The sequence below is a fragment of the Streptomyces sp. NPDC085927 genome, assembly GCF_044540975.1.
In the GTDB taxonomy this organism is placed as follows: Bacteria; Actinomycetota; Actinomycetes; order Streptomycetales; family Streptomycetaceae; genus Streptomyces; species Streptomyces hirsutus.
This window is the reverse complement of record NZ_JBITSN010000009.1, coordinates 1-57,671: the sequence shown is the minus strand read 5'-3', so window position 1 is coordinate 57,671 and position 57,671 is coordinate 1. Positions and strand designations below refer to the sequence as shown.

At 71.6% G+C, this 57,671-nt stretch carries 44 protein-coding genes and 2 pseudogenes; 29 read left to right on the top strand and 17 right to left on the bottom strand.

The features are described 5' to 3' along the window. Positions 1 to 299: 299 nt before the first annotated feature. From ACIF80_RS23190 to ACIF80_RS23175, 4 genes are all read left to right on the top strand, one after another. Complete coding sequence (locus ACIF80_RS23190; protein ID WP_399807676.1) at positions 300 to 1,841, top strand: polysaccharide lyase family 1 protein; 1,542 nt, start codon at positions 300 to 302, stop codon at positions 1,839 to 1,841. 196 nt (positions 1,842 to 2,037) lie between these two features. Next, positions 2,038 to 3,297, top strand: coding sequence for an MFS transporter (locus tag ACIF80_RS23185; RefSeq protein ID WP_399807674.1), 1,260 nt, complete (start codon positions 2,038 to 2,040; stop codon positions 3,295 to 3,297). Between the two features lie 69 nt (positions 3,298 to 3,366). Further along, positions 3,367 to 3,948 (top strand): sugar O-acetyltransferase, encoded by a 582-nt coding sequence (locus ACIF80_RS23180; RefSeq protein WP_399807671.1) that lies wholly within the window; start codon positions 3,367 to 3,369, stop codon positions 3,946 to 3,948. A gap of 7 nt (positions 3,949 to 3,955) precedes the next feature. Then, positions 3,956 to 4,516, top strand: a complete 561-nt coding sequence (locus tag ACIF80_RS23175; protein WP_399807669.1) for a TetR/AcrR family transcriptional regulator — start codon at positions 3,956 to 3,958, stop codon at positions 4,514 to 4,516. A gap of 55 nt (positions 4,517 to 4,571) precedes the next feature. Here the strand turns inward: ACIF80_RS23175 and ACIF80_RS23170 are convergent, their stop codons facing one another. The 7 genes and pseudogenes from ACIF80_RS23170 to ACIF80_RS23140 form a co-directional block, all read right to left on the bottom strand. Beyond that, positions 4,572 to 5,921: an MFS transporter gene (locus ACIF80_RS23170; protein WP_399807667.1), complete on the bottom strand. Its 1,350-nt coding sequence runs from the start codon at positions 5,919 to 5,921 to the stop codon at positions 4,572 to 4,574. A 5-nt stretch (positions 5,922 to 5,926) separates the two neighbouring features. Beyond that, complete coding sequence (locus tag ACIF80_RS23165; RefSeq protein ID WP_399808234.1) at positions 5,927 to 6,382, bottom strand: GNAT family N-acetyltransferase; 456 nt, start codon at positions 6,380 to 6,382, stop codon at positions 5,927 to 5,929. Between the two features lie 174 nt (positions 6,383 to 6,556). Next, positions 6,557 to 7,717, bottom strand: a pseudogene (locus ACIF80_RS23160) (type III PLP-dependent enzyme); the annotation flags it as partial. After that, positions 7,714 to 9,090 carry a DUF6271 family protein gene (locus ACIF80_RS23155; protein ID WP_399807665.1) on the bottom strand — a complete coding sequence of 459 codons (1,377 nt, stop codon included), beginning with the start codon at positions 9,088 to 9,090 and terminating at the stop codon, positions 7,714 to 7,716. The pseudogene ACIF80_RS23160 and the gene ACIF80_RS23155, both read right to left, overlap by 4 nt. Then, on the bottom strand, positions 9,087 to 10,145 hold the full coding sequence (locus tag ACIF80_RS23150; protein WP_399807663.1) for a phytanoyl-CoA dioxygenase family protein: 1,059 nt from the start codon (positions 10,143 to 10,145) through the stop codon (positions 9,087 to 9,089). Before ACIF80_RS23150 ends, ACIF80_RS23155 begins: the two co-directional genes overlap by 4 nt. A gap of 235 nt (positions 10,146 to 10,380) precedes the next feature. After that, positions 10,381 to 11,475, bottom strand: a pseudogene (locus ACIF80_RS23145) (glycoside hydrolase family 3 protein); the annotation flags it as partial. A gap of 209 nt (positions 11,476 to 11,684) precedes the next feature. After that, a complete protein-coding gene (locus tag ACIF80_RS23140) occupies positions 11,685 to 12,449 on the bottom strand; it encodes a GntR family transcriptional regulator (protein WP_399807661.1) in 765 nt (254 codons plus the stop codon). 371 nt (positions 12,450 to 12,820) lie between these two features. Here ACIF80_RS23140 and ACIF80_RS23135 point away from each other — a divergent pair, with 371 nt between their 5' ends. From ACIF80_RS23135 to ACIF80_RS23120, 4 genes are all read left to right on the top strand, one after another. Then, on the top strand, positions 12,821 to 14,095 hold the full coding sequence (locus tag ACIF80_RS23135; RefSeq protein ID WP_399807658.1) for an extracellular solute-binding protein: 1,275 nt from the start codon (positions 12,821 to 12,823) through the stop codon (positions 14,093 to 14,095). A gap of 88 nt (positions 14,096 to 14,183) precedes the next feature. After that, complete coding sequence (locus ACIF80_RS23130) at positions 14,184 to 15,170, top strand: carbohydrate ABC transporter permease (RefSeq protein WP_399807656.1); 987 nt, start codon at positions 14,184 to 14,186, stop codon at positions 15,168 to 15,170. Beyond that, positions 15,167 to 15,997, top strand: coding sequence for a carbohydrate ABC transporter permease (locus ACIF80_RS23125; RefSeq protein WP_399807654.1), 831 nt, complete (start codon positions 15,167 to 15,169; stop codon positions 15,995 to 15,997). The genes ACIF80_RS23130 and ACIF80_RS23125 overlap by 4 nt, the downstream gene beginning before the upstream one ends. A gap of 9 nt (positions 15,998 to 16,006) precedes the next feature. Continuing rightward, entirely contained in the window at positions 16,007 to 17,497 is a 1,491-nt protein-coding gene (locus tag ACIF80_RS23120) for a glycoside hydrolase family 3 protein (protein ID WP_399807652.1), read from the top strand. A gap of 79 nt (positions 17,498 to 17,576) precedes the next feature. Here the strand turns inward: ACIF80_RS23120 and ACIF80_RS23115 are convergent, their stop codons facing one another. Then, positions 17,577 to 19,208 (bottom strand): MFS transporter, encoded by a 1,632-nt coding sequence (locus ACIF80_RS23115; RefSeq protein ID WP_399807650.1) that lies wholly within the window; start codon positions 19,206 to 19,208, stop codon positions 17,577 to 17,579. 709 nt (positions 19,209 to 19,917) lie between these two features. Here ACIF80_RS23115 and ACIF80_RS23110 point away from each other — a divergent pair. Continuing rightward, a complete protein-coding gene (locus ACIF80_RS23110) occupies positions 19,918 to 20,571 on the top strand; it encodes a TetR/AcrR family transcriptional regulator (RefSeq protein WP_399807647.1) in 654 nt (217 codons plus the stop codon). A 52-nt stretch (positions 20,572 to 20,623) separates the two neighbouring features. Here the strand turns inward: ACIF80_RS23110 and ACIF80_RS23105 are convergent, their stop codons facing one another. Then, entirely contained in the window at positions 20,624 to 21,400 is a 777-nt protein-coding gene (locus ACIF80_RS23105) for an IclR family transcriptional regulator (RefSeq protein WP_399807644.1), read from the bottom strand. 79 nt (positions 21,401 to 21,479) lie between these two features. On the opposite strand from ACIF80_RS23105, the gene ACIF80_RS23100 reads away from it, so the two are divergent. Genes ACIF80_RS23100 through ACIF80_RS23085 form a run of 4 tightly spaced genes read left to right on the top strand, consistent with a single transcriptional unit; the run spans position 21,480 to position 25,609 of the window. Further along, positions 21,480 to 22,649, top strand: a complete 1,170-nt coding sequence (locus ACIF80_RS23100) for a cupin domain-containing protein (RefSeq protein ID WP_399807641.1) — start codon at positions 21,480 to 21,482, stop codon at positions 22,647 to 22,649. After that, the gene (locus tag ACIF80_RS23095; protein WP_399807639.1) at positions 22,646 to 23,494 is read left to right on the top strand and encodes a fumarylacetoacetate hydrolase family protein; all 849 of its coding nucleotides are present in this window, start codon (positions 22,646 to 22,648) and stop codon (positions 23,492 to 23,494) included. The genes ACIF80_RS23100 and ACIF80_RS23095 overlap by 4 nt, the downstream gene beginning before the upstream one ends. Beyond that, positions 23,494 to 24,204, top strand: a complete 711-nt coding sequence (locus ACIF80_RS23090) for a maleylpyruvate isomerase family mycothiol-dependent enzyme (RefSeq protein WP_399807637.1) — start codon at positions 23,494 to 23,496, stop codon at positions 24,202 to 24,204. The genes ACIF80_RS23095 and ACIF80_RS23090 overlap by 1 nt, the downstream gene beginning before the upstream one ends. A gap of 40 nt (positions 24,205 to 24,244) precedes the next feature. Next, positions 24,245 to 25,609 (top strand): FAD-dependent oxidoreductase, encoded by a 1,365-nt coding sequence (locus ACIF80_RS23085; protein ID WP_399807635.1) that lies wholly within the window; start codon positions 24,245 to 24,247, stop codon positions 25,607 to 25,609. A gap of 168 nt (positions 25,610 to 25,777) precedes the next feature. Here the strand turns inward: ACIF80_RS23085 and ACIF80_RS23080 are convergent, their stop codons facing one another. Continuing rightward, entirely contained in the window at positions 25,778 to 26,797 is a 1,020-nt protein-coding gene (locus ACIF80_RS23080; RefSeq protein WP_399807632.1) for a hemolysin family protein, read from the bottom strand. Continuing rightward, positions 26,794 to 28,149 (bottom strand): hemolysin family protein, encoded by a 1,356-nt coding sequence (locus tag ACIF80_RS23075; RefSeq protein WP_399807630.1) that lies wholly within the window; start codon positions 28,147 to 28,149, stop codon positions 26,794 to 26,796. Before ACIF80_RS23075 ends, ACIF80_RS23080 begins: the two co-directional genes overlap by 4 nt. Positions 28,150 to 28,559: 410 nt before the next feature. Between ACIF80_RS23075 and ACIF80_RS23070 the strand changes: the two genes are divergently transcribed. From ACIF80_RS23070 to ACIF80_RS23050, 5 genes are all read left to right on the top strand, one after another. Further along, positions 28,560 to 28,958 (top strand): cell division protein SepF, encoded by a 399-nt coding sequence (locus ACIF80_RS23070; RefSeq protein ID WP_399807628.1) that lies wholly within the window; start codon positions 28,560 to 28,562, stop codon positions 28,956 to 28,958. Positions 28,959 to 29,107: 149 nt separating this feature from the next. After that, a complete protein-coding gene (locus ACIF80_RS23065) occupies positions 29,108 to 30,403 on the top strand; it encodes an ATP-binding protein (protein ID WP_399807625.1) in 1,296 nt (431 codons plus the stop codon). A gap of 46 nt (positions 30,404 to 30,449) precedes the next feature. Continuing rightward, positions 30,450 to 30,755, top strand: a complete 306-nt coding sequence (locus ACIF80_RS23060) for a nucleotide pyrophosphohydrolase (protein WP_399808232.1) — start codon at positions 30,450 to 30,452, stop codon at positions 30,753 to 30,755. A 218-nt stretch (positions 30,756 to 30,973) separates the two neighbouring features. Then, positions 30,974 to 31,444, top strand: a complete 471-nt coding sequence (locus ACIF80_RS23055) for a DUF6099 family protein (protein ID WP_399807622.1) — start codon at positions 30,974 to 30,976, stop codon at positions 31,442 to 31,444. Between the two features lie 278 nt (positions 31,445 to 31,722). After that, a complete protein-coding gene (locus ACIF80_RS23050; RefSeq protein WP_399807620.1) occupies positions 31,723 to 33,108 on the top strand; it encodes a DEAD/DEAH box helicase in 1,386 nt (461 codons plus the stop codon). A gap of 194 nt (positions 33,109 to 33,302) precedes the next feature. Here ACIF80_RS23050 and ACIF80_RS23045 read toward each other — a convergent pair whose 3' ends face one another. From ACIF80_RS23045 to ACIF80_RS23020, 6 genes are all read right to left on the bottom strand, one after another. Then, positions 33,303 to 33,995, bottom strand: coding sequence for a FadR/GntR family transcriptional regulator (locus tag ACIF80_RS23045; RefSeq protein WP_399807617.1), 693 nt, complete (start codon positions 33,993 to 33,995; stop codon positions 33,303 to 33,305). A 591-nt stretch (positions 33,996 to 34,586) separates the two neighbouring features. Further along, on the bottom strand, positions 34,587 to 35,933 hold the full coding sequence (locus tag ACIF80_RS23040; RefSeq protein ID WP_399807614.1) for an alpha-L-fucosidase: 1,347 nt from the start codon (positions 35,931 to 35,933) through the stop codon (positions 34,587 to 34,589). Then, the gene (locus tag ACIF80_RS23035; RefSeq protein WP_399807612.1) at positions 35,933 to 36,826 is read right to left on the bottom strand and encodes a carbohydrate ABC transporter permease; all 894 of its coding nucleotides are present in this window, start codon (positions 36,824 to 36,826) and stop codon (positions 35,933 to 35,935) included. Before ACIF80_RS23035 ends, ACIF80_RS23040 begins: the two co-directional genes overlap by 1 nt. Further along, on the bottom strand, positions 36,823 to 37,743 hold the full coding sequence (locus ACIF80_RS23030; RefSeq protein ID WP_399807609.1) for a carbohydrate ABC transporter permease: 921 nt from the start codon (positions 37,741 to 37,743) through the stop codon (positions 36,823 to 36,825). Before ACIF80_RS23030 ends, ACIF80_RS23035 begins: the two co-directional genes overlap by 4 nt. A gap of 108 nt (positions 37,744 to 37,851) precedes the next feature. Continuing rightward, on the bottom strand, positions 37,852 to 39,255 hold the full coding sequence (locus ACIF80_RS23025; protein WP_399807606.1) for an ABC transporter substrate-binding protein: 1,404 nt from the start codon (positions 39,253 to 39,255) through the stop codon (positions 37,852 to 37,854). Between the two features lie 149 nt (positions 39,256 to 39,404). Then, positions 39,405 to 42,524, bottom strand: coding sequence for a glycoside hydrolase family 2 TIM barrel-domain containing protein (locus ACIF80_RS23020; protein WP_399807604.1), 3,120 nt, complete (start codon positions 42,522 to 42,524; stop codon positions 39,405 to 39,407). 178 nt (positions 42,525 to 42,702) lie between these two features. Here ACIF80_RS23020 and ACIF80_RS23015 point away from each other — a divergent pair, with 178 nt between their 5' ends. The 11 genes from ACIF80_RS23015 (at position 42,703) to ACIF80_RS22965 (ending at position 57,426) form a co-directional block, all read left to right on the top strand. Continuing rightward, on the top strand, positions 42,703 to 43,767 hold the full coding sequence (locus tag ACIF80_RS23015) for a LacI family DNA-binding transcriptional regulator (protein ID WP_399807601.1): 1,065 nt from the start codon (positions 42,703 to 42,705) through the stop codon (positions 43,765 to 43,767). A gap of 371 nt (positions 43,768 to 44,138) precedes the next feature. Continuing rightward, complete coding sequence (locus tag ACIF80_RS23010; protein WP_399807598.1) at positions 44,139 to 45,683, top strand: hypothetical protein; 1,545 nt, start codon at positions 44,139 to 44,141, stop codon at positions 45,681 to 45,683. Between the two features lie 970 nt (positions 45,684 to 46,653). Then, positions 46,654 to 47,505 carry a fumarylacetoacetate hydrolase family protein gene (locus ACIF80_RS23005; protein ID WP_399807595.1) on the top strand — a complete coding sequence of 284 codons (852 nt, stop codon included), beginning with the start codon at positions 46,654 to 46,656 and terminating at the stop codon, positions 47,503 to 47,505. An 11-nt stretch (positions 47,506 to 47,516) separates the two neighbouring features. Continuing rightward, positions 47,517 to 48,914 carry an L-fuconate dehydratase gene (locus ACIF80_RS23000; protein ID WP_399807593.1) on the top strand — a complete coding sequence of 466 codons (1,398 nt, stop codon included), beginning with the start codon at positions 47,517 to 47,519 and terminating at the stop codon, positions 48,912 to 48,914. Then, positions 48,911 to 49,672 (top strand): SDR family NAD(P)-dependent oxidoreductase, encoded by a 762-nt coding sequence (locus ACIF80_RS22995; protein WP_399807590.1) that lies wholly within the window; start codon positions 48,911 to 48,913, stop codon positions 49,670 to 49,672. Before ACIF80_RS23000 ends, ACIF80_RS22995 begins: the two co-directional genes overlap by 4 nt. 2 nt (positions 49,673 to 49,674) lie before the next feature. Next, the gene (locus tag ACIF80_RS22990; protein ID WP_399808230.1) at positions 49,675 to 50,658 is read left to right on the top strand and encodes an aldo/keto reductase; all 984 of its coding nucleotides are present in this window, start codon (positions 49,675 to 49,677) and stop codon (positions 50,656 to 50,658) included. A 36-nt stretch (positions 50,659 to 50,694) separates the two neighbouring features. Beyond that, positions 50,695 to 51,006 (top strand): L-rhamnose mutarotase, encoded by a 312-nt coding sequence (locus ACIF80_RS22985; RefSeq protein ID WP_399807589.1) that lies wholly within the window; start codon positions 50,695 to 50,697, stop codon positions 51,004 to 51,006. Then, the gene (locus tag ACIF80_RS22980; protein ID WP_399807586.1) at positions 50,994 to 51,902 is read left to right on the top strand and encodes an amidohydrolase family protein; all 909 of its coding nucleotides are present in this window, start codon (positions 50,994 to 50,996) and stop codon (positions 51,900 to 51,902) included. The genes ACIF80_RS22985 and ACIF80_RS22980 overlap by 13 nt, the downstream gene beginning before the upstream one ends. A gap of 336 nt (positions 51,903 to 52,238) precedes the next feature. Continuing rightward, positions 52,239 to 53,162, top strand: coding sequence for an LLM class F420-dependent oxidoreductase (locus tag ACIF80_RS22975; protein ID WP_399807584.1), 924 nt, complete (start codon positions 52,239 to 52,241; stop codon positions 53,160 to 53,162). Between the two features lie 200 nt (positions 53,163 to 53,362). Then, positions 53,363 to 54,826: a 3' terminal RNA ribose 2'-O-methyltransferase Hen1 gene (locus ACIF80_RS22970; protein ID WP_399807581.1), complete on the top strand. Its 1,464-nt coding sequence runs from the start codon at positions 53,363 to 53,365 to the stop codon at positions 54,824 to 54,826. Further along, on the top strand, positions 54,823 to 57,426 hold the full coding sequence (locus ACIF80_RS22965) for a polynucleotide kinase-phosphatase (protein WP_399807579.1): 2,604 nt from the start codon (positions 54,823 to 54,825) through the stop codon (positions 57,424 to 57,426). The genes ACIF80_RS22970 and ACIF80_RS22965 overlap by 4 nt, the downstream gene beginning before the upstream one ends. Positions 57,427 to 57,671: the final 245 nt, after the last annotated feature.

Below are 57,671 nucleotides of genomic sequence, written 5' to 3'. Positions count from 1 at the left end.
GCCGGCGCCGACCGGCATGCCGACCGGGAGAGGAAACGGCACCCGTAACACCACAGCACCCGCTCACAGCACCCGCAGCAGGGCAGGGCCAGGGCGCCCGCAGGGCGCGATCACAGTACGGCCGCGTACGCAGCGAGTGGCCGAGCACGGCCGAGCGCGGCCGCATCCGTCCGGAGGGATGTCCGCCGGATTCGACCGCCCCTATGTGACATGCCCATGCCATTAAGGTCGGCCGTCGCGGCTGTCCCGGCCCATGCCACCTGTCCCCGGCACGTGCAGACGAACAGGGAGAGACACGGATGAAGAGATCAGCAGCAGTGCGCCTCAGCGCGACGCTGGCCACGGCGGCCCTCGCGGCCGCGACCGGGCTGGTGGTGTCGATGCCTTCGGCGGCGGCCGTGACCGGCAGCGCCACCGGCTACGCCACCCAGAACGGCGGGACCACCGGCGGCGCCGGCGGGCAGACCGTGCGCGCCACCACGGGCACCGCGATCCACTCGGCCCTGTGCAGCCGGGCCAGCAGCAGCACCCCGATCATCATCGAGGTCCAGGGGACCATCAACCACGGCAACACCACCAAGGTGTCCGGCAGCAGCTGCAACACCGCGGCCGGCGTGATCGAGCTCAAGCAGATCAGCAACGTCACGATCGTCGGGGTCGGCAGCGGTGCCGTCTTCGACCAACTGGGCATCCACATCCGGGAGTCCAGCAACATCATCATCCAGAACGTGACCGTCCGGAACGTCAAGAAGTCCGGCTCGCCCACCTCCAACGGCGGCGACGCCATCGGCATGGAGAGCGGCGTCCGCAACGTCTGGGTCGACCACGCCACGCTCGAGGCGTCCGGCGGGGAGTCGGAGGGCTACGACGGCCTCTTCGACATGAAGGACAACACCCAGTACGTGACCCTGTCGTACAGCATCCTGCGCAACTCCGGCCGCGGCGGCCTCATCGGGTCCAGCGAGAGCGACCGCTCCAACGGCTACGTCACCTTCCACCACAACAAGTACGAGAACATCGACTCCCGTACACCGCTGCTGCGCGGCGGCATCTCGCACATCTACAACAACCACTACGTCGACCTGCACGAGTCCGGCATCAACTCCCGGGCCGGAGCGCGCGCGAAGGTGGACAACAACTACTTCGAGGACTCCAAGGACGTCCTCGGCACCTTCTACACCAGCGAGGCCGGCTACTGGCAGGTCAGCGGCAACATCTTCGACAACGTGACCTGGTCCGCCCGCAGCGGGGACAACCAGCCCGCCGGCCCCGACCCGACGTCCAACACCTCGGTCAGCATTCCCTACTCCTACAGCCTCGACAGCGCGAGCTGCGTACCGGACGTGGTGAACCGGACGGCCGGCGCCAACAAGGGCAACCAGGTTTCGAACGGCAACTGCACCCCGCAGACCCCGGGCCCGACCGATCCCACGGATCCCACGGATCCCCCCACGGACCCGACCGATCCCCCCACCGGGACCAACCTCAGCCTCGGCGCCGGTGCTGACGGCTCCAGCAAGGCCAGTGGGACGAGCTACGGCAATGTGATCGACGGCAACCTGGGCAGCTACTGGTCGCCGAGCGGCTCGACCGGTTCCGTCTCGGTCAAGTGGTCGTCCGCCACCTCGGTGTCGAAGGCCGGCATTCGGGAGGCGGCCGGCTCCGAGGGGGCCATCCGCAACTGGAGGGTCCTCAACCACGACACCGGAGCCGTTCTGGCCTCCGGCAGCGGAGCGGGCGTCAGCTCCTTCCCGCGGACCTCGCTGAAGAAGATCACCTTCGAGATCACCAGCTCGAACGGCAGCCCGCGGATCGCCGAGTTCGAGACCTACAACGGCTAGGCGGGTCCCGGAAGCCGGAAGCCGGAAGCCGGAAGCCGGAAGCCGGAAGCCGGAAGCCGGAAGCCGGAAGCCGGAAGCCGGAAGCCGTCACGCGTCCGGCTCCAGGTCCCCGCCCGGGACCCGGGGCCGGGCGTCGGCGGTGGTGCCGGAAAAAGGGGAGTGTACGTTCGTACGCTCTGCGGATAGGGTCCGGCGTATGACCATTGACGTACTGCGTCGGCCGGGCCCGGCCGAGCGGCAGGCTCGCGCAGCCGTTGCCGTGCTCTTCTTCACCAACGGCGCGCTGTTCGCGAACCTCCTGCCGCGCTATCCGCAGATCAAGGCGGAACTCGGCATCGGCAACGCCGCCTACGGGCTGGCCGTCGCGGCGTTTCCGGCGGGGGCCGTCGTGGCCGGACTGGGGGCGGGAGTCCTGGTCCGCCGGCTGGGCTCGGCGCGGGCGGCGGTGGTGAGCACCCTGCTGACCGCGGCCGGAATTCTCGTCGCCGGTCTGGCGCAGTCGGTGGTGCTGTTCGCGACGGCGCTGTTCCTGGCCGGCGCCATGGACGCGTTCACCGACGTCGCGCAGAACGCGCACGGGCTGCGGGTGCAGCGCCGCTACGGGCGCTCCATCATCAACTCCTTCCACGCCATCTGGTCCATCGGCGCCGTCACCGGCGGAGCCATGGCCGCCGGTGCGATCGCGCTCGATCTCCCGCTCGGCGCGCACCTGCTGATCTCGGGCGTGCTCTTCGGGGTCGCCGCCTGTGTCGCCCTGCGGTTCTGCCTGCCGGGACCCGACACCGAGCCGGCCGAGGAGACGGGGACGGGGACGGAGACGGAGACGAAGGGAGAGCCGCGGGAGAAGGGGAGCGCCGGCGGCGGGCGTTCGGCCGTGACCTCGCGGACGCGGTACGTGCTGGCCGCGCTCGTTCTCATCGCCACCGCCGGCACGCTCGTCGAGGACGCGGGCAACTCCTGGGCCGCGCTCTACCTCTCCGGCTCGCTGAACGCGTCGGCGGCCCTGGCGGCCTCCGGCTTCATCGCCCTGGTCGGGGCCCAGTTCATCGGCCGGATCCTCGGCGACCGGCTCGTCGACCGGTTCGGCCAGCGCGCGGTGGCCCGCGCCGGCGGCTTCATCGCCGCGGCCGGCATGGGCCTGGCGCTGGCCGTGCCCACCGTGCCCGGCACGATCCTCGGCTTCGCCGCGGCCGGGTTCGGCGTGGCGACCCTGGTGCCGGCGGCGATGCACGAGGCCGACGAGCTGCCCGGACTCAAGCCCGGATCGGGGCTGACGATCGTCTCCTGGCTGATGCGGCTCGGCTTCCTGCTCTCCCCGCCGATCGTCGGCCTCGTCGCCGACGAGGCCGGCCTGCGCCTCGGCCTGCTGGTGGTGCCCCTCGCGGGCGCACTCGTGGTCGTGCTCGCCGGAGTGCTGGGAGCCCGGAAGCGTCAACCGGCAGACGGCGAAGGGTAGGAGAGGCCACGGCGACTGCCGGACGCAATGAGTGTACGTTCGTACGCTCCAGGGTGTACCGTCGGTTTCATGGCGACGGACTACTTCGCGCAGGACCCCCGTACGAACCTGGAACGGATGCAGGCGGGCGACCTCTACATCGCCGACGATCCGGAGATCGCCCGCCGGCAGCAGGAAGCCGTACGGCTGGCCGCCCGCTTCCAGGCCGCCTTCGTCGAGGACGCGGCCGCGGCGCAGTCGATCCTCACCGAACTGCTCGGCGCGGTGGGCGAGGAGGCGCATGTGCGCCCGCCCCTGTACGTCGACTACGGCAGCAACATCACCATCGGGGCGCGCACCTTCGTCAACTACAACCTGACCGCACTGGACGTCGCGGCCATCGTCATCGGCGAGGACTGCCAGATCGGCCCGAACGTCCAGCTCCTCACCCCCACGCACCCCGTGGAGCCGCAGCCCCGGCGCGACAAGCTGGAGGCCGCACAGCCGATCACCATCGGCGACAACGTCTGGATCGGCGGCGGCGCCATCGTCCTGCCCGGGGTGACCATCGGGGACAACTCCGTGATCGGGGCCGGCGCGGTCGTCACCAAGGACGTGCCGGCGAACGTGATCGCCGTCGGCAATCCCGCCCGCCCGGTCCGCGACATCTGAGGCTCCCGTGGCCACCGGACACACCGACCCGCAACGGCGCGAACGCATCATCGCCGCCACCCTCGACCTCATCGCCGAGGAGGGCCTCGCGGCGGTCTCGCACCGCAAGATCGCCCGACGCGCCGGGGTGCCACTGGGATCGATGACATACCACTTCAGCGGGATGGACGAGCTGCTCAGGGAGGCGTTCGGCGAGTTCACCGGCCGTGCGGTCGAGGTCTTCGACACGTATCTCTCGGCGCCGGCCGGCCGGGAGGAGGCCATCGAGGCCGTGGCCGACCTCGTCCACGCCCTGTCCGAGGGCAGTCGGCACGACCTCGTGCTCACCCAGGAGCTGTACGCCCTCGCCGCCCGCCGGCCCGCCTACCGGGAACTCACCCACGAGTGGATGCGCCGCAGCCGGGTCCACCTCGAGAAGTACTTCGACCCGGACACCGCCCGCCAGCTCGACGCCCTCATCGAGGGACTGACCCTCCACCTCGCCCTGTCCCGGCAACCCCACGCCCGGGCCCTGACGCTCGACGCGATCACCCGCATCACGGCAACCGGCACACCCCGGAAGCCCTGAGCGGGACCCCCAGCCGCCCGTGCGGCACAGTCCTGACCACTGTGCCGCACGGGCATCACATCTCAACCGGTCCTGTCCCCGCCCCCGTTCCCGCGCCTGTCTCCGTCCCGGCTCCGTCCCCGTCGTCCCCGTCGGCACCGGTCGGGGCGGCCTCGCCCGGCCTCCGCCAGGTGACGCGCCGCGCGGAGACGGACACCAGCAGCGCCGAGGCGGCGACCACCGCCATGCCGACCGTCAGATCCGTCCGGCCCGCCACGAAGCCGATCAGCGCCGGGCCCGCCAGCAGCCCGGTGGTGCCCATGGCGGCGACCAGGGCCAGGGCCCTCGGACCCTCCGCGGCGGCCGCGACGTAGAGGCAGGGCGTCACGGTGGCCATGCCCAGGCCCACGCAGGCGAAGCCGATCAGCGCGGGCCAGGTCCCGCCGGCGACCAGGGCGAGCGCGAGACCGGTGCCGGCCACCACACTGCCGACGTGGACGACCCGTGCGTCGCCCAGGCGGCTCCGCCAGCCGTCGCCCAGGAGGCGGGCCAGCACCATCATCACCGAGACCACGGCGATGCCCAGCGGCGCGAGCTGCCCCGACGCGCCGGTCTCCGCCGTGAGGTAGAGCGCCGACCAGTCGTTCATCGCCCCCTCGGTGACCGTGCCGAACACCATGGCGCAGCCCAGCCAGAGCGCCGCCCCGGAGGCACCCGCGAAGCGCCGGACGGCCCCTGCGGTGCCCTTCGCGGCGCCCTCCTCCGACGCCTCGGCCTTCCCGGTCGTCTCCTCCTGCCCGGGCCCCGGAACCTGCTCGTCCGCCGACAGACGAGGGCGCGCGGCGGCGAGCAGCAGCAGGAGCAGGGCCGCGGCGACGGCGAAGTGCGCGGACACGGTGTGCGTCACGACGTTCATCCCCGAGGCGAGGAGCGCGGCCGCGAGCGAGCCCGCACTGAACGTGGCGTGCAACTGCGCCATCGCGGCCCGCCCGGACCGGGCCTCGAGTGCCGCGCCCTGTGCGTTCATGGCGACGTTCAGACAGCCGACGGCCACCCCGTCGACGAAGACCACCAGCAGGGCGAGGGGATAGGAGCCGGCCGCGGACAGCGCCGGCAGCACCGCCGCCAGAGCCAGTGCCGACCAGAGCGCCAGACGCCGCGAACCGAGCTGCCGCATCAGCCGGGCGACCAGCGGGAAGGACACCGCGGCGCCGACCCCGCACACCATCAGCAGCAGACCCAGCCCTGTTTCGTCGAGGCCGAACCGGTCCTTGAGGGCGGGCAGCCGGGAGACCCAGGTGGCGTACTGGAAACCGAGGAAGCAGAACAGCGCGGCGATGGCCAACTGGTCGCGACGGAAGGCGTCGAGCGCACGGGGTACGAGCGCGCGGGGTACGAGGGTACGGGGGACAGGGGTGCGGGGCATGGGCGTCAGCCCTCCGTTTCAGGGCCGGCGGGCCGGCCGCCCGGGACCGGGCCGGACATGTAGACCGCGTTCTCGCCGTAGCTCGCGGGGAGTTCGACCCGCCGGTCGGGCCGGAACCCGTGCCGGGCCCAGAAGCTCTCGGTGCCCCCCACGGCGATCAGGGAGACCTCCTCGTACACCTGCCGTGCGGCCGTGGTGAGATGGCGTACGAGCCTGCTGCCCAGGCCCCGGCCGCGCAGGTCGTCGGCGACGACCAGATCGTGCAGGTGCAGATGGGAGGAGGTGAAGGACCGCTCCTCGGGCCGTTCCAGGTCCGGGTACCGCGACGGCGGGTAGGGCAGGGCGAGGACGTAGCCGGCGATCCGGTCGCCGGTCTCCAGGACGAAGCAGGTCGCCGGGGAGGCACGGCCCCGGGACTCCAGTGCCTCCCGGCCCTCGGACAGCCCGGCGGGCGCGTACACCCCGGCCTCCAGGGCGGCGACCCGCGGCCAGTCGTCCTCGGTGAGGGGACGGATGCGCAGACCGTCCGGTACCCGACCCCGTCCCAGCACCTGCTCCCGACCGGAGCGGCCCGCGGAACCGCCCCTGCCGCCACCGCCATTACCGCCACCGCCGCCACCGCCCCCGCCGTCGCTCCCGCCCACACAGCGGTGGGGGAGCGGGGCGAAGCCGTTGAAGCCGCGGGTCATGTAGCTGGTGGCGTAGGCGCCGCTGGACAGCACCCAGACCGGGTCGCCCGAAGCGAGCGCCTTCGGCACGAGGACGTGGCGGTGCTCGGGCGCATAGGAATCGTCGCTGTCGCAGGTGGGGCCCGCGACGACGGCGGGGACCAGGTCGGCGCCGGCCGGGTGGGTCGGAAAGACGAGCGGATACTGCACCTCGTCCATCTCGTAGAGGCCGTTGAACTTCCCGCAGCTCAGGTAGAGCCAGTACGCGCGTCCCCCGTCCGGCCGCCGGCGTGAGGTGAGCCGGGAGACGTGCGCCCTGACGGCACCGTGGTCGGCGACCAGATGGCGCCCCGGCTCGACCAGGAAGTCCAGCGGGCCCGGGGCGAGTTCGCGGAGGCGTTCCATGCCCTCGCGCAGCACGGCGAAGATCTTGTCCAGCGGGGGGTCCAGCCGGTCTCCCCGCCGGTCCGTGTAGCCGAGCGCGGGCAGGCCGCCGCCGAGGTTGACGTGATCGGGCGCGATCCCCTGCGCGTGCAGTGCCGTCAGGACCTCACCCAGCGTCGCGAACGCCTGCTGCCAGGCCTCGGTGGTCATCTGCTGCGACCCGACGTGCACCGACAGCCCGGCGGGAACCAGACCCGCCTCCCGCACCGACTCCATTACGCGTACGGCGTCGTCCGCCGAACAGCCGAACTTCCGGCTCAGCCCCCACAGGGCTCCGTGGCCCGTGGTCGCCAGGCGGCAGAACACCCGGGAGCCCGGGGCGTGCGCGGCCAGCGCCGCCACGTCCTCCGGACTGTCGGTGGCGAAGTCCCGTACGCCGAGCCGGTAGGCCTGGGCGATGTTCTCGTCGGACTTGACGGTGTTGCCGTAGTGGATCCGGTTCACGGGTGCGCCCGTGGTGAGGGCCTGGACGATCTCCCGGGGACTCGCCGCGTCGAACCCGGCGCCCCGGCCGGCCAGGCACGCCAGCACCTCGTCCACGGGGCACGCCTTCATGGCGAACCGCACGCCGACGCCGGGCAACTCCCCGGTCAGCGCGTCGAACCGGGCGGCGATGCCGTCCAGATCATGGATGATCCGGTCGTCCGGGGCAGCCGCGAGCGCGGCACGCAGCGCCGGATTCACCGGACCGCGCTCCGGGGCCGGGCGGCGCCACCGGGGAGGGCCGCGCTCCGGACGTCCGTCGTCCGGCTCGCGTCCACCAGCGCCGCCCAGCCGTCGATCAGCAGCACGAAGTCCTCGATGTCCCGCCCCGCCTCCGCCAGCAGCCGTTCCCGGTCCGCGGCCACCCGCTCGGCGAACTCGGCGTACTTCCCGCCCAGTCGCCGGTAGGTCCGCCGGACGACGTCCAGCCGGCGCTCGTTCTCGGCGCGGTCCAGCCGCACGCTCCGTGCCAGCAGGGCGCGGACCGGCGCCGCATCGAGCCGCTGCCCCTCGTCGAGGAGGGCGGGGCCGGCCTCGGCCATGCCGGCGTAGACGAAGTGGAAGTGGAGCATCGACAGCAGGAACTTCACGAACCGCCGCTGGTACGCCATGAACCCGGCATGCGTACGGCGCTCCCCGGTGTAGAAGTTCTCGATGTCCCGGTTGTGCAGGACACCGGGCAGGGTGGCGTCGTGCACGGCGTGGACGAGGAAGTAGTCGCTGCCGATGGTGTCGGTCGCGGGCGGCAGCGGCAGCCGCTCGTACACGTCCTGGTGGAAGGCGATGTTGCACATGTCCACCCGCATGGGGTCGACCAGGGTCAGCGTCGCGTGGTCGCCCCGGAAGGGAAGCAGCCCGGCACCCTTGAAGGACTCCTCGACCAGGCCCGCCCGCTCCTCCTCGGACCACTCGGCCGGGGCCCACAGGCCCACGACCGTGTCGTACGCGTCCTTGTCGAGTTCCCGGATGCCGCCGATGTCGACGGACAGTTCCCCGATGAAGGACGCACCCACCATCGCCACCGGCCGATGGGCGAGCGACGGGTCGAGGTTCACCTCCGACACCCCGGCGGACGCGTCGGCGGCCCGCTTGCCGAGAGACGCCAGCTCGTGATGGACCGGGAAGACGGGCTCGCCCTCCCACACCTGGTAGCGGCTGTCGGAGTCCCGGCGGTGCACCGAACGGCACCCCAGAGCGGCCGCGACGAGGAACGCCCGGTCGGTGCAGGCGCCGTACGAGACGCCGTCCGGGAGCAGGAGGCCGAGCAGGCGGTCCGGCTCCGGCAGCGCGGCGCGGTCGATCACGGCCCGCAGGAAGGCCCGTTGGGCCTGCTCGTCGAGGTGGTGCACCACGACACCCGGCACCACGGGCAGTCCGGCGACGGTGCGGGCGTGCGCCGAGACGGTCGGCGCGTCGGAGGAGTCGAGGATCAGAAAGTGCACCTCGACCCCGAACTCCCGTGCGGCGTACGCCGCTTCGGCGGCGACGGCGGAGATGGTCGCCGGACACGCCCGGTTCGTCGGGAGCGTCAGGCCGACCCTGTGCCGGCGGGGAACGCCGGGCGTCCCGGTCATCGCGCCCGCCCGGGACGGTCACCGTGCTCGTGCCAGGAGTCCAGGCCCAGCAGTTTCCGCCCCAGAGCGTCGAGTTCGGCGGTGCCGTACCGCTCGGACTCGTGCCGGGTCGCGTCGCCGAGCAGGGTCGCGTTCCAGTCCGGTGTGCTGAGCGTGCGCCAGGACTCGATCCGGGACCGGCGCAGCTCCTCGTGCTCCTCCAGCGCCGGCATCATCGACAGGTACTGCACCGCCCGCACCCCGTCGGCGGACGTGTTGGGCGCCACGCCGTGCGCCAGCATCCCGTTGAAGATCAGCAGGTCGCCGGCGTTGAGCCGGGGCCGGATCACCGGGAACTCGGCCCGGTCGACACCGGGCCGGATCGGGTCGCGGCCGGCGGGCCGGCCCACCTTCCACTCCTCGAACCGGTGGAAGAGCTCGGGCGAGCACTGGAAGCCGCCCTGGTCCGGCTCCGTGTCCGTGAGCGCGACGATGCCCTGCACCCGCTGCGGCGGCACACTGGCCGTGGTGTCGACGTCCCAGTGCAGCTCGATGTCGAAGCCCTCGTCCGTCGGCTCGATGAACGACCGGGAACGGTTCCCCACGTTGGGCGGGTTGAGGTTGAGACGGTCCAGGGTGACCCAGAGCTCCTCGCAGTCCCACACGTCGGCGAAGGCGTCGTGGACGCGCTGCGACTGCCTGCTGTCCCACAGCAGTTGGTGGTGGTACGCCTCGACGAAGCCGTAGACGTACAGGTCCCGGTCCAGGTCCGAGCGGAAGGTGCGCTCCTCGTACCAGGTCTCGGGACGCTGCGGGTCGAGGCCCTGGAAGTCCCAGGCGAACTCCAGCAGCAGCTTGGCCGCGTCCGGGGATATCGCCTCCCGGACCACCACGTAGCCGTACGTCTGCCAGGAGGCGAACTCCTCCTCGGAGAGCACCCGCAACGGCCGGGACTTGGTGAGATGCCGCAGCTGGGTCTCGGCGAGGTAGGTCTCGCCGTCGGCACTGAAGTACGGGCGCTCGGAAGCGGCGCGGTGTAAGAAGCGGTGGTGTGTCGGGCTGTGGTGTGTCGTCATGCGGTCACTCCGGAGATCCTGGGTCGGTGGTGCGGTGGTGCGGTGGTGCGGTGGTGCGGTGGTGCGGTGGTGCGGTGGTGCGGGAGGGGCAGGGGCGCGGGGTCGGGAGGTCAGGCGCGTTCGGGCAGGAGGACAGGGCCCGGCCGCGTCGGCGCCTGTGCGCGCGACCGGGACATGGGGGAAGGAGGAGGGCAGAGGCCGGGGTGAGGTGAACCGGTCAGGTGCTGCGAACCGCGGCGTGCCGGACCGCCGCCGGGCCGATGCCGGCCCCGGCCCTGTTGCCGGAGCCGGCCGCGTCCCGCCGCAGTCCGCCCGACCAGCGGGCGAACTCCTGTACGCGGGAAGCGGCTTCGGCGAGCCGCTCCTCCGGCAGGCGCCCGTCCCGTACGGCGCGGACCAGGGCGTCGGCGAGCCGGGCCGTGGTCCGTTCGTCCGCGTGCCCGTGCCCGCCGCCGACGCAGACCGCGTCGGCCCCCGCGGCGACGGCCCGGACGGTGGCGCCGGCCATGCCGTAGCGGTCGGCCACGGCGCCCATCTCGACGGCGTCGGTCACGACCAGACCGGTGAAGCCGAGTTCGCCGCGCAGCAGGTCCTGGGTGACGGCGCGGCTCAGGGTCGCCGGCCGGCGGTCGTCGTAGGCGGGGACCAGCAGGTGGCCGGTCATGACGGCCCGCACGCCCGCGTCCATCGCGGCGATGAACGGCGGCAGCGCGGTCAGGGCCACGGTCCCGGCCCGTGCCGGCACCTGCGGCAGCCCGAGACGGCGGCTGACAACGGTGTCGCCGTGGCCCGGGAAGTGCTTGGCGCAGGCGGCGATCCCCGCCGACTGCAGGCCCCGTACCCACGCGGCGGCATGCCGGGAGACCACGTCGGTGCGCGCGCCGAAGGAGCGGACCCCGATCACCGGGTGGTGCGGAGCGGGGGCGACGTCGGCGCTCGGCGTGTGGCTCAGGGTGATGCCGAGCGTGTGCAGGTCTCGCCCGACGCCGTGGGCGACCCGTTCGGTGACATCGATGTCGTCGAGGGTGCCCAGCGCACGGTTGTCCGGACGGAACGCCCCGGTGCGGGCGTCGGGGCGGGTGGCGTCGCCCGCCTCCTCGTCGAGGGCGATGACGAGGTCGGGGTTCTCGGCGTGCAGCGCGGAGGTGAGCGCTGCCACCTGCTCGGGGCCGTGGATGTTGCGGCCGAACAGGACGACGGAGGCGAGCCCCTCGGAGATCCGGCGGCGCACCCAGTCCGGCACGGTGGTGCCGGTGAAGCCCGGCTGGAGCACGGAGTGCGCCAGTCGCAGCAGACGCGGGTGACCGCCGATGCGGCCGTGGTCGGCCATGCGGGACCTCCGGACGGAGTGGTGCGCGTGACGGGAAGGGAAGGGGGAGGATCGCGGCGCGGGAGGGCGCCCGATGCGACGGATTCAGGCCTGATGGCCCGGACTGATCGGTGCGTTGGATATTGGCCTGGACCAATGATGCGTGTCAAGGAACATCTGAACCCGAGCATGTCAAGAGGGGTTCCGTCGGCGCCGAGGTGCGGACGGCGTCAAGGTGCGGGCGGCGTCAGCGTCGCCGTGAACCGGTACCGAGAGCCGCGGTACACCGCGCGGACCCACTCCACCGGCGTTCCCGTCTCGTCCCGCGAGTGGCGGGACAGCAGCAGCATCGGCAGGCCCACGTCCGTGTGCAGCAGTCCGGCCTCCCGCGGCGTGGCGGGGAAGGTCTCGATGGTCTCGTCGGCCTCCGCCAGGCGTACGCCGTACACCTCGGTGAGTGTCGTGTAGAGCGAGGTGCGGCGGGCCAGGTTCCGGCGCAGGCCGGGGAAGCGGCGCGCGGACAGATGGGTCGCCTCGATCGCCATGGGCTCGCCCCCGGCCAGCCGCAGCCGCTCGACGCGCAGCACCTTCTCGCCCCGCTCCACCTCGAGCAGGGCCGCCAGCTCCTCACCGGCCGCCATGTAGTCGATGTTCAGGACCCGCGAGGCGGGGGTGAGGCCCTGGTTGCGCATGTCCTCGGTGTACGAGGTCAGTTGGAGGGTCCGGTAGATCTTCGGGCGGGCGACGAAGGTGCCCTTGCCCTGGATGCGGACCAGCCGGCCCTCGCTCACCAGCTCCTGAAGGGCCTTGCGGACGGTGGTGCGCGAGGTGCGGAACTCGAGGGCGAGGAAGCGCTCGGCCGGCATCGCCGAACCCGGCGGGCGCGCCTCGGTCATTCCCAGTAAGCACTGCTTGATGCGGTAGTACTTCGGGACGCGGCCGAGGGGGTCCGGTACCCCCGTGTCGGCCCGGGCGCTGCTGAGGTCCGTGCTCATGACCTGCCTTCCGGCTGCGGGGTCCGGCGGCGCGGACGGCAGGCGCCGGCCGCGGTGCACGTCGGCGGACTGCCGGGTTCGGCGCCGCACGCTCGGCGGTCCCGTTATAACCGCACACCCTCTTTTGGTCTAGTCCAACCCTCGACACGTCCCCGTTTGGGGGGAGTTGCAGGCCCCGGAGGGGGTGCCGGAAGCGGCTCGGGCGATTGACCGCGCGACCCTTGACAGGGCCATAGGTCTAGGCCAAGCTCCCCCTTGCTGGTCTAAACCATTTAGAGGAAGCCGGGTCCCAGCCCGCCGAGTGCCGCGCCGTTGCGAGGGTCACCGCCGAGGGTGTGGGTGTGGAAGGCATTCCTGAGGAGGGGTGGCGCGTGAAGCGCAAGCTGATAGCCGCGATCGGGGTCGCGGGCATGTTGTTCTCCGTCGCTGCGTGCGGGGGAGACGACGGCGACGGCAAGAGCACCGGGGCGGACGGCTACGAGGGCCAGACGCTCACCGTGTGGGTGATGGACGGCTCCTCGCCCGACGATTGGCAGAAGGACCTCGCCACGGAGTTCGAGACCAAGACCAAGGCGAAGGTCAAGTTCGAGGTCCAGCAGTGGAACGGCATCCAGCAGAAGCTGACCACCGCCCTGTCCGAGGAGAACCCGCCCGACGTCTTCGAGGTCGGCAACACGCAGACCCCGGCCTACGCCAAGACCGGCGGCCTCGCCGACCTCACCGAGCTGAAGTCGTCGATCGGCGCGGACTGGACCGAGTCCCTCAACGAGTCGTCCGTCTTCGACGGCAAGCAGTACGCGGCGCCGTGGTACTTCGCCAACCGCGTGGTCCTCTACAACAAGAAGGTCTGGGCCGACGCGGGCCTCAAGGACACGCCCACGACCCGCGACGAGTTCTACGACGCGCTCAAGACGATCGGTGACAAGACCGACGCGGAGCCGATCTACCTGCCCGGACAGAACTGGTACCACTTCGTCGGACTCGTCATCGGTGAGGGCGGCGAACTGGTCAAGAAGGACGGCGACAAGCACGTCTCCAACCTCGACGACCCGAAGGTCGCCGCCGCCATGGAGACCTACAAGAAGTTCCAGGCGCTGTCCAAGGCGCCCAAGGACAAGGACGAGGCCACCCCGCAGCAGGGCGAGGTCTTCGCCAAGGGCGACGTCGGCGCGTTCATCGGCATGGGCTGGGAAGCCGGCATCGCCATCGAGGCCAACCCGAAGATCGAGCAGGACATCGGCTACTTCACGATCCCGGGCGACACGGCCGGACAGCCCGAGGGCGTCTTCCTCGGCGGCTCCAACCTCGCCGTCGCCGCGGGCAGCAAGAAGCAGGACCTCGCCCAGGAGTTCCTGAAGCTCGCCCTCTCCGACAAGTACGAGGGACAGCTGGCCAAGCTCAACGGCGTCATCCCCAACAAGGAGTCGCTGCAGGGCAACCTGAAGGGCAACGCCCCCGCCGAGGCCGCCGCACCGGCCGCCGCCGTCGGTGGCACCACCCCGCTGATCCCGGAGTGGGCCGCGGTCGAGAACGCGCCCAACCCGATCAAGGCGTACATGACGGCCGTGCTCAACGGCAAGTCCCCGGCCGAGGCCGCCGCGCAGGTCGAGGGCGAGTTCAACAAGCGCCTGGCGCAGGAGCAGTAGGCGCGCGAGCGCACGGACCGGAGCGCGGGGCCGGCCACACGGCGGCCCCGCCCCGGCGTTGAGTACGTCGAGAAGAGAGATCGCGAGCATGACCGTGCAGACCGAACGGCCGCCCTCCGGGCCGGCGGACGTCCGCAAGACGGGCGACGGGGGACCCGGCAGGCCGACATCCCGAGCCGCGTCGCGTGCCGGCGCGCTCGCCCCGTACCTGTTGCTGCTGCCCGCCTGCGCGGTCACCGTGCTGCTGCTCGGCTGGCCGCTGCTGAAGGACGTACTGCTGTCGTTCCAGAACCTCAACATGGCGCAGCTGATCCAGCACGTCACCGAGTGGAACGGCATCGACAACTACAAGGAGGTCCTCACCGGCGAGGACTTCTGGCGGGTCACCCTCCGCTCCATCCTGTTCACGGCGGTCAACGTCGCCCTGACCATGGTCCTGGGCGCGCTGACCGGTCTCCTGCTCGCCCACCTCGGCAAGCGGATGCGGTTCACCCTGCTGATCGGCCTGGTGCTGGCCTGGGCCATGCCCGTGGTGGCCGCCACCACCGTCTACCAGTGGCTGTTCGCCCAGCGCTTCGGCGTCGTCAACTGGGTCCTGGACAAGCTCGGCTGGCACTCCATGGCGGACTACAGCTGGACCAGCAGCCAGATGTCGACGTTCTTCGTCGTCACCCTGCTGATCGTCTGGATGTCCGTCCCGTTCGTCGCGATCAACCTCTACGCGGCGACCACCACCATTCCCGGCGAACTGTACGAGGCCGCCTCCCTCGACGGCGCCGGCCTCTGGCGCAGCTTCACCACGGTCACCCTGCCGTTCCTGCGGCCGTTCCTCTACGCCACGACGTTCCTGGAGATCATCTGGATCTTCAAGGCGTTCGTCCAGGTCTTCACCTTCAACGGCGGCGGCCCCGACCGGCTCACCGAGATCCTGCCCGTCTACGCCTACGTCGAAGGTGTCGGAAACCAGCACTACGGCATGGGCGCGGCGATCGCCGTACTGACCATCCTGATCATGCTCGGCCTGACCGCCTACTACCTCAGGATCGTGCTCAAGCAAGAGGAGGACGAGCTGTGAAGCGCTCGCTCTTCGGCCGCCTGTGGCCCAACGTCACGGCCGTCGTCCTGTTCGTCATCTGTGTCTTCCCCGTGTACTGGATGTTCGCCACGGCGTTCAAGCCGACCGGCGACATCATTTCGGAGACCCCCGTCTGGTTCCCGACCGAGGTCACGTTCGAGCACTTCAGGACCGCGACCGACGCAGACCACTTCTGGACGTACGTCCGCAACTCGCTGACCGTCACCTGCCTGGCCGTTCTCTTCTCGCTGTTCATCGCGCTGGCCGGCTCCTTCGCCCTGGCGCGCATGCGGTTCAAGGGGCGGCGTGGCTTCGTCATCGGCTTCATGCTGGCCCAGATGGCGCCCTGGGAGGTCATGGTCATCGCGATCTACATGATCGTGCGGGACGGTTCGATGCTGAACAGCCTGGTGCCGCTCACGGCCTTCTACATGATGATGATCCTCCCCTTCACCATCCTGACGCTGCGCGGCTTCGTCGCCGCCGTGCCGAAGGAGCTGGAGGAGTCGGCGATGGTCGACGGCTGCACCCGCGCCCAGGCGTTCCGGCGGGTCATCCTGCCGCTGCTCGCGCCGGGACTGATGTCCACCTCCATGTTCGGCTTCATCACCGCGTGGAACGAGTTCCCCCTCGTCCTGGTGCTCAACAAGGACGCCGGGGCGCAGACCCTGCCGCTGTGGCTGTCCAGCTTCCAGACCCAGTTCGGCAACGACTGGGGCGCGACCATGGCCGCCTCGTCGCTCTTCGCCGTCCCCATCCTGATCCTCTTCGTCTTCCTGCAGCGCAAGGCCGTCAGCGGCCTGACCGCGGGCGCAGTGAAGGGATAACGCCACCCGATGACGACATCCACCACCGGCACCGACACCCTCACCCGCGACGCCCTGGCCGTGCTCCAGCCCGGCTTCGCCGGCACCACCGCGCCCGACTGGGTGCGCCGCCGGCTCGCCGAGGGACTCGCCTCCGTCGCCCTCTTCGGCCGCAACGTCGCCACCGCCGAGCAGGTCGCCGCCCTCACCGCACAACTGCGCGCCGAACGCGACGACCTGCTCGTGGCCATCGACGAGGAGAGCGGCGACGTCACCCGGCTGGAGGTCCGCACCGGCTCCTCCTTCCCCGGCAACCACGCCCTCGGCGCCGTCGACGACACCGCCCTCACCCGCGGCGTCGCCCGCGAACTGGGCCACCGGCTCGCCGAGTGCGGCGTCACCTTCGACTGGGCGCCCTCCGCCGACGTCAACGCCAACCCGGACAACCCGGTCATCGGCGTCCGCTCCTTCGGCCGCGACACCGACCTGGTCGCCCGGCACACCGCCGCCTGGGTCGAGGGACTGCAGTCCACCGGCGTCGCCGCCTGCACCAAGCACTTCCCCGGCCACGGCGACACCAGCGTCGACTCCCACCACGCCGTCCCGCACATCGACCTCGACGCCGCCACCCTGCACGAACGCGAACTCGAGCCGTTCCGGGCGGCGATCGCGGCCGGCACCCGCGCCGTCATGAGCGCCCACATCAGGGTCCCGGTCCTCGACCCGGACCGCCCCGCCACCCTCTCCCACCGCATCCTCACCGGCCTGCTGCGCGGCGAACTCGGCTACCAGGGGCTGATCGTCACCGACGGCATGGAGATGCGCGCCATCTCCGGCACCTACGGTCTCGAACACGGAGTCGTCCTGGCCATCGCGGCCGGCGCCGACGCGATCTGCGTGGGCGGCGGGCTGTGCGACGAGGACACGGTGCAGGGACTCCAGGACGCGCTCGTCGCCGCCGTCCGCTCGGGCGAACTCTCCGAGGAGCGGCTCGCCGACGCCGCCGCCCGGGTCCGCGCCCTGGCCGACTGGACCGCCGGGATGCGGCGCTCCCCGGCCCCCGAGGGCGGCCGCGAGCCGGAGATCGGCCTCACGGCGGCCCGCCGCGCGGTGACCGTGACCCGCCCCGGGGCCGCCGCGCCGGTCACCGGACCGGTGTACGTGGCCACCTTCCACCCCGCCGCCAACATCGCCGTCGGCGACGAGACCCCCTGGGGCGTCGGCGCGGAACTGGCGCGGCTGCTGCCGGGCACCGCCACCGGCTCCTTCACCGGCCCCGACGCCGGTGCGCGGGCACTCGAGGCGGCGGCCGGCCGGCGCGTGGTCGCCGTGGTCCGCGACGAGCACCGGCACCCGTGGATGCGTACGGCCCTGGACACCCTGCTCACGGCCGGGCCGGACACCGTGGTCGTGGAGATGGGCGTGCCGCAGTCCGCGCCGCGTGGCGCGCTGCACGTCGCCACGTACGGCGCGGCGCGCGTGTGCGGGACCGCGGCGGCGGAGGCGGTCGTCGCGGGCTGACACACGGGGAAGGCCCCGGCCGTCGGCGGTGTGCGCCGACGGCCGGGGCCTTCGTGAGGGGGCGGGGCGGACGACCGCGTCAGACCGCGGTCGGGGCCTGGGGCTGCCCGGCCGGGGTCTTTCCGGCCGTGTGCTCCGTGTCCAGGGCCTGGGGGGCGCGGACGCCGGCCATGCCCACCACGGTCACGACGGCGGCCACGAGGGCGGCGACGGCGCACACCATGTAGGCGAGGCTGTAGCCGCTGCCCAGGGCGTCGAGGGCGATGCTCTGCGCGGCCGCGCCGGGGGCGTCCGGCGGCAGGCTGTTGATGGCGATCGGACCGGCCGCCTGGCCGATCTCGGTGGCGGCGCCCAGCTGGTCGGGCGGCAGGTCCGAGCCGGCCAGCTTCGAGGAGAACGTGTCACCCGCGCGGCTGAGGGCGACCGCGCCGACGACCACCGGGCCCAGGGCGAAGCCGAGGTCGCGCAGCATGTTGGTGGTGGCGCTGGCCATGCCGGCCAGCCGGCCCGGCACGCTGTTCAGCGCGACGGCCGTGATCGAGCTGACGCCCAGGGCGAAGCCGATACCGATGAGCAGGGTCGGCAGGACGAACGGGGTCAGGCTCCGGTCGGTGACGTCCAGCCGGGTGCACAGGAACGAGCCGACGGCCATCAGGAGGAAGCCCGTGGTCAGCAGCCAGTTCGGGGCGACCCGGTGGAGCAGCCGGGAGACGACCGGGATCAGGACGAACGCCGGTCCCTGCAGCAGGAGGAACGGAACGGCGACGCGGAGCGGGTCCTGGTGCTGGACGGGGCCGAGCCACATGCTCGTCGCGAAGCACGCGCCGAGGAAGGCGATCATGCCGATGACGGCCACGATCGATCCCACCGTGAAGGCGCGGTCCTTGAACAGGGTCAGGTTGAGGATCGGGGAGTCCGCCCGGCGCTCGATCAGGACGAAGGCGACCAGGAAGCACGCGCCGACGGCGAACGCGCCGATGATGTCCGGCTCGCCCCAGCCCTTCTCGGGTCCCTCCACGGCCGCGTACAGCACCAGGATGAGACCGATCGCGAAGGTGATCTGGCCGGGGACGTCGAGGCGGCGCCCCTCGGCGGCCTTCGACTCCTTGGCCATGGTCAGGCTGAGCAGCACGCTCGCGAGGGCCAGCGCGACGAGGACCATGTAGGAGCCACGCCACGAACCGATCTTGGCGAAGACGCCGCCGATCAGCGGGGAGACCGCCGCGCCGGCGGACAGGAAGCCGCTCCACAGCGCGATGGCGCGGGCCCGTTCCCGGGCGCTGCGGGCCACGTCCGCGATCATGGTGAGCGATCCGGGGAACATGGCACCGGCGCCGAGACCGTTCAGGGCGGCACCGACCCACAGCGTCTGCACGTTGGGCGCGAGGGAGGAGACGATGCTGCCGACGACGACCATCGCCGCACCCGCGGCGATGAGCCTGCGGCGGCCGAACAGGTCGCCGAGGACACCGAAGGTGAACTCGAAGACGACCACGGCGATCATGAAGGCCGCGGTGATCCAGGTCAGCTGGGACCCGTGGGTGCCCAGGTCCTGCTGGAAGAGGCCGTTGAGTGAGGCCGGCAGGGCATTGGCCAGCTGGGCCACGAACACCGCGCAGCTTGCGGCCGCAAGCGTGCCCGCGTAGCCCGGCCTCCGGGCAGCCCCCGCGGAAGGGCCGGGGGACGTCGTCGTCCCGTTGTTGAGCGTCACTGCGTTCTCCCTGACTGGGATGGTGAGACGGTTCGGCCCCTTGTGGCCGATACCGGTGTGGTGGTGAGCCGCCGCTCAGGGCGTGGGGGAGGCGGGTCGGACGGCCCGGACGGGCTTTTGGGGCGCAGCGCGTGCGCCGGGAGCCGGACGGGCGGGTGGGTTCGTTCGGCTCCCCTGGGGGCGGGGAACGTCGGGAACCGGTCGGATGGTGCCGTCGAGCACGGCACGCCGCCCGACGCCCGCGGGCCGGGGCGCCGCGGCCACGGCCGGGGACGGCCGGCGGTGATCAGCCGGCGGGCGGCCGCTCCGGCCGGACCAACGGCGTCCGGCGCGCAACGAAGTACCTCACTCGGGGAGTTCCTCTCTGAACCATGGGCCGGGAAGTGCTGCGGCTTCACATCCGCGACGGGGGAGCTGGATCGGTGGATACGCCCGTCCGGCCCCGGGTGAACGTGGCCAGGAGTGGGGGGAGGAGCGCCGGGTCGGGCTGTAGGAGTGGCGCGAATCAAGCGCGGTGACGGCGAGAATGGCACTCCGCTTTACGTTCCGTCAAGGAAATGTGCGCCATGTATTGGAAACAATCCTGGGGTGAGGACTCCGAGGTCGGGCGCGGTGCCCGGCGCTACGATGAACGCCATGACCGCCCCCACCGCCGGCCCGCTGCCCCTTCCGTCCGACACGTCCGCCCCCCAGGGACGGGGGCGCTGACATGGCAGGTCTTCGCGAGGCGCAGAAGCGGATGACCCGCCAGCTTCTGCTGGACTCGGCGCTCGGCCTGTTCCGTGCCAAGGGCTACGCCGCGACGACCGTGGACGACATCGCGGCCGCGGCGGGCACCACGCGGGTGACGTTCTACGCGTACTTTCCGTCCCGCAGCGATCTGATGCGGGCGCTCATCGGCGAGTTGAACGAGAAGCTCGAACGCGTCGACTCGCCCGCCCGCCGCTCCACCGCCCGGCGCCTCGTCGAGGTCGTCCAGGACGGCAGCCGCGAGGCGATCACCGAGTGGCTGTACGACATCTCCGGCCGCTGGGACTCCGTACGGCCCCACCTGGTGGCCGCGTTCGAGGCGGCGGCGGTCGACCCGGATCTGCGCGGACTGGTGAACGCCTGGCTGGACGAGGCCGTCAGCGACGTCGAGGAGGGCCTCCACCGGGCCGGCCGCTTCGCCCCGGAAAGCCGCCACCTGCGCGGCGTCCTCGTCATCGCCCAGCTCGACCACGTCGCCCGCCACTGGACCCCCGGCCGCTGGAAGGCCGACCGCGAAGCCATGATCGACATCCTCGCGGAAAGCTGGACGGGCCTCCTGAGCGACGGCGCCACGGAGCCACCGGCACCGGCGCAGGCGCCGGACCAGCCCTGACCCTCCGTTCCACGCACGCCACGAGCGGACCGGCCGCGGGACCGGAGGCCGCTCAGGTCGTCGTCATCAGGTCCGTGCCCAGGGCCCGGGCCGCCGCCTGCAGGGTGCCGACCAGGGACTGGAGGTCGTGCGGGTCGTAGCGGATGCCGGGCATGGAGATCGACAGGCCCGCCAGGGTCCTGCCCTCCCGGTCGTGGACCGGGACGCCGACGGCCACCAGGCCGCGCTCGGAGCGGTTCCGGTTCACGGCGAAGCCGCCCTTGAGGACACCCTTCAGCTCCTTGGACAGCCGGTCGAGATCCGGGCGCTCCTGCGGCCGGTCGCGGTAGCGCTCGGGCGCGTACACCTCCGCCAGTTCCTCCTCGCTCAGTTCGGCGAGCAGCAGCAGACCCCCCGTCGTACGGTGGGCCGGGAAGACCATCCCCTCGCGGGAACCGACCCGCAGCGACTGGTGGCACTCCACGCTCGCGATGAACCTGGCCGTGTCCCCGGTGCGGATGGTGAGATTCGTGGTTTCGTTCAGCAGGTCCACCACCCGGTGCAGATGGGGCAGGGCCGCCGTCCGCAACCGCGACACCAGGGAGCGCGAGTGCGTCGCCAGCTCCAGCACCGGACCCGCGTGGTACACGCGCTGCTCGTCGCGTACCGCGAAGTCCCGGTAGACCAGCATGGCCAGCAGCCGGTGCGCGGTCGACCGGGCGACCCCGAGCCGCTCGGCGACCTGGGTGACGGTCAGCGCGCCCTCGAGCTGGAGCATCGTCGCGGCCCGCAGCGCGTGGTCGACGCTCGTGATCGCGTACGGCGGCGGCGTCTTGAGGGGCTTGTCCACGGCGGGCCTCCCGGCGTCAACGGTTCTGCTCTCCAGAATTTACACGTTCGTTCCCTGGGACGAGGGAGATGCTGCTCGCGTGACTACCTCATTCAGCACCCCCTCTGCCACGGGCTCCCCCGTCCGCCTGAGCGCCGTCAGTGCCGCGGACCAGCCCGACGTCACCCCGGCGCTCGAGGAGCTGTACCGGGGCTTCGAGAGCGAGCTGCTCGTCCCGCTGTGGACCGAGATCGGCGACCTCATGCCGGCTCACCCGCGATCCCGCGCCGTGCCGCACCTGTGGCGCTGGGAGCGGCTGCGGGAGCTGGCCGCACAGGCCGGCGAGATCGTCCCGGTCGGCCGGGGCGGCGAGCGGCGCGCCATCGCACTGGCCAACCCCGCCCTCGGCGGACGGCCCTTCGCCACGCCCACCCTGTGGGCGGCCATCCAGTACCTGATGCCCGGCGAGGACGCCCCCGAGCACCGTCACACCCAGCACGCCTTCCGCTTCGTCGTCGAGGGCGAGGGCGTGTGGACGGTCGTCGGCCGTGACCCGGTGGCCATGCGCCGCGGCGACTTCCTCCCGCAGGCCGGGTGGAACATGCACGCCCACCACAACGCCACCTCCCGGCCGATGGCCTGGATCGACGGCCTGGACATCCCGTTCCAGTACACCAGCGAGTCCCAGTTCTTCGAGTTCGGCCGCGACGAGATCAGCGACGCCGAGCGGATCACCCCGGACCGGTCCCGCTCCGAGCGCCTCTGGGGACACCCGGGGCTGCGTCCCGTCGCCGCCGCCGTGAACGCCCCCGGCACGCCCCTCCTCGCGTACCGCTGGGAGCACACCGACCGGGCGCTCACCGACCAGCTCGCCCTGGAGAAGGAGGGCTTCGGCGGCACCGTCGAGCCCGGCCACGCCGCCGTCCGGTTCACCGACCCGTCCAACGGCACCGACGTGCTGCCCACCATCCGCGCCGAGGTGCACCGCGTGGTGCGCGGCGCCGAGACCGCCCCGGTGCGCGAGACCGGCTCGTCCGTCTACCAGGTCTTCGACGGCTCCGGCACCGTCACCGTCGGCGACACCTCCTGGTCCGTGACCCGCGGCGACCTGTTCGTCGTCCCGTCCTGGCAGCCGCTCTCCGTGCGCTCCGAGGCCGGCTCCACCGACTCCGACTCCGGCGCCCTGGACCTCTTCCGGTTCAGCGACTCCCCGATCTTCGAAGCCCTCCGGCTCGACCGTACCCACGTGGAAGGAACCACCCGCTCATGAAGCTCGCCACCCTCCGTACCGACGGCACCACCAAGGCCGTCCGGCTCGACGGTGACGTCCTGGTCGACCTCGGGTTCCCCGACGTGGGCACCCTCCTCGCGCAGGACGACTGGGCGGAGCTCGCCGCCGCCCCCGCCGCCGGTGACGCGACGACGTACCCCGTCGAGGGCGCCGACCTCGCACCCGTGGTCCCGCAGCCGTCCAAGGTCGTCTGCGTCGGCCTCAACTACCGCAACCACATCCAGGAGATGGGCCGGGACCTGCCCGAACACCCCACCCTGTTCGCGAAGTTCGCCGACTCCCTGATCGGCGCGACGGACGACATCGTCCGCCCCGAGGAGACCGAGCAGTTCGACTGGGAGGTCGAACTCGCCGTCGTCGTCGGCAAGCAGGTCCGCCGCGCCAAGGGCGAGCAGGCCGAGCAGGCCATCGCCGGCTTCACCGTGCTCAACGACATCACCACGCGCGACTGGCAGTTCCGCACCCGCGAGTGGCTCCAGGGCAAGACCTGGGACTCCACCACCCCCGTCGGCCCGTACCTGGTGACCCCCGACGACCTGCCCGGCGGCGTCCGCCCCGCGCTCGACGTCAAGCTCACCGTGGACGGCGAGGTCATGCAGTCCGACAACACCGGTGACCTGCTCTTCGACCCGGTCGCCCTGGTCGAGTACGTCTCCACGATCATCCGCCTCAACCCCGGCGACATCATCGCCACCGGCACCCCCGGCGGCGTCGGCCACGCCCGCAAGCCCGGCCGCTACCTGCTCGGCGGCGAGACCGTGGTCACCGAGATCCAGGGCATCGGCCGCCTGGAGAACAAGGTCGTCGAGGAGAAGCAGGCCTGATGACCCGCTCGTTCGACGACGCCCGCCGCTGGGCGGAGCTCGGCACGAACCTGGTGCTCGAGGCCACCGCCGACTTCGACGACGAGACCTACGACGCGCCCAGCGCGCTGCCCGGCTGGCAGCGCAGGCACGTCGTCGCCCACGTCGCCGCCAACGCGGACGCCCTCGGCAACCTCGTGCACTGGGCGGCCACCGGCGAAGAGACCCCGATGTACGCGTCCCCCGAGGAACGGGCCGCGGGCATCGAACGCGGCGTCGGGATGCCCGCCGCCGAACTGACCGGATGGCTGCGCCGCTCCGCCGCCGAACTCGCCGCGTCGACGGCCGGGCTCGGCGACGGCCAGTGGCAGAACCCGGTCGTGACGGCACAGGGCCGTACGGTGCCCGCCACCGAACTGCCCTGGATGCGCTCCCGCGAGGTGTGCGTCCACGCCGTCGACCTGGAGGCCGGCATCACCTTCGCCGACCTGCCGGCCGATTTCCTCGCAGCGCTCTGCGACGACGTCATCGCCAAGCGCGCCAAGGCCCCCGGCCCGGCGCTGCGCCTGACGGAGACCGGCACCGGAGAGGTCCGGGAACTCCCCGGCGACGGCGAGCCGACCGCGCTCACCGGCCCGCTCGCCGAGATCACGGCCTACCTCACCGGGCGCAGGCACGCCCTCACCGCCCCCGACGGCGGCCCGGCACCCACTTTGGGTCCCTGGCTCTGACCCACAGCGCCGGGCCCCCGGCTCAGACAGGAAGATCACGATGACCCCAGCGACCCCTCCCACCGAAGGCCGGCCCGACATCATCATCGTCGGCGGTGGCATCGGTGGCCTCAGCACCGCCTTCGCCCTCGCCCGGGAGGGGCTGGCCGTCCGCGTTCTCGAACGGGCCAAGGAGTTCGGCGAGGTCGGCGCCGGCCTCCAGATCGCGCCCAACTGCACCCGCATCCTCGACGAGTACGGTCTGCTCGACGAGGCCAAGGAACTCGGTGTGGTCCCCGAGAACATGGTCATGCGCGACGCGCTCGACTCCCGCGAGCTGATCCGCCTCGATCTGGGCGACCTCGAGCGCCGCTACGGCTTCCCGTACATGGTCATCCACCGCAGCGACCTGCACGGCCTCTTCCTGCGGGCCTGCCGGAAGGCCGGCGTGGACCTGGTCACCGACCAGACGGTCGTCGACTACGAGAACGTCGAGAACACGGTCGGCGGCGCCCGCATCACGCTGGCCGACGGCCACACCGAGGAGGCGCCGCTCGTCATCGCCGCCGACGGCCTGCGCTCCGTGGCCCGGCAGAAACTGGTCGGCGACGACGTCGTCAGCTCCGACTACGTGGCCTACCGGGCGGCCGTCCCGATCGAGCAGGTCCGGGACAACGGCATCGCCGAGAAGGACGTCACCGTCTACGTCGGACCCCGCTGCCACTTCGTCCAGTACGCGCTGCGCGGCGGCGACATGTTCAACCAGGTCGCCGTGTTCCAGTCGCCCAAGGCCCTCGCCGGGCAGGAGGACTGGGGCACCCCCGACGAACTCGACGCGGCCTTCGAGGGCACCTGCGAGACCGTGGGCAAGGGCATCCCGCTGATGTGGCGGGACCGCTGGTGGCAGATGATGGACCGCGACCCGATCGACACCTGGGTGCACGGCCGCATCGTCCTCCTCGGCGACGCCGCCCACCCGCCGCTGCAGTACATGGCACAGGGCGCGATCATGGCGATCGAGGACGGCTGGGTCCTCTCCCGGCACGTCTCCCGGCTGCGCGCCGAGGGCGCCGCCGGCTCGGCCGTCGACTGGGACGCCGCACTGGCCGCGTACGAGGCGGTCCGCGTCGAGCACTGCCGCCGGATCCTGACGACCGCCCGCGCCTGGGGCGAGCTGTGGCACCTCGACGGCACGGAGCGGCTGCAGCGCAACACGATCATGCGGGGCATCGACCCCGCCGAGTACGCCTTCACCGACTGGGTGTACGGACCCACCGCGCTGTTCCCGGACGAGGAACCGCCCATGTTCCGGCCCGTCCCGCTCGCCTCGGCCCGTATCGAGGAGAGCGCGGAGGCTGCGTCCGACGCCGTGGCCGCGAACGCGGAGGCCGGCACCGCCGCCCTCGCGGGCGGCACGGCCCGCTGACGACGGTCTTCGCCGTGACCACCGCCTCGGCGGTGGTCACGCGGACCGCCGAAGGACTCGAGGCAGTGCGCCGACGCCGGGCACGGGCCCACTGATACGACAGAACGCCGGCCGGACCGCGGATTGCGGTCCGGCCGGCGTTCTGTCGTGCGCGCGGCCGGGGCGTGGTCAGCCCCCGGCCGGCAGCATCAGCCGGGCCAGCAGGTCGTCCAGGGTGACCAGGCCGGTCAGCCGGCCCGTGTCGTCCCGGACCACCGCGAGAGTGCCCCGGCGGCGGCGCAGCACGTCGATCGCGTCGGCGACCGTCGTGGTGTCCGTCAGCTCGGGCACCGGGCGGGCCAGCTCGCGGGCGCTCGTGGCACGCCCCCGGGCGCGGGCGACCAGCGCGTCACGCGCGTGGATCGCGCCGAGGACGGTACCGCCGTCACGGACGAGCAGCCGGGTCCGGTCGTACGCGGTGGCCACCCGCAGCACCTCGTCGACGTCCGCGTCCCCCTCGACGGAGTCGATCTCGTCGGCCGGTATCCGCAGGGCGGAGACCGGGGTGTCGGGCTCGGTCAGCGAGCGGGTCAGCAACTGCGAGTCCGTCTTGCTGATCAGGCCGAGCCGCTCCGACTCCACCACCAGGTGGGTGAGCTGTTCCCGGTCGTGGACCGAGGCCAGCTCGTCGCGCGGACTCACCCGGCACAGCCGTACCAGTGCGTTGCTCACCACGTTCAGCACGTGGATCAGCGGCCGCACGACCTTCACCACCGCCCGGAACGACGGGGCGAGCAGCATCGCGGAACGCTCCGGATGGGCGATCGCCCACGACTTGGGCGCCATCTCGCCGACCACCATGTGCAGGAACACCACCACGGTCATCGCGACGGCGAACGCCACACCGTAGCTGACCGCGCTCGGCAGACCCAGGCTGTGCAGCAGCGGGTCCAGCTCGTGCGAGATCGCGGGCTTGGACACCGAGCCCAGACCCAGCGTGCACACCGTGATGCCGAGCTGGGCACCGGCGAGCATCAGCGACAGTTCGCGCATGCCCGCAAGAGCGGCACCGGCGCCGCGCCGCCCCTCGGACGCCGCCTTCTCCATGCGGTGCCGTTTGGCGGCGACCAGCGCGAACTCGGCCGCCACGAAGAACCCGCTGCCGACCAGCAGCAGCACGGTCACGAAGAGAGCCATCGGGAAACTCATGCGGGCTCCTCCGTCTTCCCGGTTTCCTCCGCCAGGGGCGCGATCCGGGTGAGGCGCACCCGCTCGGCGACATGCCGGTCCAGGGTGAGGACGTCGATCACCGCGTGGCCGTCCTCGGGCAGCCCGACGGTGACCCGGTCACCCACGGTGGGGAAACGGCCCAGCCGGTCCACGATCAGCCCGGCCACGGTCTCGTAGTCGTCCTCCTCGGGCAGCCGTACGCCGGTCGCCTCGGCGACCTCGTCCAGCCGGCGGCCCGCGTCCACGAGCCAGCCGTCGCCGTCGGCGACCGCCAGTTCGGAGACCTTGTCGGACTCGTCGGCGATGTCACCGACCAGCTCCTCGGCGATGTCCTCGTAGGTGACGATGCCGGCCACACCGCCGTGCTCGTCCAGGACGACCGCGAACTCGTCGTCCTGCTCGCGCATCCGCGCGACCGCGTCCGGCAGCGGAAGCGTGTCCGGCAGCAGCAGGGGCCGCCTGGCCATCGCGCCGGCGGTGGCTCCGGCCAGCCGGTCGGCGGGCACCGCCATCAGCTCGCGCACGCCCAGCACCCCCGCGACGTCGTCGGGGTGCTCCCCGAGCACGGGGTAGTTGGAATGGCCGTGCGCCGCGATCAGGCCGACCGCCTCGTCGGCGCTCGCCTCCCCGCGGACGAAGACGGCGTCCGCGCGCGGCACCATCACCGTGTGCAGGCTCCGCTCGGAGAACTCCAGCGCGTGGTCCAGCAGGGTGGCGGTGTCCCCGGGCAGTGCCCCGCTCTCGTGGGACTCGCCGATCAGATGGCCGAGCTCCTCCAGTGTGGCTCCGTGGTGCAGTTCCTCGACCGGCTCGATGCCGATCCGGCGCAGCAGCCGGGAGGCGGCGTTGTCGAAGATCCGCACCAGCGGTCCGACGACCTTCAGATAGGCCAGGGTGGAGCCGGCCAGCGCCTTCGCCAGCCGCTCGGGCACGGCGATGGCGAGGTTCTTCGGGGCCAGTTCGCCGAGCACCATCTGGATGACCGTGGCCAGGACGAAGGCGAGCACGACGGAGATGCCGCTCAGGGCCGCGTCCGGCAGTCCGAGGCCGGACAGCGCCGGCCGGAGCAGCGCGGACACCGACGGCTCGGCGATGAAGCCGACGACCAGACCGGTGACGGTGATGCCGAGCTGCGCGCCCGACAGCATGAAGGACAGCCGCTCCAGCACCTTCAGGGCACGGGCGGCCCTGCGGTCCCCGGCCTCGGCCTCACGGGCGAGGGCGAGCCGGTCCACGGAGACGTAGGCGAACTCCTGGGCGACGAAATAGCCGGTGCCGGCGGTGAGCACGAACACGGCGAGCAGGCCGAGCAAGGCCTCTACGACACTCATCGAACACCACCCCGCCGGGTGCCGGTTTCAACAATTGCATGACGGGGTGGTCGGGGACTGTGCCCCGGGGGGTCCGTCGATCTGGCGGACACGTGCGTGGCTCCTCGTATATGTGCTGGTGGGGTCTGTCAGCGGTCCAACGATTCCGACGGGGGCCATGTTCCCGCAAGAGGCCGGACCGCACCGCCCGGGTGCGGGGCGGGCGGCTCCACGCCTTGCGGCACGCCGGGCCCCGGCCGGTGTCGACAGTCATTATCTACAGCAGCGTAGAAGTCATCGGACCCGGCCCCCGGGACAGAAGGGCTCACGCCGGACGGCCCGAAGTGGCGGAGTGTGTCGCATTGGGCCGAACGGGTGGCCATGCGTAAGAATTGCCCGATGCAGACAGTCAGCGCGACCCAGGACGGAGCATGCCGGTGAACAGCCACGATGTCACCGACGAACAGTGGGAGGGGCTCGCCCAGGTCGTTCCGCTGCGGGGCCGCGACGCCTGGCCGTCCTCGGTGGGCCACCGGTCCATGCCCGAGGCCGAGACCGAGGCGCGACGCCGCTTCGTGGTCCTGCGGGTGAACGTGTTCGCGGACGCCCGCGACGTCGCGGAGACGCTGATGGCCGGGATACCGGTCCTGCTCGACCTCACCAGCGCGGAGGGCGACGTCGCCAAACGGATACTGGACTTCAGCACCGGCGTCGTCTTCGGCCTGGGCAGCGGCATGCACCGCGTCGACCGCAACGTCTTCCTGCTGACCCCGGCCGGCACCGAAGTGGCGGGCCTGATGCAGGGCGTCGGGATCCCCGGGGACGGCTAGGGTCCGTCCGACGGGCAGGTCCCCCGGGCAGGTCCCGGGCAGGTCGTCGGGTCCGGAGAGTGAACGCGCGGGCGTCCGCTTCGCCCGATCGTGGGAAGCCCGCACAAGCGGAACGGTTCGCCCCGCGCCGTGGCCCTAGCGTCCCGCACATGACCCCGCCCCACCTGTCGCCGCCGTCCGCGTCCTCCCTGTCGTCCCCGCCCCCCTCCCTGTCCCCGCCCCCCTCCCTGTCCCCGCCCCCCTCCCTGTCCTCCGCCCCGTCCGCCGGGGCCTCCCCGGGAGAGGGCGGCGCCCGGGGGCGCCCGGACCGGCCGCACATCACCGAGCTGCTGCTGTCCGCCTTCGCCGGGCATCGCAACACCGGGCTCCCGCTCGGGCCCCTCACCCTGCTGACCGGGGCCAGCGGCAGCGGCAAGACCAGCGCCCTGCGGGCCTACGAGGCGCTCGCCCGGCTCGGGGGCGGGGCCGAACTCGGCGAGGCCTTCCCCGACCCGGACGCGTGCGTGCCGGAACGGGCCCGCGCCGACGCACAGGACCGCCGGGGCTTCCGCATCGGCTGCACCGCCGACGGCCCCGAGGGACCGGTCCGGCTCGAAGTCGCCGTCCAGGCGCAGCCCGGGCTGCGGATCGTGGGGGAGCGGCTGACGGCGGACGGTGTGGTCCTGCTGGAGACCGCGCTGCGCGACCCCCGGCGCCGCACGGTGCAGGCCGCCTGGCACACCGCCGGGTCCGCCCCGGTCACCCGCGGCCCGCTGCCCGACGACCGGCTGGGCACCGCGCTGCTGCCGCTGCGCGTCGCCGGCCGGACGCCCGGCGAGCGCAGGGTGCTGGCCGCGGCCGAGCAGATGGTGGTGGCCCTGCGCTCGGTCTTCGCCTGCGACCCCCGGCCCGACGGCATGCGCGACCCCGTGCCGACCGGTACCGGGCGACTGCTCGGCGACTGCGGCAACCTCGCCGACGTGCTGTGGCGCACCCACACCGAGTGCGCGATCCGGTACGGGCTCCTGGTGTCCGCCGTGCGCGCCGGATGCGCCGGGCCGGTCGCCGGCCTGCTCGCCGAACCGTACGGCGGTGGACTGGTCCGCGCCCTGCTCGACCGGGGCGACGGGATCCGTACCGAGCTCGGACGGCTGGGCGACGGCGAGCTGCGGTACGTCGCGCTCGCCCTGGTGCTGCTCACCGGACCCGGCGTGCTGGAGGTCGACGCGCCCGGCGAGGTCCCGGCCGCGCTGCAGACCCTCACCGTGCTCGCCGACGGGCTCGACCGGGGCATGGACCCGCACCAGCGCGCGGAAATGCTGCGGCTGGCGGCGCGGATGTGCGAGCGCGGCCACATCCGGCTGGTCGGCGCGGTGAGCGACGCCTCCTGGATCGCGGGGGCGGACGGCGTCACGGTGGTACACCTGAGCCGTGACCGACACGCCCGGATCGACGCGCCCCAGTGACCCCGCCGCTTCCACCGCCCCCGCCGGCCCGCCCGCCCCGCCGGACGTGGCCGGACTCCAGCGCCGGCTCGCCGAGTTCGCCGCGGCGCGGAACTGGCAGCCGTACCACACCCCGAAGAACCTCGTCGCCGCGCTCAGTGTGGAGGCCTCCGAACTGGTCGAGATCTTCCAGTGGCTGACGCCGGAGGAGTCGGCCCGCGTCATGGAGGACCCCGACACCGCGCACCGCGTCGGCGACGAGGTGGCCGACGTGCTCGCGTACCTCCTCCAGTTGTGCGAGGTGCTCGGCATCGACCCCCTGGCCGCACTGGCAGCCAAGATCGACCGCAACGAGCACCGCTTCCCGGTTTGAACGGGCCCTCCGGGGCTGCCCCTTCGGGGACCGCCCTTCTGCGGAGCGGACTTCTCCGCTGTCACTCTCCGCAGTCGATATGTCGACCGTTTTCGAATTGTTGTCCCCAGATTTCCACCTTCCGACAGGTGTTCTGTCTCAAACGGTCTCACTCTGGGTAGTGAACAAGGAAGTTGGGCGGACGCGTGGGCAGCGCGTCGGACAGACAGGGGCGGCGCATGGACGCTGTGCGGCTCATAGCGACGAGCAGGCGGGCCCTCGCCACTGCCGGCGACGTACCGCAACTCTCGGCCGAGGTGTGGCAGGCGCAGGCGCTCGCCCAGGCGATAGGAAGTCGCCTCGCGGTCACCGGCCCGCCCGAACTCCGCGGCGAGGCCTTGGGACTGACCGAGGTGGCGGGCCGTGGCTGCGGTGTGCTGGACACCCCGCGACTCGGGACGGGCGAACTGCGCGCGGCCATGCTCACCGACCTGGGTGACGCCCGGCAGGTCCTGCTGCACCTGGGCGGACTCCTCGGCGAGGTCGGTATCGCGCTGGTCGGCATGGCCTCCGCGGCCGACGACGAGGCCTCGTACTGGCAGTGCGTGGAGGCCATCGACGCGGCGGACGAGTCCCGCGACCGCGTCCTGGAGATGCTCCGCAAACTGGCGGACCGCGACCGGACCCTCGCGGAACGCGAGGCGGGCTAGTACTGCAACGGCGCTCGTTCCGACTGCTGGGCGGTTCAGGGGCTGTGTCCGCGTCGCTCGTAATGACTGATGCGGGCTTGGAATCGGCGCCTGCGGCGCCAGTGCGACCGGTGCAGGACGTGGTCGAGGGGTGTGGGCGTCGGCGAAGGTGGAGAAATCGGCGCCGGAGGTGCATTCCGGGCCGCTGATAAGCTGTGCCCGCGCTTCATCGCACCGGGGTCCGTACCGAACGGTACGGACCCCGGTGCGTTCCGGGCGCCAGATCAGGAAGGTGCCTCATGAACGCGAAGCCGTCGGCCTCCGGACTCTCCAGGGGTGGCACGTCCCCGCGAGTGACAGCGTCGCCGGAAGCGACCCCGGCCGCGTCCTTCGACACGTTCGGGCTGCCGCCGGAGCTGGTGGAGACGATGAGAGGGCTCGGGGTGACGGAACCGTTCCCCATCCAGGCGGCGACGCTGCCCGACGCGCTGGCCGGCCGTGACGTCCTCGGACGGGCGCGGACCGGGTCCGGCAAGACGCTGGCCTTCGGGCTCGCCCTGCTCGTCCGGACGGCGGGCCGGCGGGCGGAGGCGAAGCGGCCGCTCGCGCTGGTCCTGGTGCCGACCCGGGAGCTCGCCCAGCAGGTGAGCGACGCCCTGGTGCCGTACGCGCGGACGCTGAACATACGGCTGGCGACGGTGGTCGGCGGGCTGTCGATCAACCGGCAGGTGGCGGAGCTGCGGAGCGGCGCCGAGGTGGTCGTCGCGACACCGGGGCGGCTGGCCGACCTCGTGTCGCGCCGGGACTGCCATCTGAACCACGTCCGGATCACGGTGCTGGACGAGGCGGACCAGATGTGCGACCTGGGGTTTCTGCCGCAGGTCTCGGACATTCTGGAACAGGTCCCCTCCGCCGGGCAGCGGCTTCTGTTCTCGGCCACGCTCGACCGCCACGTCGAGCAGCTGGTGCGGAGTCACCTGAACGACCCGGTCCACGCGTCGGTCGACCCCGGGGCGGGCTCGGTGAGCACGATGGACCATCACGTCCTGACCGTTCACCCCGCCGACAAGTACGCCACGGCGACCGAGATCGCCGCTCGGGACGGCCGGGTGCTGATGTTCCTGGACACCAAGGCGGGCGTCGACCAGTTCACACGTCATCTGCGGGCCGGCGGTGTGCGGGCCGGCGCCCTGCACAGCGGCAAGTCGCAGCCGCAGCGCACGCACACGCTCGCCCGGTTCGCGGACGGTGACATCACCGTGCTGGTGGCCACCAACGTCGCGGCGCGGGGCATTCACATCGACGCGCTCGACCTCGTCGTCAACGTCGATCCGCCGGCCGACCCCAAGGACTACCTGCACCGCGGCGGGCGCACAGCGCGGGCCGGACAGTCCGGGACCGTGGTCACCCTGGTCACTCCCGCCCAGCGGCGCGAGGTGAACCGGATGATGTCCGATGCCGGTGTCCGGCCGACCGTCACCCCGGTGCGCTCCGGCGAGGCGACGCTGACCGCCATCACCGGTGCGAAGCGACCGCCGGCCGGGACGAAGGCCACCAGCGGCAACGTGCCCTTCCGCGGCCTCGGCAGCCGTCCGGGCCGTCCCGGCAAGGAGTCCCGCAAGACCGCCGAGGCCCGCAAGGCGGCGGAGGCCCGGGCGGCGGCCCGGGTGCGCAGGGGCCGCTGAGCCCGGACGGACCCCAGGAGTGCTTCGTCGGGTTCTGGGTCCGGTTCTGTCACGGGGGCCGGGCTCGGTCGCCGCGGCGGCGTCCTCGTCGAGCCGGGCCGCACGGCATCGGTCCGGGGCCGATTCACGAGCGCGGAACGGAAAGGCCGGGCAAACGTGAACCGTGTGAAGGCCGGGGAGACGCGGAGAAGCCGTCAGCGTGCCGAACCGCTGCTGCCGAGGGTGCTGCGCAGCCACTGTTCGACACCGGCGACATGCACGGTCATCCAGGACCGTGCCAGCTCGGGGTCACGGCCGGCGATGGCCCCTTGGATCGCCCGGTGCTGGTCGCGAGTGCGCTTCACCGCGCCTTCCTCCGTCAACCCGCGCCAGACCCGCGCCCGCGCGGTCGGCGCGGAGATCCCTTCGATCAGCGAACAAAGCACCGGGTTTCCGGCACCGTGGGCGATCAGACGGTGAAATTCCAGGTCGTTCGTGATGAGTTCCTCCACCGAAGGATCCGGTGGAAGACCGTCGAGCGCCTCTTCCAGCGCGGCGATGTCCTCGCGCGGCATCACCTGGGCGGCCATGGCCGCGGCGGCCGGTTCCAGAATGCGGCGGACTTCGAGGAAGTCCAGCACCGTGTCGTCCTGATGGAAGTCGACGACGAAGCCGATCGCGTCCAGCAGCAGATCGGGCTCCAGGCTGGTCACGTACGTCCCGTCGCCCTGGCGCACGTCGAGTACCCGGATCAGCGAGAGGGCCTTGACCGCTTCCCGAAGGGAGTTGCGGGACAGTCCCAGCCGCTCGGCCAGGTCGGCCTCCTTGGGCAGCCGGTCACCCGGTCGCAGCTCACCGCTGACGATCATCAACTTGATCTTCTCGATCGCCTCATCGGTGACCGGCATCGTGATGACCTCCTCGTACCTGTGCGCTACCCAAGAATACATCGGATGAATGAGCTTGGATGATCTCGGGTGGCGAGGCACCCCCATGCCGCACAGTGCGCGCAGGGGATCTCCACAAGAACTCACCCGGCCACTTCGCCCTCCGGCATGACGGAATTCATCAGCGAGTCTTCCGAGGACGTGTTGGGCGACGAATGCAGCCCCTCAGGAGCGGAATACTCCCACAGGCCGGCACCGCACGCCTCACGCCGGTCGCCGCGCGAGCCGATGGCCGAATCCTGTCGGCGACCGCGCTGGGCCAGGCACCGGACCCGCTCCGGCGGTGTGCACCGGATGCGCGGTGGGAGACCGGGATCCACCGACGGGTCCGGCTTTGGTAGGACGACTGGGGGACGCTGCCGCTGAGCCTCGGGCGACCGGCGATGAGTGCCCGTCCGTCGACACGGGTCACCGGACCGGTGCCGGGGAAGCGGTCACCGGGAGGGGTGAGGGCGTCCTGGCCTGCGGATCCGGCGTCGACTCGCCGAGGTGGTCGGTGAGCCGACGCCGGGCCGGGCGGGCGGGCTCCTGAACTGAGGGGCTGTGTCGTGCTCAGGCGGTGTCGAGCGGGACCCGGACCGCGACGGCGTGTGGGTTCGGTCCCGCAGGGACGTCCAGGGTGATGTCGTGTCCGTTTCCGGTGACGCGCAGGGTGCTGGGGGCGGCGGTGCCGTCCGGGTAGAGCCCGATCGCGTGGACGATGCCGGGGCGGCCGGCCGGTGACGTGAGGTGCCACTCCAGGGAGCCGTCCGCCGTGAGGCCGGGATCGGCCGGCCGGGATCCGTAGACCGCGTGGCCGATGGCGCCGAGGACGTCTCCGAGTTCGCGCATCCGCTCGACGACATGGCGGGAGATGCGTCCGGCGGCGTCGGGACCGACGCCGATGAGGTAGTTGCCGCCCCGGGCGACGATCCGCACGAGCGTGGCGACGATGTCGGTGATCGGCTTGGCGGGGTCGTCGGGGCCCTCCGAGCACCAGGTCCGGGTCATGGTGATGCAGGACTCCCACGGGTGGTCGAGCCGCTCGTCGGGAAGTTCCTGCTCGGGGGTGCGGTAGTTCTCGTTCGGGCCGTGGACCTCGCGGTCGACGACGAGGATGTCCGGCTGCAGCTCACGGGCGCGTTCGGCGAGGGAGTCGATGCCGATCGGTTCCTCGGGTTCCTTGACCCATCCCGCATCCAGCCACAGGACGTTCATCCGGCCGTAGCGGGTGAGGAGTTCCTCGATCTGCCGGTGGGTGTACTCGACGAACGAGCGCCACTTGGCCGGCTTCTCGGTGATGTCGTAGTTGTGGAACCTGTCGCGGACCGGGCGGGCCCGGTCCCAGTAGCCGGGGTGGTTCCAGTCGGCCTTGGAGAAGTAGACGCCGGTCTCCAGGCCCTCGGCACGGAACGCCTCGAAGGTCTCGGCGACGATGTCACGTCCGAGTCCGCAGTCCTCGGCGGTGGACTTGAAGTTCGACTGGTCCGTGTCGTAGAGGGCGAACCCGTCGTGGTGTTTGGCGGTGAAGACGAGGTAGCGCAGACCGGCTTCGGCGCACATCCGCGCCCATGCGGCGGGCTGGTAGTCCTCCCCGCGGAAGGTCCGGGCCTGGTCGGAGTACCAGGTGTGGTATTCGGCGTCGGTGCCCGACCAGCCGGCCGGCGGATCGGTGAACTCGCCGAGGCGCTCGCGGTGCAGGGACCAGGAGCCGCCCTGGCCGATGGCGCTGTAGATGCCCCAGTGGATGATGACGCCGACCTTGAGATCGCGCCAGTGTTCCAGGGCCGCGAGGGTGCGCTCGTCCTTTGGCCACTGGTACCCGGGGTCCGGAGTGTCCGTGAGCGCACCGGCCGCCTCCAGCGTGTCAGGTGTGAAGTCGGCCTGCCCGTCACCGGACGGGGTCGCTGGTCGCGTCATCAGAACTTCATTCCTCCCTCTTCGATGCCCCGGAAGAAGTACTTCTGGGCCAGGAAGAAGATGATCAGTACGGGCAGGACGGCCACGATGGAGCCGGCCAGCACCACCCGGTAGTCGAACCCGAAGGCGCTCTGCAACTGGGTGATGGAGAGCATGAGCGTGAACTTGCTGTCGTCGCGCAGCACGACGACCGGCCACAGGTAGTCCTCCCACGCGAAGATGAACGAGGTCAGTCCGACGATCACCAGTGAGCCCCGGGCCTGCGGCAGGAAGATGTGCCAGAACCGCTGCCACTCGTTCGCGCCGTCGAGCAGCGCCGCGTTCTCCATCTCGTCCGGGACGGCGAGGAAGGCGCTGCGCATCAGCAGGATGTGGAACGCCTCCAGCATCAGGGGCAGCCACACGCCGATGAGACTGTTGTAGTAGCCGAGGTCACGCACCTGCGCGAACAGCGACACCATGATGGACTCGAAGGGGAAGATCAGGGCCGACAGCACGATCAGTGTGACCAGGCCGCGCCCTCTCCAGCCGCGGCGGGACAGGATGTACCCGCCCATCGCCGACAGGACCAGACGGCTGGCCACGATGAGCGCGCAGACGAAGAGGGAGTTCCCGAACGCGAGCAGGATGTCGGTCTGCTCGAACAGCTCCCGGAACGCGCCGAGGCTGAAATCCTGCGGGAACACGGTGGCGTTCGGCCCGAACATGGCCTCGCCGGGGCCCTTGAAGGCGCCGAGCAGCGGCACCACGAGCGGGCCGATCAGGAGGAACAGCACGAGCACCAGGCAGGCGTAGCGCCACGCGAGCGTGCGGGCGCGCCGCTTGTTGCGGGTACGCGGCGGTGCCTCGGGGACGTCCGTCCCGGCCGGCTGCTTCTCCAGGAGCGTCGTCACTGCTGCTCCGCCTTTCGGTTGATGCGCTGGCTCAACAGGATCAGACCGACCGTGAGGACGAAGAGCACCACCGATGCGGCGCTGCCGAGACCGAGGGAGCCGTAGGTGCTGTCGGCGATGCCGACGTTGCGGATGTACATGGTGAGCGTCGACGACTCGCCGCCGATGCCGCCGGTGCCGTTGGTGAGCAGGAAGACCTCGCTGAAGACCTTCATGGAGCCGATCATGACCAGCACGGCGACGAGGTTCATCATCAGGCGCACACCGGGCAGCGTGATGTGGAAGAACCTGCGGAACGCGCCGGCCCCGTCCATCTCGGCCGCCTCGTACAGGGAACGGTCCACGTTCGCCAGCGCGGCCAGGTAGAGGATCATGTAGTAGGGCAGACCCTTCCAGATGGTGATGAGCATCGCCGAGGTGAGCACCCACCAGTGCCCGGTGAGGAACGGCACGGAACTCTGCACCAGGCCGGTGTCCTTGAGCAGGGCGTTGATCAGACCGTCGTCCTTGAGCAGGTAGGACCAGGAGAGCGCCACGACGACGACGGAGGCGACGGCCGGCAGGTAGTACAGGGAGCGGAAGATCCCGATGCCCGGGATGTGCTCCTTGACCAGCAGGGCGAGCAGGAGGGGGACGAAGGTGAGGACGGGGACGACGCACACGGCGTACACGACCGAGTTGAGCAGCGCCGAGTAGAACGCCTCGTCCTGCAGCAGGTCGCGGTAGTTCTGCAGGCCCACGAACGCTCCGGCGCCGCCGAGCGGGCGTGCGTCGGTGAAGCTCAGCAGCACCGTGTTGAAGAAGGGATAGATGTAGAACGCGACGACCGCCGCGACCGGCGGGAGGCACCACAGGTACGGCACCCACCATGCGCGGAATCGGGCTGCTCCACCGGGAGATGTGACGGCGCGTGCCATGACCGGGCTGCCTCTTCGTGAATGGGCCGCAGGGGCGGCCCGGGTGGTTCTGACGGGCGGACGTCGCGGGGCGGCCGCCTGGTGTGCCCACCGCCCCGCGAAGAGGTGTCAGTTCAGTCGTTCCAGCAGGGTGTTGGCTTCTGCCTGCGCGTCGGCGAGGGCCTTCTTCGGGTCCATCTCGCCGATGATGGCCTTCTGCATGTTCTCGTTGATCACGCTGTTGATCTTGCCGGTGACGTAGAACTGTCCGACGACGACCTTGCCCTGCCTGGCCGCGTCCACCGCGACGGCCCGCGCCTGCTCGAAGGGGTCGCTGCCCGCGCGGGTGTCGAAGAACTCGTCGTCGAGCGCGGTGGCCGACGAGGGGAAGATGACGACCCCCGGGTCCTTGGACCAGGCGAGCTGGTTCTCGGCGTTGGTCACGTACTGGGCGAACGCCATGGCCAGCGGAGCGTTCTTCGTGGTGGCGGACACGCCGATGTACTGCCCGCCGAACAGGACCGAACCGCCCGGAGAGAGCAGGTGGGGCCCGACTCCGGTCTTCGGGTAGAGGGCGGGGGCGTTCTGCTTGACGTTGCGCAGGAACGACGCGTTGGGGCTGCCGAAGGCGAGCGTGCCCGCGCTGTAGGCCTGGCTCGGGTCGGGCTGCCCGGTCACCGAATCCTTGGGGATGGCGCCCGCCTTGTAGAGGTCCGCCATGTCGGACAGCCACTTCTGTGACTTCTCGTCATCGGCGAACGTGAACTTCTTGTTGTCCGGGGTCATCATCTGCACACCGAGGCCGACCCATTCGTCGACGAACGTCCATTCGGCGTTGCCCCACTGCGCCTGGTACTTGCCGTCGGACGACTTGGCGATCTTCTTGCTGTACGCGACGAGCTCGTCCCAGTCCTTCGGCGGCTTCTCCGGGTCGAGGCCGGCCTTGGCGAAGATGTCCTTGTTGTACGTCGTGATCAGGGGCCCCCAGTACCAGGGGTACACGGTGTGGTGGCCCTGAGCGCCGAAGTCGAGCTCGTTCCACACGTCCGGCAGGAAGTCCTTGCCCGAGCCGGGCGCCTTCACGTCCAGGTCCATCAGCATGTTGGCCTTGGTCAGCGCCATGACCGTGGAACTGGCGACGTTGACGACATCGGCCATGACACAGGTCTGCGCGTCGTTGACCATCCGGGCGTCGACGTCGTCCGCGGTCGGGGTGTCCTCCCACTTGACCTCGACCCCGGGGTGCTCCTTCTCGAACCTCTCGATCAGCGGGTTGAAGAATCCGCCGAAGTCCTTCTTCAGGGAGCTGGTCGCGAACCGGATCTCACCGGAGAGCTCGGAGGTGTCCACCGGCTTGTCGTCGACGTTCCTGTCGGGCACGTCGCAGTCGACCTGGGGCTTGGGTATGCCACCGCTCTGCGTGGAGTCGGTGCCCGGGCCGCCGCCGAGTCCGCACCCGGCCGTCAGAGCGATCGCGCTGACCATGCTCACCGTCAGCAGCAGGGGCCGGCGATGTCTGGGAACACTGTTCATCGGAATTGCCTCCGGGATGGTCGTGCCTCGCGGACGGCACCGGATTCGCTCCGCGCTTCCCGAGGTCTACCCGCCGTTTCACGATAGATCGGATGTGTGAGGGGGCTTATCGGTATTAGACCCTCGGCTATCACGAGTTTGCAAGAGCTTCATCGGATGAATCCGGGCGTCGTTGCGAAATCGATGACGGCTCGCAGGGGGCGCGGGCGCAGCGCGTGGGCGGGGCGTACGTCGGGACCGCAGGAACGGCTGCCCAGCCCGTGCTGGGCCAGGTCGAGGTACAGGTGTGCCGCCGAGGACGCAGGGAGCTCGAACGGATGGGCCACGCCGGTCAACTGGTGCGCGCTCCACGGACGCAGCGAGAAGCCCACGGCGCCCTCCACCACACGTATGCCGAGGCCGGGACGGACGTCACCGGCATCGAGGCGCAGGGTGCGCAGCTCCGACCTGTGGCCGCCCTCCTGGGGCCGCGCCTGCGGCTCGACGAAGTCGTGCAGGTCCGCCGCGTAGGTGCCCATCGTCACGCCGGCCCGCATGTCGGGGTACGACTCGCCCGGCCCGAGGCCGAACCAGCTCGCTCTCCACGGCCCGGGCGGCAGGGCGAGGTGGAGGCCCGCGCGGGGCCACGTGCCGTGCCACGGACCGTACGGGTCGAGGGTGATCGCGCAGCGGACGCCGCCCTTTTCGGCCGACCAGAGCAGTCGCGCCGTCACGCCCCAGGGCAGCGCCGCCGGCGCCCACCGGGAGACGGCGAGCAGTCCTGACGGCGACGGTGAGACCTCGACGGTGCGGCGTTCCAGCCGGTCCAGCCCGCGCTCGCGCCACCGGTCCGCCGCGGAGGGGCCACGGACGCCGGCTCCTGCCCCGCCGGTCGTCGCGGGGTCGTGCTCCTCGTAGTCCAGTGGTCCGTGCCCGAGGTCGTTGTCGGTGGGGGCACGCCACAGCTCGAGTCCGAAGGCGAGCAGGGGCAGGTCTCCGATGTGTGCGGGGTCGCCGGTGCGTGGATCGAACGTCACGTCGCCGAGGCGCAGGGCGCCGCCGTCGGCGACCGGCACCACCCCGGTCGTGCGTCCGGTGCCGGACGGGGTCGCCGGACGGGCCGTGACGCCGGTGACGGTGCGGGGGCGCCCCTGCCACCGGTGGAACACATGCCCGGCATCGCACCAGGCCGTGGCCGTCGCGGCCCGCACGGTGAGGGTGAGCCAGACCTCGGGCCGGCCGGGTTCGACGGACGCCAGCGCCGTCCGCAGTTCCTCCGGGCACCTCAGTACGCTGCGCCGGTCCGGCGGAAGCGGTCCGCAGGGCAGCACGCCTTCGGCGACGAGACCCTCCTCGGTCTCCAGGCGCCAGCCCACCGAAAGGTCCTCGGTGGTGGTGAACCGGCGGCGCGAGTCGACCACGATGTCCTGGCCGCGGGTCCACTCCGCCTTCACCGGTGCGACCAGACGGGCCCAGTCGGTCAGCCCGGAGGTGGGGGTGCCGTCCGCCCGTACCATGCCGTCGGCGAGGAACGTCCCGTCGTGCAGACGTTCACCGAAGTCGCCGCCGTACGCCTGGAAGGGCTGCCCGTCCGGTGTCTCGGCGCGGAGTGTGTGGTCGCGCCACTCCCACACGAACCCGCCGGCGATCCGGGGCGTGGAGTCGATCAGCTCGGTGTAGTCGCGCGCACCGCCCGGGCCGGTTCCCATCGCGTGGAGGTACTCGACCAGCAGGTACGGCAGAGCGCGGGCCCGCTCGGCCTGTTCGGGAGTGACCGCGGCGGCCGGATGGTGCGGTACGGCGATCGGCCCGTCCTCGGCGAGGAACGCCTGGATCTCCTCGATCGCCGGATACATGCGGCCGTACACCTGGGTGTACTCGGCGGCGTGGTCGCCTTCGTAGTGCACCGGCCGGGAGGGGTCCCGCTCCTTGATCCAGCGCGCCATGGCCGCGAGGTTCTCACCGGTGCCGCACTCGTTGCCCAGGGACCAGCAGATCACGCTGGGATGGTTCTTGTCCCGCTCCACCATGCGTCGCGCCCGGTCGAGCAGGTTGTCCCGCCAGGCCGGGTCGTCGCACGGATTGCGCCGCCACCGGTCGATCTCGAAACCGTGCGTCTCCAGGTCGCATTCCAGCATCACCCAGAAGCCCATTTCGTCGGCCAGGTCGAGCAGCCGGGGGTGCGGCGGGTAGTGGGCGGTGCGGATGGCGTCGACGTTGTGCCGCTTCATCAGTGCCAGATCGGCCCTGGCCCGGTCCTCGTCGAAGACGCGTCCTTCCTCGGTGTCGATCTCGTGCCGGTTCATGCCGCGCAACGTGATCGCACGCCCGTTGGCCCGCAGCACCCCGTCGGTGATGTCCACCGTGCGGAACCCCGTGCGCAGCCGGACCGTCTCGCCGCGCGCGGCCACCACGACGTCGTGGAGCACGGGATCCTCGGCGGACCAGGGCCGTACCGCGCCGACCTCCACCGGAGCGACGTCCGCCGGCGAGTGCCACGTCAGATCCACGTCCAGTTCCGGCACGCTCAGACGTACCGGCCAGGCGGCGGGCGCGGCCCGCAGGTCGACCTCCAGGTGCCCGTGGCCGCTGTGGTGGTCGTAACCGGCCCGCACCCAGACGTCGTCGACGCAGCCGACGGGCCGCCGCAGCAGCCGCACCTCACGGAAGACGCCCGGGAGCCACCACTGGTCCTGGTCCTCCAAGTAGCTGCCGGCGGACCACTGGTGCACCCGCATCGAGACCAGATTCCGGCCGGCGACCAGGAAGTCCGTCACGTCGAAGTCCTGGACGAGCCGCGAGCCGGTACGCAACCCGACCTCGTGGCCGTTGACCCAGATGCGGGCCATCGACTCGATCCCGTCGGTACGCAGCAGCACCCGGCCGCCGTCCAGCCAGTGGGCGGGCACGTCCGTCCAGCGACGGTGGTCTCCGGTCGGGTTGGCGTCCGGGACGTGTGGCGGATCCAGCGGGAACGGGTAGACCACATTGGTGTAGCTCGGCCTGCTGTACCGCCCGTCGGGCGGAAGCACCCAGTGGCCCGGCACGGTGATCTCGTCCCAGTCCCCGTCGTCCAGTGCCGGATCCTCGACGGCGTGCGGGCTCGCCGCGACGGGCGAGTAGCGGAACCTCCACCGGCCGCCCAGATCGATGCGTCCGGCATCACTGGTCACCGCCGCCACCGGGGCGGTGCGCGATCCGGCGCCCGGTGCGGTGGACGTGAGATACGTGACCGGACCGGTCGGGGCCGGGGGAGCGGCGGGCGTCCCGGACGGAAGCCGTCTCGGCATCAAGATCCTCCAACGGTGGGCCCTGGCCGGCGCCGGAGCGTGCGTCGATCACGGGGGGACTTCGGGGCCAGGGTGGGATGCGGCGCAACCTATCACGAGTTTGCCAGGGGTTTTCTGGACATTGTGGAGGCGTTTTCGATGCCGTCCGGCCCTTGTGCGCTGTGCCAGACTTGCGCCCATGGCCCGCGCATCACGCAGTGACGTAGCCCGACTCGCCGGGGTAGCACCGACCACCGTCTCCAACGTCCTCAACGGCCGTGCGGAGGCGCTCAGGATGTCCCCCGCGACGGTGGAGCGGGTCCGTGCCGCCGCCCTGCAACTGCAGTACGTCCCCCAGGCGTCGGCGCGGGCCCTGCGCGGCGGCCGCTCCCACACGCTCGGTCTGCTGCTCGCGGCGTTGCCGCCCTCGCCGTACGTACCGGTCGTCTACGACGTGCTCACCGCCGCGATCGTCCAGGCCCAGCGGCGCGAGCGCTTCCTGTTCCCGGTGGTCCAGCCGGAGCACGGGGAGGACACCGCCTACGTCGACCAGATGCTGGCCGACGTGGACCTGGCGGGAGTGGTCTGTGAGTATTCGCCACGCAACGCTCTGGCCGGTCAGCGCCTCGTCGACATGGATGTACCGGTCGTCTGGATGTCGCTCGACTCACCGTCCGAGGAGCGGCCCGGCATCGCGCACGTGCACGCGGACGAGCGGCCCGGCGTGCGGGACGTACTGTCACGTCTGCGGATCGGTGACGACCGGAGACTGGGCGTGCTCGTCGGACCGGTGTACCGCACCGAGCGCCTCGACGTCGCCAAAGAACTCTTCCCCGGCCGCGTCGAGTTGATCGAGGCGGAGTCCTGGCTGCCGGACGCCGGTCTGTCCGCGACCCGTGGGGCCCTGGCGCGTCACCGTGATCTCGGGGCTCTGTTCTGCGCCGACGACCTGCTGGCCCTCGGCGCGCTGCAGGCCTGCGCCGGCATCGGCCTTGCCGTACCCGACGAGATGTCGATCGTCGGGTTCGGCGGCTACGACCTCAGCGGATTCAGCCACAGTGAACTGACCACCGTGCACTGGCCGCTGCGGGATCTGGCGGCGACGGCGGTCGACACCCTCGTCGATCATCTGAGCTCCTCCGGTTCCCGGTCCCCGCTCGATTCCGCGCCCGTCACCTCCGTGCTGCCGTCCACGGCGGTGGTGCGCGGCTCGGCGTTGCTCGCGCCGGAGCCGCTGCGAGGTCCTCGGGCAGCACAGGCGTAGGTCTCTCCTGCCGTCACCCGTGGTGTGCCGCAGTGGTCGGAGCGACCCGGAAAGCCCGGATACCCGTCGACTCATCGGATGAATCATCCCCTCGCCCATGAGGGGATAGGTCTCCCAGCCAGGTCGAGGGAGGGTTTGACGAAATGCGACGAGTGTATTGACCGTCAGTCATCCGATGACTCATCATCGGTCATCGACGTGCTCCGACTGCCGCCGCAGACCCTCGTCAGGTGTGCCGGCGTCGCGGCGCCCCATGCGTCAGGGAGCCGTCGAAGGTCGCACCTCGTCCCGTCTCGACCTCGTCGTCCGGCAACACGAGGGCCCGGTGCGGCCGTGCGCTGTCCTTACAGCCCGTCCGGAAGGAAAACGCCATGCGCGATCGCAGGGACCACAACTCCTCGACGGTGAGCCGACGCACCCTTCTCCGCGCCGCCGGCCTCGGGGCCGCCGCCACCGCGGGGCTGAGCCTGGGCGGACCCCTCTCCGCTCCCGCCGCCGCAGCCGCCGCGGCCACCCAGCTGTCCCGGGTGGATGCCGCCTTCATCCGCAGAGGCCTGGTGCACTGTGCCTGGGTGGCCCAGAGCATCGACAACCGCTGGCAGCCCAGCCCTCAGCGGTTCAAGGACAGCGGCTTCACCACGCCCACCTTCTACGACACGCCCCTGTGGGACAGTGCGCTGCTGGCCGGGCTCCCCGGATACACCTGGGCGGCAGCCAAGGGCCCGGCCGGCCAGCACCTCAACGCACAGAATCCGCCCGACCTCACCAAGCCCGTCCTCACGGCGGACCAGCGCACCCGTACCGACGACCTGTTCACCATGTGCTTCGGCGACGAGGAGAACTACTCCGACCAGCTGGTGGACTGGCTCGTACAGCTCACCGCCAAGCTGCGCCAGGAGGCCCCCGACGCCCTGATGCACACCAACCAGTACGTGAACCAGTGGAACGACACGCAGATCAAGAACTACATGGCGAGGGTCGGGCCCGACCTGCTGACCTACGACGAGTACAACTTCTCGATGCGGTCGTCCTACGCGGGCGGCAGCGTCACGGGTCTCTACAACAGCACGTCCCGCTACCGTCGGCTGGCGATGGGAGGCAACGACCAGGCCTTCACCAGTCCCATCGCCTTCGGCCAGTACACGATGGGCTTCCGCTCGGGCGACGCCCCGTCACAGGAGGGCGGTCAGTACGTCGTCTCCGAGTCGGAGCAGTCCATCGTCAGCTATGTCACCTGGGCGCTGGGCGGCAAGTGGCTCAACCTTTTCCGCTGGGAGAAGGACGCGCACCCGACCTCGCTGCTGGTGCGCAAGGACGCGAACAGCACGCCCACCGTGCAGGCAGAGCGGTACGTCACCCTCAACCGGCGCATGAAGGCGTTCTCGCCGTACCTGAGCCGGCTGCACAGCAAGAAGGCGTTCATCGCCCTGGGGCGCAATTCCGGCGGGTACAACACCCAGCCGTGGCTCGACGTCTTCACACCCTCCCTCGACCCGGACACCCGGCTGTCCACGATCAGCTCGGAAAACGTCGGCGGCGCCAACGGCGGACTGCCGGGGGACGTCCTCGTCGGTACCTTCAGGCCGATCCCCGACATGTCGGCGGCAGAGGCGGCCGGAATCTTCACCGACCCCGCGACCCCGGTGTTCATGGTGGTCAACGGGATGGCCGTGCCCAACACCGTCAAGACCGACGAGCACGGGACCGGAGGCTCCAGCGCCGACACGGCACAGAACGTCATCCTCACCTTCGACCTCTCCGACGGCTCGGTCCGCCCCGACCAACTGCGCATGCTCAACGCCGCCACCAACCAGGTCGTCACCCCCGCCCTCACCGCCAAGGGCAACGGCACGTACGAGTTGCGCAAGTACATGGGCGGCGGCACGGGTGAGCTCTTCTGGTGGCAACTCGGCTGACCGGCAGGCGCACGGAACGTCATGCGGAGCCGCCGGGCCGCGGGGATCGCCCCGTGGACCCGCGCGACGGCCGGGCGGTGACCCCGATCGGCCTGATGGCACGGGCGCGTTCAAGGCACCGGTCTCACCCGCGCCTTGAACGCGCCGTGACCGTCACACGTGTCGTGCGCGGACTGCCGCCCCTCCTCGTCGCGGTGCGGTCGGCACGAGAGCCGGCCTGCACCGGGACGCGGTCCTCCGGCAGCGTGACGAACAGCTCCGTCCGGGGCGTTCCCCGAAGCGGCGACCGCCGTGCTCCGACGTGCCGGCCTACGGCGGGGAGCGTCGCCGACGGCACTCCGCGGGGCAGCGCCGCCCGGTCCGGACGCCGTCGCCGGCCCACGCGGCACAGGCGGCGGGCGGAGATCCACGGCCGCTGTCCGACATGACCCGGACCGGCTCCGGCGCCCGCCGCGCCGCCGACCGGCTCCCGCGGGCCGTGCCGGAGCGGAATCGCCGACGGTGGCGCCGTCGGCACGATCGCCTGTGCGCGGGCGGTGGCTCCGATACCTCGGTGAGGCCGGTGGGAACCGTGCCGCGGCACGGGCGTGGAGGATGCGGGAGGACCCCCTCGGGATACCGGTCCGGGGAGGCCCGGCCCGTGTGCCCGAAGGACCGGTTCGTGATGACGTCATCAGTCATCGGACGACTGATGGGGGATCTGCGGTCGCATGAGTCGAAGGGCGGCCCGCCCCGGAGGTTCGGGTGGAGCCCGGACTGTGCTGCGGGAACCTCGCCCGCGGATCGTCGACGGCAGTGATCTCCCTGCTGAACTGCCCATATGGGGAGATCGAAGCAATGAATGGTGCACGGTGTCAAGGTCTCGCTTGCGGTGGGCCGGTGGTCGCTCGTATGGTCAGAGCTCTGTTGAGTCATCCGATGTATTGATCGATGAATCTCTGGGGCTCCGGAGTGACGACGGGAGAAGGACATGAAGCTGCTGCGGGTCGGGGAGCCGGGGGCGGAGATTCCGGCGGTCCTCGACGGGGACGGCACGGTGTTCGGGATAACGGATGTCACCGCTGATGTCGACGTGGCGTTCCTCGCCTCCGGCGGAGTCGACCGGGTCAGGGAGGCACTGGCCGCGGGGACACTGCCGCGCCTGGAGGTGGAGGGAAGGCGGATCGGCGCTCCCGTCAGCCGGCCGGGCAAGGTGGTGTGCGTGGGGCTCAACTACCGGGACCACGCCGAGGAGACGGGCGCGGCCGTCCCCGAACGGCCGGTGGTCTTCATGAAGGACGCCTCCACCGTCGTGGGCCCGTACGACCCGGTACGGATCCCCCGTGGCTCGGTGAAGACCGACTGGGAGGTCGAACTCGCCGTCGTCATCGGCACCCAGGCCCGTTACCTGGCGAGCCCCGCCGAGGCCGCCGGTCACATCGCCGGCTACGCGATCAGCAACGACGTCTCCGAGCGGGAGTTCCAGCTCGAGTACTCCGCGCAGTGGGACCTCGGCAAGTCCTGCGAGACCTTCAACCCGCTGGGCCCCTGGCTGGTGACCCCTGACGAGGCGGGCGACCCGCAGGCCCTCGGGCTGCGTCTGTCCGTCAACGGCGAGGTCCGCCAGGACGGCGACACCAAGAACATGATCTTCGACGTCGCGTACCTCGTCTGGTATCTGAGCCAGTACATGGTGCTGCGCCCCGGCGACGTCATCAACACCGGTACTCCGGCCGGTGTGGCCCTCGGCCTGCCCGGCACCCCGTACCTGCGCGCAGGCGATGTGGTCGAGCTGTCCATCGACGGGCTCGGCACCCAGCGCCAGACGCTCATCAACGCGTGAAAGGCACCGAGTTGTCCGCAACCACCGCGCGGATCACCGCCGTCGACACCTACGACGTCCGCTTCCCGACCTCACGGGAACTGGACGGGTCCGACGCGATGAATCCCGACCCCGACTACTCCGCCGCCTACGTCGTCCTGCGGACCCCGGAAGGGTGCCACGAGGGCCACGGTTTCACCTTCACCATCGGCCGCGGCAACGACGTCCAGGTCGCCGCGATCAACGCGTTGTCCGAGCACATCGTCGGACGTCCGGTCGCCGGACTGTGCGCCGATCCCGGTTCCCTGTACCGCGACCTGATCGGTGACAGCCAGCTGCGCTGGCTCGGGCCGGAGAAGGGCGTGATGCACATGGCCATCGGCGCGGTCGTCAACGCGGTCTGGGATCTGGCGGCCAAACGCGAGGGCAAACCGCTGTGGCGGCTGCTCGCCGACGCCGACCCCGCATGGCTGGTCTCCCAGATCGACTTCCGCTACCTCACCGACGCCCTGACCCCGGGCGAAGCCCTGGAACTGCTGAGCGGGGGCAGGCAGGGCGCCGCCGGCCGGGCCGCCGAGCTGCTGCGCCGCGGCTACCCCGCCTACACCACGTCCCCGGGCTGGCTGGGCTACTCCGACGAGAAGCTCACCCGCCTCGCCGAACAGGCCGTCGCCGAGGGTTTCACCCAGATCAAGCTCAAGGTCGGCGCCGACCTGCAGGACGACATCCGCCGCTGCCGCGCCGCGCGCAAGGCCGTGGGACCGGACATCCGGATGGCCGTCGACGCCAACCAGCGGTGGAACGTCGACGAGGCCGTCGAATGGACGAAGGCCCTCGCCGAGTTCGACCCGTACTGGATCGAGGAGCCCACCAGCCCCGACGACGTCCTCGGACACGCCGCCATCCGGCGCGGTGTCCACCCCGTCAAGGTCGCCACCGGCGAACACGTCCACAACCGCATCGTCTTCAAGCAACTCCTCCAGGCCGAGGCCATCGACGTCCTCCAGCTGGACTCCGCCCGGGTGGCAGGCGTCAACGAGAACCTCGCCATCCTGCTGCTGGCCGCCAAGTTCGGCGTGCCGGTGTGCCCGCACGCCGGCGGAGTCGGACTGTGCGAACTGGTCCAGCACCTGTCGATGTTCGACTACGTGGCCCTCACCGGCACCACCCAGGACCGCGTGATCGAGTACGTCGACCACCTCCACCAGCACTTCATCGATCCGGTCGTGATCACCGACGGGCACTACCGGGCACCCACCTCGCCCGGCTTCTCCGCCACCATGCACCAGTCCACCCTCGACACCTACCGCTACCCGGACGGAGCGTTCTGGGCGGCCGACGCGGCCCTGGCCGAGGCCGGCGCAGTCACGACGGACACGGACACGACGGTCACGGACACAGACACGAGGGAAGCGCAGGTCCACGCATGAAGACCGAACTCGCCGGACTCACCGCCCTGGTCACCGGAGGCGCCTCCGGTATCGGACTGGCCACCGCCCAGTTGCTGAGCGCACGCGGCGCGGACGTCGCCGTCCTCGACCTCGACCCGAGCGAAGTGAGCGCCCCGCTGCGCGGACTGACCGCCGACGTCACCGACGACGACTCCGTCCGTACCGCCGTCGAAGCGGCGGCCCGGGCGCTCGGCGGCATCGACATCCTGGTCAACAACGCCGGTATCGGCGCCGCCGGAACGGTCGTGGACAACCCCGACGAGCAGTGGCACCACGTGCTCGACGTCAACGTCCTCGGCATCGTCCGCACCACCCGGGCCGCCCTTCCGTACCTGCGCGACTCGGCCTCTGCCGCAGTGGTCAACACCTGCTCCGTCGCCGCCACCGCCGGACTGCCCCAGCGCGCCCTCTACTCGGCGAGCAAGGGCGCCGTGCTCTCGCTCACCCTGGCCATGGCCGCCGACCACGTCCGCGAGGGAATCCGGGTCAACTGCGTCAACCCCGGCACCGTCGACACCCCATGGGTCGGGCGGCTGCTGCACGCGGCCGACGACCCGGCCGCCGAACGTGCCGCGCTCGACGGGCGCCAGCCCACCGGCCGCCTGGTCACCGCCCAGGAGGTGGCCGCCGCCATTGCCTACCTCGTCTCCCCGGCCGCCGGCAGCACCACCGGCACCGCCCTCGCGGTCGACGGCGGCATGGCGGGCCTGCGCCTGCGACCGGAGCCCACGCCGTGACCCTGCGCCAGAACCGGCTCGGCGGCAGCGCGGTACGGGTCAGCGAACTCTCCTTCGGCGCGGCCGCCATCGGGAACCTCTTCACCCCGGTCACCGACCAGCAGGCCGACCGAGCCGTGACCGCCGCCTGGGACGCGGGCGTACGGTACTTCGACACCGCCCCGCACTACGGCCTCGGCCTGTCCGAACGGCGCCTGGGCGCCGCCCTTCGCCACTGCCCCCGAAACGAGTACACCCTGTCGACCAAGGTCGGCCGGCTGCTCGAACCCGCGGACACCGGCGGAACCGACCTCGCGGCCGGCTTCGCCGTCCCCGCCACCCACCGCCGCGTCCGGGACTTCAGCGCCGAGGGTGTACGCCGCTCCCTCACCGAGAGCCTCGAACGCCTCGGCCTCGACCGCATCGACATCGCCTACGTGCACGATCCGGACGACCACATCGAGCAGGCGCTGGAGGAGACGTATCCGGAGCTGGAACGGCTGCGCGCGGAAGGCGTGCTCGGCGCGATCGGCGTCGGCATGAACCGGACCGGGCCGCTGACGCGCTTCATCCGCGAGACCGACATCGACGCCGTCCTCCTGGCCGGCCGCTACACCCTGCTCGACCAGGGGGGACTCGGTGAACTGCTGCCCCTCGCGGCCGACCGCGGCGTGGGCGTCGTGATCGGCGGAGTCTTCAACTCCGGTCTCCTCGCGGACCCGCGTCCCGGTGCCACGTTCGACTACGCCACCGCACCCCATGACCTCGTGGCACGCGCCCTCGACCTCCAGAGGGTCTGCGAGCGGCACGGAGTGCCGCTGCGTGCCGCGGCTCTGCGCTTCCCGTTCGGGCATCCGGCCGTCGCGAGCGTCCTGGTCGGGACCCGCAGCGCCGCCGAGGCGGAGGATTCCGCAGCCGCCCTCCACCGGCCCGTTCCCCAGGCGCTGTGGGCGGAGCTCAAGGAACACGGACTGCTCCCGCCGGACGTCCCGACCCCCGCACCCTGAACGTCGTCGTCGAACCCGCCCCCACCCGGAGCAGTCATGAGAATCGCCCTGCACACCCGAGTACGCGAGGACCGGATCGCCCCGTACGAGGCCGCACACCGTGAGGTGCCCACCGAGCTGACCAGCGCCATCCGAGCCGCCGGCGTCAGCTCGTGGACCATCTGGCGCAGCGGATGCGAACTGTTCCACCTGCTGGAGTGCGAGGACTACGCCCGTCTGCTCGCCGAACTGGAGAGCCTTCCGGTCAACATCGCCTGGCAGGCGCGGATGGCCGACCTCCTCGACGTCGTCCACGACTACTCCGAGGCGGGCACCGAGGCGGGACTTCCGGTGGTGTGGGAGCTGTGACCGGACGGCGGATCATCGACGCGCACCACCACGTCTGGGACCTCACCGCCCGGCCCCAGCCGTGGATCACGGGGAAGGCCCTCGCCCCGCTCGCCCGCTCCTTCTCGGCCGCGGACCTCGCCACCGAGGCGCGAGCGGCGGGAGTGACCGGCACGGTCGTCGTCCAGACCGTCTGCGTACCCGAGGAGACACCCGAACTGCTCGCCCTGGCCGCAGGCAGCGACCTGATCGCGGGGGTCGTCGGATGGACCGACCTCACCGCCCCGGACGTCGCCGACGCGATCGCCACCCTGCGTGAACGGCCCGGCGGCGACCGGCTGGCCGGCATCCGCCACCAGGTCCAGGACGAACCGGACCCGTGCTGGCTGCTACGCCCGGACGTACAGCGAGGGCTGGCCGCTGTCGCCGCGGCCGGGCTCGTCTACGACCTCGTCGTCAAGCCGCACCAACTGGCCGCGGCGACCGACGCGGCAGCCCTGCTCCCAGGACTGACCTTCGTCCTCGACCACCTCGGCAAACCCCCGATCGCCACCGGCGCGCTCGAGCCGTGGGCCGCAGACCTGCGCCGCCTGGCCGCTCTGCCCAACACCGTCTGCAAGCTCTCCGGCCTGGTCACCGAAGCCGCCCCCGGCACCTGGCGGATCGAGGATCTCCGCCCCTATGCCGAGACCGCCCTGGACGCCTTCGGCCCACAGCGGCTGATGTTCGGATCCGACTGGCCCGTCTGCACCCTGCGGGCGGACTGCACGGCGGTCGTCGACATCGCCGACACGCTCACGGAGGCACTCCACCCAGGTGAGAAGAACGCGGTGTTCCACCGCAATGCCCTCCGCGTCTACGGGCTGGGCAAGCCATTCCGATCGGCGGGGTACACGGCTGACCGCGGCGGAGACTGAACCCGCCGAGTGGAACGCGTTCCGCCAAACGCCGGTGGGCGGCGAACTCCGATCGGTACGGACGGCGGTTGTCTTCCTTCCGGGGGACCTGCCCGGCCGGACGGTGTCCCTTCTCGTGGTGCAGCCGATCAAGCCGCCGGAATCCGTCTCATTACCGCCGAGGACGGGTGTTCCCGCTGGTCGCGCTCGCCGGAGGCAGGAAGGTGAGGGCGCCGGCAGTCCTGCGCACCAGCAGCGGAAGCGTCCCCGGACACTTCGCACACCCGAACGCCCTCGACGACACGGGAGGTACGGCCCGGCCGGACCGTACCGGGTCCGAGCAGGCAGGATGGGGGGATGGATCTCCGTATCTTCACCGAGCCCCAGCAGGGGGCCACCTACGACACCTTGCTCACCGTCGCCAAGGCCACCGAGGACCTCGGCTTCGACGCCTTCTTCCGCTCCGACCACTACCTCAAGATGGGCTCCGTGGACGGCCTGCCCGGCCCCACCGACGCCTGGATCACCCTCGCCGGTCTCGCCCGCGAGACCAAGCGCATCCGGCTCGGCACCCTGATGACCGCGGGCACCTTCCGCCTCCCCGGCGTCCTCGCCATCCAGGTCGCCCAGGTGGACCAGATGTCCGGCGGCCGCGTCGAACTCGGCCTGGGCGCGGGCTGGTTCGAGGACGAGCACAAGGCGTACGGCATCCCCTTCCCGAAGGAGAAGCTCGCCCGCCTGGAGGAGCAGCTGGAGATCGTCACCGGCCTGTGGGCCACGGAGACCGGCCAGACCTACGACTTCCACGGCACGTACTACGACCTCACGCAGTCACCGGCGCTCCCCAAGCCGGCCCAGTCCAAGGTCCCGGTGCTCATCGGCGGCCACGGCGCCGTCCGTACACCCCGGCTCGCCGCGCGGTACGCGGACGAGTTCAACATGCCGTTCGCCTCCCTCGAGGACAGCGAGCGCCAGTTCGGCCGGGTGCGCGCCGCCGCCCAGGAGGCCGGCCGCGACCCGGGCGACCTGGTGTACTCCAACGCGTTGATCGCCTGCGTCGGCAAGGACGAGCAGGAGATCGCCCGCCGCGCCGCCGCGATCGGCCGCGAGCCCGACGAACTGCGGACCAACGGACTGGCGGGCACCCCCGCCGAGGTCGTCGACAAGATCGGCCGCTACGCCGAGATCGGAGCCCGGCGCATCTACCTCCAGATCCTCGACCTGTCCGACCTCGACCACCTGGAACTGATCTCCTCCCAGGTCCAGTCCCAGCTGGGTTAGCCGGACCGGCCGGGCCGGCCGGAACGGCCGAACCGGGCGGGGGCGGCCGGCTGTCCGGCTGCCCCCGGCCCCGCCTCGGCCTCGGCCCCCGCCCCGGCCGAAAATACCCACGGCGTTGGCGCCTCCTCCCTGTACGTTGGCGTGATGCGCGAAATCCCGCGCGTATCCGCAGCTCAGAAGGTGTTCGAGGGGTAACCACCGTGTTCTTGACGATCAGTACCACCGGCGCCCCCGGGCGCCCTGCGACCGACCTCGGTTTCCTGCTGCACAAGCATCCCGAGAACGCACAGGCGTTCTCCACCTCCTACGGCACCGCGCACGTCCTCTACCCCGAGGCGGACGCCGAGCGCTGCACGGCGGCGCTGCTGCTGGAGGTGGACGCGGTGGCACTGGTCCGGCGGGGCAAGGGCAAGGGCCGCGGCGGCGCCCCCGACGCCGCCCTCGCCCAGTACGTCAACGACCGCCCGTACGCGGCGTCCTCGCTGCTCGCCGTCGCGCTCAGCGGCGTCTTCTCCAGCGCGATGCGCGGCGTGTGCAAGGCCCGCCCGGAGCTGCCGGAGCAGCCGCTGCCGCTGCGCATCGAGATACCCGCACTGCCCGCGCGCGGCGGCCCCGCCCTGGTCGGCCGGCTCTTCGAGCCGCTCGGCTGGACGGTCACGGCCGATCCGGTGGCCCTGGACACCGAGTTCCCGGAGTGGGGCGACTCGCGGTACGTCCGCCTCGTCCTGGAGGCGGACACCCTCACCCTCGCCCAGGCGCTGCGGCACCTCTACGTGCTGCTCCCCGTCCTCGACGACGCCAAGCACTACTGGGTCTCCTCCGACGAGGTGGACAAGCTGCTGCGGGCCGGCGAGGGCTGGCTGCCCGGTCACCCGGAGCAGAAGCTGATCATCAGCCGTTACCTCACCCGCCGCTGGTCGCTGACCCGGCAGGCGCTGGAACGGCTCGAGCTGGTCCGGCTGGCCGAGGCGGACGACAGCGACGTCGAGGAGATCGACAACGCCGTCGAGGCGGACACCGGGTCCGAGGAGAGGTTGACCCCGCTCGCCGTGCAGCGCAGGGACGCGATCGTCACCGCGCTCGGTGCCTCCGGTGCCGCCCGTGTGCTCGACCTCGGATGCGGGCAGGGCCAGTTGGTGCAGGAACTGCTGCGGCACCCGGCCTTCACCGAGATCGTCGGCGTCGACGTGTCGATGCGCGCGCTGACCATCGCCTCCCGGCGGCTCAAGCTGGACCGCATGGGGGAGCGGCAGGCGGCGCGGGTGAAGCTCTTCCAGGGCTCGCTGTCGTACACCGACAAGCGGCTCAAGGGGTACGACGCGGCCGTGCTCAGCGAGGTGATCGAGCACCTCGACCTGTCGAGGCTGCCCGCCCTGGAGTACGCCGTGTTCGGCGCGGCCCGCCCCCGCACGGTCCTCGTGACCACACCGAACGTCGAGTACAACGTGCGCTGGGAGAGCCTGCCGGCCGGGCACGCCCGGCACGGCGACCACCGCTTCGAGTGGACCCGTGAGGAGTTCCGCGCCTGGGCGGCCAGGGTCGCCGAACGGCACGGCTACGACGTCGAGTTCGTGCCCGTGGGACCGGACGACCCCGAGGTCGGGCCGCCCACCCAGATGGCCGTGTTCGTGACCGGGGACAAGAAGGAGGCGAAGGCGGCATGAGTAACGGGACCACCGGCGCCCAGCCCAGTGGCAGGGACAGCGAGAACGAGGGCCGGAGCCCGAACCCGGGCCGCGGCCGGGCCCTGCCCGTCACCGACCTCTCCCTCGTCGTGCTCATCGGCGCCTCCGGCTCGGGCAAGTCCACCTTCGCCCGACGCCACTTCAAGCCCACCGAGGTCATCTCCTCCGACTTCTGCCGCGGCCTGGTCGCCGACGACGAGAACGACCAGAGCGCCTCCAAGGACGCCTTCGACGTCCTGCACTACATCGCGGGCAAGCGGCTGGCCGCGGGCCGCCGCACCGTCGTCGACGCCACCAGCGTCCAGCAGGACGCCCGGCGTCAGCTGATCGAGCTGGCCAGGCAGTACGACGTGCTGCCGATAGCCGTCGTGCTCGACGTGCCCGAGGAGGTGTGCGCCGAGCGCAACGCGGCCCGTGCCGACCGCGCCGACCTGCCCCGCCGGGTCGTCCAGCGGCACATCCGCGAACTCCGCCGCTCCCTGCGGCACCTGGAGCGCGAGGGATTCCGCAAGGTGCACGTCCTGCGCGGGGTCGAGGAGGTCGAGAACGCCACCGTCGTCACCGAGAAGCGGTACAACGACCTCACCCACCTCACCGGGCCCTTCGACATCATCGGCGACGTCCACGGCTGTGCCACCGAACTGGAGTCACTGCTCGGCGCGTTGGGCTATGCCGACGGCGTGCACCCCGAGGGCCGCACCGCGGTCTTCGTCGGTGACCTCGTCGACCGCGGCCCGGACAGTCCGGGCGTGCTGCGCCGGGTGATGTCGATGGTGAAGTCGGGCAGCGCGCTGTGCGTCCCCGGCAACCACGAGAACAAGTTCGGCCGGTACCTCAGGGGCCGCAAGGTCCAGCACACCCACGGACTCGCCGAGACCATCGAGCAGATGGACCGGGAGAGCGAGGAATTCCGCGCCGAGGTACGGGAGTTCGTCGACGGCCTGGTCAGCCACTACGTCCTCGACGGCGGCAGGCTCGTGGTCTGTCACGCCGGTCTGCCGGAGAAGTACCACGGCCGCACCTCCGGCCGGGTCCGCTCGCACGCGCTGTACGGCGACACCACCGGCGAGACCGACGAGTTCGGCCTGCCGGTGCGTTACCCGTGGGCGGAGGACTACCGGGGCCGTGCCGCCGTCGTCTACGGCCACACCCCGGTCCCGGAGGCCACCTGGCTCAACAACACCATCTGCCTGGACACCGGCGCCGTCTTCGGCGGCAGGCTCACCGCGCTGCGCTGGCCGGAGCGGGAACTGGTCGACGTACCGGCCGAGCGGGTCTGGTACGAGCCGGCCCGCCCGCTGCGCACCGAGGCCCCCGGCGGGCACGACGGCCGGCCCCTGGACCTCGCCGACGTGCACGGCCGCCGGGCCGTGGAGACCCGGCACGCCGGACGGGTGGCCGTACGCGAGGAGAACGCGGCCGCCGCGCTGGAGGTCATGAGCCGCTTCGCGATCGACCCGCGCCTGCTGCCGTACCTCCCGCCGACCATGGCCCCCACGGCCGCCTCGCACCTGGACGGCTACCTGGAGCACCCGGCCGAGGCGTTCGCCCAGTACAAGGAGGACGGGGTGGAGCGCGTCGTGTGCGAGGAGAAGCACATGGGTTCGCGCGCGGTCGCCCTGGTCTGCCGGGACGCGGACGCGGCCGCCAAGCACTTCGGTGTCGAGGACGGCCCGGCCGGATCGCTCTGCACCCGCACCGGCCGCCCGTTCTTCGACGACACCGCGGTCACCGAGGAGATCCTCGGACGGCTGCGCACGGCGATCACCGACGCCGGGTTGTGGGACACCCTCGGGACCGAATGGCTGCTGCTGGATGCCGAGTTGATGCCGTGGTCGCTGAAGGCGTCCGGGCTGCTGCGCTCCCAGTACGCCGCCGTGGGCGCCGCCAGTGGCGCGGTGTTCCCGGGCGCGCTGGCGGCCCTGGAGAGCGCCGCCGCCCGGGGCGTCGAGGTGGCGGACCTGCTGGAGCGCCAGCGCGAACGGGCCGGTGCGGCCGAAGCGTTCACGCGGGCGTACCGCCGCTACTGCTGGACCACCGACCGGCTGGACGGCGTACGTCTGGCCCCCTTCCAGATCCTCGCGGTCCAGGGCCGCAGCCTCGCCGGGCTGCCGCACGGCGAGCAGCTCGCTCTGCTGGACCGCATGATCGAGCACGACACCACGGGCCTGCTGCAGACCACCCGGCGTCTGTACGTCGACCCCGCCGACCCCGAGTCGGTGCGGGCGGGCGTCGACTGGTGGCTGGAGATGACCGGGCGCGGCGGCGAGGGCATGGTCGTCAAGCCGGTCGGCGCCCTGGTCCGCGACCCGCGGGGCCGCCTGGTGCAGCCCGGCATCAAGTGCCGGGGCCGCGAGTACCTGCGGATCATCTACGGCCCCGAGTACACGCGCCCCGACAACCTGGCCCGGCTGCGCGGCCGCTCACTCGGCCACAAGCGGTCCCTGGCGATCCGCGAGTACGCCCTCGGCCTGGAGGCCCTGGACCGCCTCGCCGAGGGCGAGCCGCTGTGGCGGGTGCACGAGGCGGTCTTCGGCGTCCTGGCCCTGGAGTCGGAGCCCGTCGACCCGCGGCTGTAGCGGACGGACGCGTACGGCGACCTTGCCGGTCCGGACGGACCGGCCGGTCCGGACGGACCGGCCGGTCCGGACGGACCGGCCGGACCGCTCGGGCCGCTCGGGCCGCTCGGGCCGCTCGGGCCGCTCGGGCCGCTCGGGCCGCTCGGGCCGCTCGGGCCGCTCGGGCCGCTCGGGCCGCTCGGGCCGCTCGGGCCGCGCGGGGCCGGCCGGCCGCCCCGGCGGCGGGGGCCCCGCGCCGCGCGGGG

Coding starts and splice junctions, on each gene's coding strand:
- ACIF80_RS23190 (WP_399807676.1), top strand. CDS start 300: ATGAAGAGATCAGCAGCAGTGCGCCTCAGCGCGACGCTGGCCACGGCG.
- ACIF80_RS23185 (WP_399807674.1), top strand. CDS start 2,038: ATGACCATTGACGTACTGCGTCGGCCGGGCCCGGCCGAGCGGCAGGCT.
- ACIF80_RS23180 (WP_399807671.1), top strand. CDS start 3,367: ATGGCGACGGACTACTTCGCGCAGGACCCCCGTACGAACCTGGAACGG.
- ACIF80_RS23170 (WP_399807667.1), bottom strand. CDS start 5,921: ATGCCCCGCACCCCTGTCCCCCGTACCCTCGTACCCCGCGCGCTCGTA.
- ACIF80_RS23155 (WP_399807665.1), bottom strand. CDS start 9,090: ATGACCGGGACGCCCGGCGTTCCCCGCCGGCACAGGGTCGGCCTGACG.
- ACIF80_RS23150 (WP_399807663.1), bottom strand. CDS start 10,145: ATGACGACACACCACAGCCCGACACACCACCGCTTCTTACACCGCGCC.
- ACIF80_RS23140 (WP_399807661.1), bottom strand. CDS start 12,449: ATGAGCACGGACCTCAGCAGCGCCCGGGCCGACACGGGGGTACCGGAC.
- ACIF80_RS23130 (WP_399807656.1), top strand. CDS start 14,184: ATGACCGTGCAGACCGAACGGCCGCCCTCCGGGCCGGCGGACGTCCGC.
- ACIF80_RS23120 (WP_399807652.1), top strand. CDS start 16,007: ATGACGACATCCACCACCGGCACCGACACCCTCACCCGCGACGCCCTG.
- ACIF80_RS23110 (WP_399807647.1), top strand. CDS start 19,918: ATGGCAGGTCTTCGCGAGGCGCAGAAGCGGATGACCCGCCAGCTTCTG.
- ACIF80_RS23095 (WP_399807639.1), top strand. CDS start 22,646: ATGAAGCTCGCCACCCTCCGTACCGACGGCACCACCAAGGCCGTCCGG.
- ACIF80_RS23090 (WP_399807637.1), top strand. CDS start 23,494: ATGACCCGCTCGTTCGACGACGCCCGCCGCTGGGCGGAGCTCGGCACG.
- ACIF80_RS23085 (WP_399807635.1), top strand. CDS start 24,245: ATGACCCCAGCGACCCCTCCCACCGAAGGCCGGCCCGACATCATCATC.
- ACIF80_RS23080 (WP_399807632.1), bottom strand. CDS start 26,797: ATGAGTTTCCCGATGGCTCTCTTCGTGACCGTGCTGCTGCTGGTCGGC.
- ACIF80_RS23075 (WP_399807630.1), bottom strand. CDS start 28,149: ATGAGTGTCGTAGAGGCCTTGCTCGGCCTGCTCGCCGTGTTCGTGCTC.
- ACIF80_RS23070 (WP_399807628.1), top strand. CDS start 28,560: ATGCCGGTGAACAGCCACGATGTCACCGACGAACAGTGGGAGGGGCTC.
- ACIF80_RS23065 (WP_399807625.1), top strand. CDS start 29,108: ATGACCCCGCCCCACCTGTCGCCGCCGTCCGCGTCCTCCCTGTCGTCC.
- ACIF80_RS23055 (WP_399807622.1), top strand. CDS start 30,974: ATGGACGCTGTGCGGCTCATAGCGACGAGCAGGCGGGCCCTCGCCACT.
- ACIF80_RS23050 (WP_399807620.1), top strand. CDS start 31,723: ATGAACGCGAAGCCGTCGGCCTCCGGACTCTCCAGGGGTGGCACGTCC.
- ACIF80_RS23045 (WP_399807617.1), bottom strand. CDS start 33,995: ATGCCGGTCACCGATGAGGCGATCGAGAAGATCAAGTTGATGATCGTC.
- ACIF80_RS23040 (WP_399807614.1), bottom strand. CDS start 35,933: ATGACGCGACCAGCGACCCCGTCCGGTGACGGGCAGGCCGACTTCACA.
- ACIF80_RS23030 (WP_399807609.1), bottom strand. CDS start 37,743: ATGGCACGCGCCGTCACATCTCCCGGTGGAGCAGCCCGATTCCGCGCA.
- ACIF80_RS23025 (WP_399807606.1), bottom strand. CDS start 39,255: ATGAACAGTGTTCCCAGACATCGCCGGCCCCTGCTGCTGACGGTGAGC.
- ACIF80_RS23020 (WP_399807604.1), bottom strand. CDS start 42,524: ATGCCGAGACGGCTTCCGTCCGGGACGCCCGCCGCTCCCCCGGCCCCG.
- ACIF80_RS23015 (WP_399807601.1), top strand. CDS start 42,703: ATGGCCCGCGCATCACGCAGTGACGTAGCCCGACTCGCCGGGGTAGCA.
- ACIF80_RS23010 (WP_399807598.1), top strand. CDS start 44,139: ATGCGCGATCGCAGGGACCACAACTCCTCGACGGTGAGCCGACGCACC.
- ACIF80_RS23005 (WP_399807595.1), top strand. CDS start 46,654: ATGAAGCTGCTGCGGGTCGGGGAGCCGGGGGCGGAGATTCCGGCGGTC.
- ACIF80_RS22995 (WP_399807590.1), top strand. CDS start 48,911: ATGAAGACCGAACTCGCCGGACTCACCGCCCTGGTCACCGGAGGCGCC.
- ACIF80_RS22985 (WP_399807589.1), top strand. CDS start 50,695: ATGAGAATCGCCCTGCACACCCGAGTACGCGAGGACCGGATCGCCCCG.
- ACIF80_RS22975 (WP_399807584.1), top strand. CDS start 52,239: ATGGATCTCCGTATCTTCACCGAGCCCCAGCAGGGGGCCACCTACGAC.
- ACIF80_RS22965 (WP_399807579.1), top strand. CDS start 54,823: ATGAGTAACGGGACCACCGGCGCCCAGCCCAGTGGCAGGGACAGCGAG.